We start from the raw sequence: 55591 nt of genomic DNA, 5'->3' as shown, positions 1-55591 counted from the left end.
ACTGGTTGCGCCCGGGGATCACGCGATCTTCGGTGATGATCCAGGTCGGGGTGACCACGGTGGCGAGCGTCGGGTTGATCTTGAGTTGCGGATACAACGCGGCCAGGGCAGGGCGCAGGACATTCGCCGCGACTTCACTGATCGAAGGGCCGGTGACCAGTTCGGTCAGTAAATCCAGTTCTTTCTGAAAGGTGGTTTCGGACATGCGGGTCTCCTGAAGGGGCGAGCGGCTGTAGAGGGCACAGCGCTGGGTCGGGAGACGTTATCGGGGTGTGACCGTTGCCTTGCGGTAGATAAATACCGCAGGCGAAAAAAGACCCGCGACTGGGCGGGTCTTCTTTATCGCGTGGCAAGAACGCGGGTGCAGGGGTTACTGACTCCGGGCGCGTTCGAAGCCTTCAAGCACGTTCACGGCATTGATGCCGATTTCCTCGACCGCATAACCGCCTTCCATGACGAACAGGGTGGGCTTGCCGAGGCCGGCGATGCGCGTGCCCATGGCCAGGTAATCGGGGCTGTCGAGCTTGAATTGCGAGATCGGATCGTCCTTGAACGTATCGACCCCCAGGGAGACCACGATGACATCGGCGCCGTAGCGCTCGATCTCCTTGCAAGCCTGTTCCAGTGCGGCGCTCCAGGTGTCCCAGCCGCTGCCGGCGGGCAGTGGATAGTTGAAGTTGAAACCTTCGCCCGCGCCGTCGCCCAGCTCATCGTCAAAACCCAGGAAAAACGGAAATTCGGCTTCCGGATGGCCGTGGATAGAGGTGAAGAGCACGTCGTTGCGCTCATAGAAAATCGATTGAGTGCCGTTGCCGTGGTGGTAGTCGACGTCGAGAATCGCGACCTTCCGGCGGCCCTGATCGAGGAACGCCTGGGCCGCGATGGCGGCGTTGTTGAGATAGCAATAACCGCCCATCACATCGCTGGCGGCGTGATGCCCCGGCGGGCGGCACAGGGCAAAGGCGCTGTGGGCGCCGCCCTGGATGTGCGCCTGCGCGGTCAGTGCCACTTGCGCTGCGCTGTATGCCGCTTGCCAGGTGCCGGCGGTGATCGGGGCGCCACCGTCGAAGCTGTAGTAGCCGAGCTCGCCGTGCAGGCTTTTGGGCTTGATCGCACGCAGGGTGCGGGCCGGCCAGGTGTAGGGCAGCAAGTCGCCGTCGGTGTTGAACTCGGTCCAGCGCGCCCAGGCGCCCTTGAAGAAATCCAGGTAATCGCGGCTGTGGACGCGGGCAATCGGCTCGAGGCCGAAGTCCCTGGGGGCTTGGACCGCACCGAGGTTCTGGTTTTTGACCCGTTGCAGCACATGGTCGGCGCGGGACGGCATTTCGAAGCAGGGCTTGAGTTGCCCGTCGATCAATTCGCAACGGCCGTGGTGCAGGTGGTGATCATCCGAATAGATCGTCAGCATTTCTTGCTCTCCGCAGGCTGAATCGGTGGGCTACAGTCTTGCGGCGAACGGCGATTCGGAAAACGGCAGGAAAGGCCAAAAGGGGATGGATATGGCCAAAACGTCTGACCGCAATTCGCCCCTTCCCTCGGCGTTCTTTAGGCCGCTATCGCGAGCAGGCAATCGATCCTTCAGGGCCGAAACTGACTCGGCGCCACGCCGCTCCAGCGCACGAAAGCATGACGAAAACTCGCGGTTTCGCTGAAACCCAGCGCCTCGGCAATCCGGTAGATCGGCATCTGGTCCTCGCAGAGCATTTGCTTGGCTTGTTCGAAGCGCAATTCGTCGAGCAGTTCCTGATAGCTGCAGCCCATGTCCTTGAGATGTCGGCGCAAGGTTCGCGTGGAGCATTTCATCTGCTCGGCCAGGCCATCGAGGCCGGGTGCCGCATTCAATTGCGCGCTGAGCAGTTGGCGGATCCGCCCCAGCCACGCCTGGCGGCCGGTGAACTCGGTGTTCTGCTTGCGGCAGCGTTCGACCATGGCCTGATGGGTGATGAGGTCGGCCAGCGGCAACGGCTGGTCGAGCCAGCGCTTGTCGAAGGCAAAGGCGTTGTCAGCCGCGCCGAAGCTCAGCGGACACTCGAAGTGTTCGGCGTAGGTCGCCCGATAGTCGGGCGCGGCATGTTCGAAGCGCGCAGCCCGCAGCGGCAGCGGGTGACCGAGCAGGTCGTCACAGATGACTTTCAACGACACCAGGCAGAATTCGGCATTGAACACGGCCATGGCCAGGCTTTCGCGGTAGTCGGCGGCGGCGAACCAGACACGCTCGTCGTCTTCCTCCAGGCGCAGCTCGAAAACTGTTCCCAATAGCGCCGGATAGCGCATCGCCAGGCGCAAAGCGTCACCGAAGGTGGCACTGGTGAGCAGCGCATAACCGAGCATGCCGTAGGACGAAACGTGCATCCGCCGGCCCAGTTCCAGGCCAATGTCGCGCTTGAGCGCCACCGCATTGGCACACACCTGCATCTCCTGGTTGGTGGTGATGCGCGTGTCGGCCCGGCTCAGGTCGGCGGGGCTGATGCCACTGCCGGCCAGCAGCGCCTCACTGGACAAACCGTCGGCCTTGAAGGCGTTGAGTACCAGCGCGACAGCATTCAGGGTGGTCAGATGGGAGTGGAGCATGGCGGCTTCCAGCCTGTGGGTATGCTGGAATTTAACGCAAGTTACATGCCGCCGAGGGGTCCTGTAGGAGCGAGCATGCTCGCGATGGTCGCCAACGATGACGCAGGAATCCAGACAGCCAGCGTCATCGTTGACCTCCATCGCGAGCATGCTCGCTCCTACAGTGGTCAGTGGTGTGTCAGCTGAGCTCGCCGCAGAGGTCCAGCTCCACGAGCCTGCGCACTTGCGCAATATCCAGCCCCGCACCCAGCAACCCATGCAACTTGCCGAACGCCGCTTCGCGGGTCATGCCGCCACCGGACAGCACGCCGACACCGCGCAAGCGGCTGCCTGCCTCGTACACGTCCAGTTCCACGCCACCTTCGTGGCACTGCGTGACCGCGACCACCACCACGCCCTTGTCGCGTGCCCGCGCCAGTGCGTCGAGAAACGCCGGGTTGTCGCTCGGCCCCGTGCCGCTGCCATAGCACTCCAGCACCAGGCCCTGAATGCCGCTGTTGAGCATGCCATCGAGCTGTTCGGCGCCAATGCCGGGAAACAGCGGCAATACCGCGACCTTCGCCAGCTGTTTCGGCTGGTTGTAGGTCAGCTCGGCCGGCAATGAAGTTGCCTTCGCGCCTGCGCCCTGACGCTCCAGGCGCTTGAACGGGTGTCGACCGAAGCTGCGCACTTTCGCGCAACGGCTCGGGTCGAGCATTTCGCCATGAAAGTGCAGGTGCACGCCCGGCGCCAGGCCGTTACCCAGTGCGACCAGAGCGCCGCCGAGGTTTTCCCAGGCATCGCTGTCCGTCACGCCGGCCGGCAGCATCGAGCCGGTAAAGCAGACGCGGGCTTGCAGGCCGAGCAACTGGAAACTCATGGCCGCCGCGCTGTAGGCCAGGGTGTCGGTGCCGTGCAGGATCAGCACGCTGTCACAGCCCTGCACATCCACCGCGTCGACCACGGCCTCGCGCAATTGTTGCCAGTACGCCGGGGACATGTTGGCGCTGTCGATCAGCGGCGACATCTCGCGAAAGCGCCACGGCGGCACTACCAGGCCAGGCTGGCCGTGCAGGTACTCGCGCATCCGCGCTTCGAAACCGGATGCCGGGGCCAGGCCATTGGCGCTGGCCTGCATGCCGATGGTGCCACCGGTGTAGAGCACCATCACGCGTTGGGCGGCAGGGTAGGTCGAGGAATTCATGAAGTTCTCCGAAATCGATGACGGTCCTCCTGTGGGGGCAAGCAGGCCCGCCCCCACAGAGGATTCACACTTTAACCGATAGTGGTCGCCGTCTTGCCTTCGGCTTCAACCGTGGACGCAGGCGGATTCGCCGGCCATGCGTTCGGATCGAGATCCAGGTCCGGGAATTTGCTCGAGTCGAACACCGGTGTCTGGATGCCGGCAGCACGCTGGTCATCGTAGTCGCGCAGGATGCGCATGCCGACCTTGAACAACAGGAACAGCGCAATCAGGTTCACGAACGCCAGCAGGGTCATGGTGATGTCGGCGAACGCGAACACGGTGCCGAGGTTTTCGATGGCGCCCCAGAAGATCAGCGCCAGTACCAGTGCGCGGTAGCCGATCAGTGCCTTGCGGTTTTCACCGATCAGGAAACGCAGGTTGCTCTCGCCCAGGTAGTAGTTGTAGAGAATCGAGGTGAACACGAACAAGGCCAGCGCGACCGAGATGAACATCCGGCCCCAGTCGCCGACAACGGCGGCGAGCGAGTTCTGGGTCAGGGCAATGCCGTCGCCTTCGAAGCCCGGGGTGTAGAAACCCGAGAGCAGAATCAGCAGCGCGGTGCAGGTGCAGATCACAAAGGTGTCGAGGAATACGCTGAACGCCTGGACCACGCCTTGTGCCACCGGGTGCTCCACCGACGCCACGGCCGCCACGTTCGGCGCACTGCCCAGGCCCGCTTCGTTGGCGAATACGCCGCGCTTGACGCCCATGACGATGGCGCTGCCGATCAGGCCGCCGAAAGCCTGATCCAGGCCGAATGCGCTTTTGACGATGGTCATCAGCATGGCGGGCACGTGGTCGAATTGCAGCACGATCACGTAGATGGTCACGCCGATGTACACCAGGGTTTTCACCGGCACCAGCAGGTCAGCGACCTTGGCGATGCGCTTGATCCCGCCAATGAACACCAGGCCCAGCAACACCGCCAGGGCCAGGCCGGTCCAAGTGGTGTCGAAGCCGAAGGCGTTGTTCAGCGAGTGGGTCACGGCGTGGGACTGCAGGCCATTGAAGGCAAACCCGAAGGTCACCAGCAACAGGAACGCCATGATCATGCCCAGCCAGCGTTTCTGCAGGCCGTGCTGAATGTAGTAGGACGGGCCGCCACGGAACTGACCTTCGGAGTCGCAGCGCTTGTAGAGCTGGCCGAGGGAGCATTCGAAGAAGCTGCTGGACATGCCGACCAGCGCGGTCACCCACATCCAGAACACCGCGCCCGGGCCACCCAGGGTCACGGCGATGCCGACCCCGGCGATGTTGCCCGCGCCGACTCGCCCGGCCAGGCTGAGCATCAGGGCCTGGAACGAACTGAGCTGGCCGGCGCTGCTTTTCAGGCTGTCGCGGAATACGCCGAACATGTGGAAGAAATGACGCAGTTGAACGAAACGCGAGCGGATCGTGAAGTAGCTACCGAGCCCGACAATGAGCACGATCAGTACTTTCCCTGAGAGGAAGTCGTTGATGACTTCGAGCATGGAGTATTCCTCGCTGTTTTTTATGTGAGCAGAAGCTGGTCCGTGAGAAACATCGTGTTACACCCGTTTGCGCGCGGCACAATAGGCGATTTGAAGGTTCATCCCGGACCAAATCGCGGGTTTGTTGTTAGTTCGGGTTTCGCATGGGTGGGGGCCTCGCTACCGACGACCGCTCACGCGAAGAAGGGGCGGCACTATACCGATCAGTGCCGCGCCCGTCTGCACGGTTGTGGTGCAAGCGGTTTCTGAAAGCCCTTGAAACATCACAGGGGTGTGTGATCCGGTTAAAAAAAAGGGCCTGGGGACTGATCCCCAAGCCCTCAAAAGGTGAGAGGTGTCTAGTCCCTCGACCTGGTGAGCGGTATTGCCAGTGTGGCGTCTGATCAGGCCTTCAAAGGCACCAGACGCGGGGCGATCATGTTTTCCGGGCGCAGGATGTCGTCGAGCATGGCGTCGTCGAGCAAGCCTTCCTCACGCACCAGTTCCAGCACGCCGCGGCCGCTTTCAAGGGCGATACGGGCGATGCGGGTGGCGTTTTCATAGCCGATGTACGGGTTCAGCGCGGTGACCAGGCCGATCGAGTGCTCGACCAGTTCGCGGCAGCGGGCTTCGTTGGCGGTGATGCCGGTAATGCAGTGCTCGCGCAGCATGTCCATGGCGCGTTGCAGCAGGCGGATCGAGTCGAGGATCTTGAAGGCGATCAGCGGCTCCATCACGTTCAACTGCAGTTGACCGCCTTCGGCTGCCATGGTCAGCGCCAGGTCGTTGCCGATGACCTGGAAGGCCACCTGGTTCACGGCTTCCGGGATGACCGGGTTGACCTTGCCGGGCATGATCGAGCTGCCCGGTTGACGCGCCGGCAGGTTGATTTCGTTGATGCCGGTGCGTGGGCCGCTGGACAGCAGGCGCAGGTCGTTGCAGATCTTCGACAGTTTGACGGCGGTGCGCTTGAGCATGCCGGAGAACAGGACGAAGGCGCCCATGTCCGACGTGGCTTCGATCAGGTCGGCCGCCGGCACCAGCGGATGACCGCTGATGGTGGCCAGGCGCTGAACGGCCAGGTGCTGATAACGCGGGTCGGCGTTGATGCCGGTGCCGATGGCGGTACCGCCCAGGTTCACTTCGGTCAGCAGTTCCGGTGCCAGGGTCTTGAGGCGTGCCAGGTCCTCGCCCAGCGTGGTGGCGAACGCACGGAATTCCTGGCCGAGGGTCATCGGCACGGCGTCTTGCAGCTGGGTGCGGCCCATCTTCAGCACGTGGCTGAATTCCTGACCCTTGTCGGAGAACGCCTGGATCAGGCTGTCGAGGCTGGCCAGCAGGGTGTCGTGACCCAGCAGCAGACCCAGGCGGATGGCCGTCGGGTAGGCGTCGTTGGTCGACTGCGCCATGTTCACGTCGTTGTTCGGGTGCAGGTACTGATATTCGCCTTTCTGGTGACCCATGGCCTCCAGCGCGATGTTGGCGATGACTTCGTTGGCATTCATGTTGGTTGAAGTGCCGGCGCCGCCCTGAATCATGTCCACCACGAACTCTTCGTGGAAATCGCCGCGGATCAGACGGGCACAGGCTTCACTGATGGCTGCGTGCTTGGCTTCGCTGAGGTGACCCAGTTCGCGGTTGGCGTCAGCAGCGGCCTGTTTGACCATGGCCAGACCGACCACCAGCTTCGGGTAATGCGAAATCGGGACGCCGGAGAGGCGGAAGTTGTTCACCGCTCGCAGGGTCTGGATGCCGTAATACGCTTGAGCCGGTACTTCGAGTACGCCAAGCAGGTCTTTTTCTGTGCGGAATGATGCAGCGGAGGACATGACGGAAATCATCTCGATATGGACCCGGTCTGTGCCGGAACACTGCAAATGCTAGGCTTGTGGAGAATCGAGAGCCAATGCTGTTAAACACTGACCTATGCATATTCGGCATAATGCCGGTGTGACGCCGCGATCACGACGAGCGTACGACCCAAATTGGTGCGCGTCCGGGAGGACCTGATGAACCTCGAAAGTAAATGGCTGGAAGATTTCAGCGCCCTGGCCGCCACCCGCAGCTTTTCCCAGGCGGCCGAGCGCCGTTTCGTGACTCAGCCGGCGTTCAGCCGCCGCATCCGCAGCCTCGAAGCCGCGCTGGGGCTGCAACTGGTCAATCGCTCGCGCACGCCCATCGAACTGACGGCGGCGGGGCAGTTGTTCCTGGTGACCGCGCGAACGGTGGTGGAACAGCTCGGCGAAGTGCTGCGCCACCTTCATCATCTGGAAGGCGGGCAGGGCGAAGTGATGCAGGTCGCGGCCGCGCACTCCCTGGCGCTGGGCTTCTTTCCGCGCTGGATCGCGCAATTGCGCAATGAAGGGCTGAACATTGCGACCCGTCTCGTCGCGACCAACGTGGGCGACGCGGTGCATGCGTTGCGTGAGGGTGGCTGCGACCTGATGCTGGCGTTCTATGACCCGGATGCAGCGATGCAGATGGACCCGGAAATCTTTCCTTCGCTGCATCTGGGGCACACCGAGATGCTGCCGGTCTGCGCCGCCGATGCCCACGGCAAGCCCTTGTTCGATCTGGAGGGCGAAGGCAGCGTGCCGCTGCTGGCCTACAGCGCCGGCGCCTTTCTCGGGCGCTCGGTGAATGTGCTGTTGCGTCAGCGGGCGCTGCGGTTCACCACCGTCTACGAAACCGCCATGGCCGACAGCCTCAAGAGCATGGCCCTGGAAGGTCTGGGCATCGCCTGGGTGCCGCAACTGAGTGTGCGCGCCGAACTGGCGCGCGGCGAGCTGGTGGTTTGCGGCGGGTCGCAGTGGCACGTGCCCCTGGAGATTCGCCTGTACCGCTGCGCACTGGTGCGCAAGGCCAACGTGCGTTTGTTGTGGCGCAAGCTTGAGGGTGGGGCGGCGAGCGCCAATCAGTGACCGGTGTGATGACGCTGCCGCGAATAACGCTACATCATCATCATTCCTGGGTGGCCAGGTAGTTTTTGATCGCTTGCCGATTGGCCTGGCTGAACTTGTAACAGGTGGACCTGATCTTGTTCGGGTCGGCGATCATGTACGTCTCACACCACCAGCCGTTGTACTGGACTTCGGCATCGTCATGTTTAGCGCCCAGCAAGTGACCCACTTCATGGCCGACGTTCAAGTATCGGCTTAACGACGAAATGGCAAACTTGCCAGTGCTGGTGGGCGGGTAGATAAGTGCAGCGCCCCCGGTATGTTCATTGATATTGAATTGGGTGAGTAGGACGACCTGACTCAAGCTGTTGGTCGTAAAGCCTTTCGATTCCGCTTCTTTCAAATAGGTGTAACCCAGGCTCTCCCATTTTTTCAGGACTTTCAACGTATCTGTGTCTCTGTAATCGAAGCTGCTGTAAGGTTCTCCGGAACCCAGGACAATTTTGACTTTCCTGCCGGTAAAGCCTTCAAGTTCGGCGACCAGGTGGGCGAAGTAATCCGGGTAAATACTCTTCCTGGTGTCCGATGGAACATCATTGTGGATAAGGGCGAAAATAGTGATTTCGTTTTTATTCATGGTCTTGTTAATCATGGTCAGGTGATTCTGGTTTATATGTTCAGTTGGTTAAAGTTAGTTGGTTTTTTGCGCGATAAAAATTAACGCTGATGCGCAACTTTGGCGAGTGCAGGTCTATTTCCGGCTATTGCCGAAGTGCGGTTTTATGCTCGGTATTAGTTGAAGGGTTGATTGATAAAGTTAGTTTCATCCGGCGAATCCGCTGATGTTGTTGCTGCCGTTCAGCTGTTGACCTTTGAGTCAATAATTGGCCCTTTTGCGGCAAATGACAGATGGTCGAAACGGGGGCTGTTTATCTGTCGTATTGCGGTATACTGCGCGGCCTTCGGCCGGTCCTTCCGGCCATTTTTCGTACAATTCAAGCCACGCATTTTGCGTGGCTTGTTGTTTTTGACGCGCCTGCGGGCGCCCAGAGAGAAGAGGCACGACGATGAGTGCATTGGTTGGCGTGATCATGGGCTCCAAGTCCGATTGGTCCACCCTTAGCCACACCGCCGATATGCTGGAAAAGCTCGGCATCCCTTACGAGGTGAAGGTGGTTTCCGCTCACCGTACCCCGGACCTGCTGTTCCAGTACGCCGAAGAGGCCGAAGCGCGGGGCATCGAGGTGATCATCGCCGGCGCCGGAGGCGCAGCCCACCTGCCGGGCATGTGTGCGGCCAAGACCCATCTGCCGGTGCTGGGCGTGCCCGTGCAGTCGTCTATGCTCTCGGGCGTCGATTCGTTGCTGTCGATCGTGCAGATGCCTGCGGGCATCCCGGTCGCCACCCTGGCCATCGGCAAGGCGGGCGCGATCAACGCCGCCCTGTTGTCGGCGAGCATCCTGGGCGCCAAGCACCCGCAATTCCACACGGTGTTGAAAACCTTCCGTACCGAACAGACAGACAGCGTGCTGGACAATCCAGACCCACGTATCGCCTGAGGTTGTTGACGATGAAGATCGGTGTAATCGGTGGCGGCCAGTTGGGTCGCATGTTGGCGCTGGCGGGCACTCCGCTGGGCATGAACTTCGCTTTCCTGGACCCTGCGCCGGATGCCTGCGCCGCTGCGCTGGGCGAACACCTGCGCGCCGACTATGGCGATCAGGATCACCTGCGCCAGCTCGCCGATGAGGTCGATCTGGTGACCTTCGAGTTCGAAAGCGTGCCGGCTGAAACCGTGGCGTTCCTGTCGCAATTCGTCCCGGTCTACCCGAGCGCCGAAGCCCTGCGCATCGCCCGTGATCGCTGGTTCGAGAAGAGCATGTTCAAGGACCTGGGCATTCCGACCCCGGCGTTCGCCGACATCCAGTCGCAAGCTGATCTGGACGCCGCAGTCGCATCCATCGGCCTGCCGGCCGTGCTGAAAACCCGCACCCTGGGTTACGACGGCAAGGGTCAGAAAGTCCTGCGCACGCCTGAAGATGTGGTCGGCACGTTTGCCGAGCTGGGCAGTGTCGCTTGCCTGCTGGAAGGCTTCGTACCCTTCACCGGCGAGGTGTCGCTGATCGCCGTGCGTGCTCGCGATGGCGAAACGAAGTTTTACCCGCTGGTGCACAACACCCACGACAGCGGCATTCTCAAGCTCTCCGTGGCGAGCACCGATCACCCGTTGCAGGCCCTGGCCGAAGATTACTCCAGCCGCGTGCTCAAGCAGCTGGATTACGTTGGGGTGATGGCGTTCGAGTTCTTCGAAGTCGATGGCGGCCTCAAGGCCAACGAAATCGCGCCGCGCGTGCACAACTCCGGGCACTGGACCACCGAAGGCGCCGAATGCAGCCAGTTCGAGAACCACTTGCGGGCCGTCGCCGGCCTGCCGCTGGGTTCGACGGCCAAGGTCGGCGAGAGCGCGATGCTCAACTTCATCGGCAAGGTGCCGGAAACGGATAAAGTCCTGGCCATCGCCGATTGCCATCTGCACCACTACGGCAAGGCATTCAAGGCCGGACGCAAGGTCGGTCACGCCAACCTGCGTTGCGCCGATCGCGAGACGCTGGCCGCGCAGATCCTCAAGGTCGAAGCGCTCATCGCCGAGTAGTTTCAGCTGGCTGCGGCGGAACCATTCAGGGCCCGCCGTTCTCTGATGGCAGTATGCGAAAGTCTGACTAGGCTTTCGCATAGCCATTCAATCAGAGGGAAATGCCATGGGAATTATCGGAACCATCTTTATCGGCTTGATCGTTGGCCTGCTCGCCCGGTTCCTGAAACCTGGGGATGACAGCATGGGCTGGATCATGACCATCCTGCTCGGTATTGGCGGTTCGCTGGCGGCGACTTACGGCGGCCAGGCCCTGGGTATTTATCAGGCAGGTCAAGGGGCCGGTTTCATCGGCGCGCTGATCGGCGCCATCGTCCTGCTGGTGATCTACGGCCTGATCAAAAAGAACTGATTCACGCGACAAAGCCCTCTCTGACAAATGCGCGGGGAGGGCTAGAATGCTCGGCGTCGTAACGTCCTCCTCCTTGCCGAGCACCTTCATGCGCCGTCTTTTGTTGACTCTTGTTCTACTGGGTTCGGGCCTTGCCCACGCTGGCGAACTGCCGGAAACCGACTGGCTCGAATTGATGCCCAAGTCCGACCAGAAAGCCCTTGAGGCCATGCCCGAAATCGATCACAACTCCCCCGAAGCCGATGGCACCTTTACCCAAAAGGGCGGCATGAAGCAGAGCAAAGGCCTGCCGGCGGTGATGTATTCAACCAAAACCGTGCCTTCGATGAACGACAAGCGTATTCGCATCGGCGGTTATCCGGTGCCGCTGGAGTCCGACGCCAAGGGTCGCAGTACGCTGTTCTTCCTCGTGCCCTACCCGGGTGCGTGCATCCACGTGCCGCCTCCGCCGCCCAACCAGCTGGTGCTGGTACGTTATCCGCAGGGGTTGAAGCTCAATGACATCTATACGCCGTTGTGGGTGACCGGCACGTTGAAGATCGAGACGGTCAACAATGATCTGGCCGATGCGGCCTATGCGCTGGATGCGGCGAAGGTGCGGGTGGTGAAGGAATCGGATTTGTAATCTGCCATTCAGGCAGACAAAACTCATAATGTGGGAGCGGGCTTGCTCGCGAAGAGGGCGTGTCAGGCAACATGAACGTTAACTGACGCCTCTTCGCGAGCAAGCCCGCTCCCACATTGGATCATGGTGTTACAGAGATTTGCTGCCGAGACTCACACCCAGGGTATGACTCGCCCCAGGCGCCAGCGCCACCACATCATCCATCACATTCGCGGTCTCGATGCACAGCATGCGTTGCCAGCCATCGTCCGCCATGTCGCTGAAGGCTGCCGCCCGGTCCACCCACGGATTCCAGATCACCGCCGAGCGCGAGCCCCGGCTGGTCAGCTCGATGCGCCGCTCCCAGGCGGGATCGACAATGCTCAGGGTCGGCGGGGTATCGAGGTAGATGCGGTCGGTCTCGCCGGCAAAATGCAGGTCACCGACCTGAGGCTTGGCCTTCCAGTCTTCGAGCGTTTCGATGTAGGTCAGGCCATCGAGCCCCTCGACGTGCACCTGGCGCACATCGCTCACCGCGAAATACGTGTGCAGCGCCTGGCTCAGGGTGACGCTGTCAGCGCCCCGGTTGTGGCTGGTCAGGTCGATGTGCAACTGCTCGTCCAGACGAATCACCAGGCTCAGGTCCACCTGATGCGGCCAACCGGCAAAGCCGCCCTCGGGGTAGGGCAGGGTGAATTCCACTTTGAGGCTGTCGCCTTCGGTTTCGATGCCTCGCAGCGTCCAATCCATCGCCCGGACAAAACCGTGGGCCGTGGGCGGCTCGCTGCTGGTGCGCATGGCCTGCACGCTCTGCGGGTTGCGCGCCAGATTGCCGAACCACGGCCAGCACACCGGCACGCCGGCGCGGATGTTATTGCCGGTCCTGAATACGGCCTCGTCGTTGAGCCAGATCAGCGGCGGTTGCCCGACCCGTTGATAACTGAGGATGTGCGCACCTTGCTGGGCGACCAGCAATTCGGCCTGACCGTGGCGAATGCGCCAGCAGTTCAGTTCATCCAGCTTGACCGTTTCAACGTTGGGCGTGCTCATGGGGCCACTCTCTATCGGTAACAGGACTGCAATGGACCGCAAAACAGGGGCTGTGTTTAACGCGCGCGTGGCGGAACCGAACGGGTGCGGCCACTGCCGTCGATGGCGACGAACACGAACACGGCTTCCGTGACCTTGCGCCACTCGCTGGACAGCGGGTCGTCGCTCCAGACCTCGACCATCATCTGGATCGAGCTGCGGCCGATTTCCAGTGCCTGGGTGTAGAAGGACAACTGGGCGCCCACTGCAACCGGAACCAGGAACGCCATGCGGTCGATGGCGACGGTGGCCACGCGGCCGCCGGCGACCTTGCTGGCCATTGCGGTGCCAGCCAGGTCCATCTGTGCCACCAGCCAGCCGCCGAAGATATCGCCGAAACCGTTGGTTTCACGCGGCAACGCGGTGATTTGCAAGGCCAGGTCGCCCTGGGGGATTGGATCTTCTTGTTCGAGCTCTATCATGCCGGGGGTGCCTCTGACCCGTGACTCTCATTGTTTTTCAAGGTGAATAGCCGTCTGAAGAAAAACGATTCAGCCCCGAACATACTCTGTTCGTCACGTTTTTCGTAAGGCGCCTGAAGGGAAACTCTGCGAAACCGCCTGAATCCCGGCAGGCGTTTTCGCACAGCAACCCCTTGAAACTGTCGCAAGACGACGAGTATATCGGTCGATAGACTCCGAGACGACCGTCCGGTTCTCATTTTGACCGTCAAATACGCGCCTCTATGTGCTTTTTCGAACAATTTGCTATCGTGCCGGTCCTGCCCAAGCCCCGGCCAGCGTTGTCGAGGTTGCAGATCCGACTATAAAGAGAAGCCTTGCCATGACCACAGCGCCTTCGAGCATCGCGCAGCCGACCCAACCCGCACGACCGCTGACCCGCAACGACTACAAGACTTTATCGCTGTCTGCCCTCGGCGGCGCGCTGGAGTTCTACGACTTCATCATTTTCGTGTTCTTCGCCACGGTGGTGGGCAAGCTGTTCTTCCCGGCCGACATGCCCGAGTGGCTGCGCCTGATGCAGACCTTCGGCATCTTCGCCGCCGGCTATCTGGCGCGACCGCTGGGCGGCATCGTGATGGCGCACTTCGGCGACCTGCTGGGGCGCAAGAAGATGTTCACCCTGAGCATTTTCATGATGGCGGTGCCGACCCTGATCATGGGTCTGTTGCCGACCTACGCGCAGATCGGCCTGTGGGCGCCGATCCTGTTGCTGCTGATGCGAGTGATCCAGGGCGCGGCGATTGGCGGTGAAGTGCCGGGCGCCTGGGTCTTCGTTTCCGAGCACGTACCGCAGCGGCATATCGGCTACGCCTGCGGCACCCTGACCAGCGGTCTGACGGCGGGCATTCTCCTGGGTTCGCTGGTCGCCACCGCGATCAACAGTCTCTACACACCGGTGGAGGTGTCGGATTACGCCTGGCGCATTCCGTTCCTGCTCGGCGGCGTGTTCGGCTTGTTCTCGGTGTACCTGCGCCGATGGTTGCACGAAACCCCGGTGTTCGCCGAACTGCAACAGCGCAAGGCCCTGGCCGAGGAAGTGCCGTTGCGGGCGGTGTTGCGTGACCATCGCGGGGCGATCGTCATTTCCATGTTGCTGACCTGGCTGCTGTCGGCCGGCATCGTGGTGCTGATCCTGATGACGCCGACGGTGTTGCAGACGGTCTACCACTTCTCGCCGACCACGGCCCTGCAGTCCAACAGCGTGGCCATTGTGATGCTGAGCTTCGGTTGCATCATTTCAGGGGCCCTGGCGGACCGCTTCGGCGCGGGCCGGGTCTTCGTGTTTGGCTGCGCGGCCCTGCTGGCCAGCTCCTGGACCTTCTACCACAGCCTGGCGGACCACCCTGAATGGCTGTTTCCGATGTATGCCCTGACCGGCCTGCTGGTGGGCACCATCGGCGCGGTGCCCTACGTGATGGTCAAGGCCTTCCCGCCGGTGGTGCGTTTCAGCGGTCTGTCTTTCTCCTATAACGTTGCCTACGCCATTTTCGGTGGCCTGACGCCGATGGTGGTCAGCCTGCTGCTGAAGGAAAGCCCGATGGGGCCGGCGTACTACGTGGCGGTGCTGTGCGGTGTGGGGATGCTGCTGGGTGCTTATCTGTGGAAGAAGGGGCGTTAAGCTCCAGATTCTTCAGCGCTCCTGGCGCCCTCATCGCGAGCAGGCTCGCTCCTGCAGGCTCAACGCAATTCCTTGTAGGAGCGAGCTTGCTCGCGATGGGGTCGATACAAATTCCCGCGATGGCCACGATGATGGCCTTTCATCCAATTGTCATATTTCAGCCATAGAGTGTTCATACGGCCTGCCGATACTTGGCCCCCGACTTAACACATCTGCTAGGAGTAAGGCATGAAACTGAAGCGTTTGATGGCGGCAATGACTTTTGTCGCTGCTGGCGTTGCGACTGCCAACGCGGTTGCCGCTGTTGACCCTGCTATCCCGAGCTACACCAAGACCACTGGTGTGTCGGGCAACCTGTCCAGCGTCGGTTCCGATACCCTGGCCAACCTCATGACCCTGTGGGCCGAGAACTACAAAAAAGAATACCCGAACGTCAACATCCAGATTCAAGCCGCCGGCTCGGCCACCGCGCCACCTGCCCTGACTGAAGGCACCTCCAACCTGGGCCCTATGAGCCGCAAGATGAAGGACACCGAACTCGCGGCCTTCGAGCAGAAGTACGGCTACAAGCCAACCGCTATCCCGGTGGCCGTGGACGCCCTGGCTGTCTTCGTGCACAAGGACAACCCGATCCAGCACCTGACCATGGAACAGGTTGACGCGATCTTCTCGTCCACCCGTCTGTGCGGCGCCAAAGCCGATGTGAAAACCTGGGGTGACCTGGGTGTGACCGGCGACCTGGCCAACAAGCCGGTTCAGCTGTTCGGTCGTAACTCGGTATCCGGCACCTACGGCTACTTCAAGGAAGAAGCCCTGTGCAAAGGCGACTACAAGGCTAACGTGAACGAACAACCGGGTTCGGCTTCGGTCGTGCAGTCGATCAGCTCGTCGCTGAACGGCATCGGTTACTCGGGCATCGGTTACAAAACCGCCAGCGTGAAAACCGTGGCCCTGGCCAAGAAAGGCGGCACCGAGTTCATCGAAGACACCGAAGAAAACGCCCTGAACGGCAAGTACCCGCTGTCCCGTTTCCTGTACGTCTACGTCAACAAGGCCCCGAACAAGCCTCTGGCCCCGCTGGAAGCCGAGTTCGTGAAACTGGTTCTGTCCAAACAGGGTCAGGAAGTGGTTGTGAAAGACGGCTACATCCCACTGCCCGCCAAGGTCGCTGCAAAAGCACTGGCTGACCTGGGTCTGCAGGAAGGCGGCTCTGTCGCCAAACAGTAACAATCCGGGTTCAGGATAATCCTCCAAGACCCGTGTGGGGACGGCAATGACCCTCCCCACACCTCGAATTTCAAATCCGCTGCTGGTTATGCCGGCGGCGGATTTGTCGCGTCACTGCACTGTCATCTTTCTGTCATACAGGATCGCTAGGGTGTGCGAATGAATGATCTGGCCAATTCCAACATGACTACAAATCCCCCCAAGCGCATTGATTTCAATACGCCTGAGCTGCAACGCAAGCGCCGCATTCGCGCGCTCAAGGATCGCCTGACCCGTTGGTATGTGCTCGTTGGCGGCCTCGCCGTGCTGGGTGCGATCACCCTGATTTTCTTCTTCCTGGCCTACGTCGTCGCGCCCCTGTTCCAGGGTGCCAGCCTGACCGCCAAGGACGCGATTACGCCCGCCTGGATGCAGGACGCTGGCAAGCCGCTGATGATCTCCCTGGAAGAACAGAACCAGGTGGCCATGCGGGTTTCCGACAAGGGCCAGGCTTTGTTTTTCGATATCGACAGTGGCGCTGAGCTCAAGCGCGTCGATCTGCCGGTTCCGGCCGGCGTCAGCGTAACCTCCATCGGCGAAGACCAGCCCGGCCATCCCTTGGTCGCGGTAGGGCTGTCCAATGGCCAGGCCCTGGTGTTCCGTCACACCTATAAAGTCAGCTACCCGGACGGCAAGAAAACCATCAACCCGGCCATCGAGTACCCCTACGGCGAGGCGCCGATCGCGCTGAACGAGGCGGGTGGGGCGCTGGAGCATGTCAGCCTCAATGCCACCGATACCACGCTGATGCTGGTGGGCTCCACCGGCTCGCAACTCAATGTGCTGTCGCTGACCAGCGAAGAGAACATGATGACCGGCGAAATCACCAGCGAGCAGAAGCGTATCGAGCTGCCGCAGATGACCGAGCCGGTGAAACACATCTTCGTCGACCCGCGTCAGCAGTGGCTGTACGTGATCAACGGTCGTGCCCAGGCCGACGTGTTCAGCCTGCGCGACAAGAGCCTCAACGGTCGCTACAAGCTGCTGGAAAACGGCGAGGCGCAAGTCACCGCCGCCACCCAGCTGGTGGGCGGTATCTCGCTGATCATCGGCGACTCCAAAGGCGGCCTCGCCCAATGGTTCATGGCCCGCGACCCGGATGGCGAACAACGCCTGAAGCAGATCCGCACCTTCCAGATGGGCAGCACACCCATCGTTGAAATCACTGCCGAAGAGCGTCGCAAGGGTTTCATCGCCCTGGATGCGTCCGGCAAGCTCGGCGTGTTCCACAGCACCGCGCACCGCACCTTGCTGGTGGACCAGGTGGTGGACGGCCAGGGCCTGTTCGGTCTGTCGCCTCGCGCCAACCGCGTGATCGTCGAAGCGGGTGGCCAGATCAAACCGCTGCTGCTCGACAACCCTCATCCGGAAGTGTCCTGGAGCGCGCTGTGGAGCAAGGTCTGGTACGAGAACTACGACGAGCCTAAATACGTCTGGCAATCGACCGCAGCCAACACCGATTTCGAACCGAAGCTGAGCCTGTCGCCGCTGACCTTCGGCACCCTGAAAGCCGCGTTCTACGCCATGTTGCTGGCCGCACCCCTGGCCGTTGCCGCCGCGATCTACACCGCCTATTTCATGGCCCCGGGCATGCGCCGCAAGGTCAAGCCGGTGATCGAGCTGATGGAAGCGATGCCGACCGTGATCCTCGGCTTCTTCGCCGGTCTGTTCCTTGCGCCGTACGTGGAAGGGCACCTGCCGGGCATTTTCAGCCTGCTGATGCTGTTGCCGATCGGCATCCTGATCGCCGGTTTTACCTTCAGCCGCCTGCCTGAGTCGATCCGCCTGAAAGTCCCGGACGGCTGGGAAAGTGCCCTGCTGATCCCGGTGATCCTGTTCGTGGGCTGGCTCTCGTTGTACATGAGCCCGTTCCTGGAGAACTGGTTCTTCGGCGGTGACATGCGCATGTGGATTTCCCACGACCTGGGCATCACCTACGACCAGCGCAATGCGTTGGTGGTCGGCCTGGCCATGGGCTTCGCGGTGATCCCGAACATCTACTCCATCGCCGAAGACGCCGTGTTCAGCGTGCCCCGTGGCCTGACCCTGGGCTCCCTGGCCCTGGGCGCCACGCCGTGGCAGACCATGACCCGCGTGGTGATTCTCACCGCCAGCCCGGGCATCTTTTCGGCGCTGATGATCGGCATGGGCCGCGCGGTCGGTGAAACCATGATCGTGCTGATGGCCACCGGCAACACCCCGGTCATGGAAATGAACCTGTTCGAAGGCCTGCGCACCCTGGCCGCCAACGTCGCGGTGGAGATGCCCGAGTCGGAAGTCGGCGGCAGCCACTACCGCGTGCTGTTCCTCTCGGCGCTGGTGCTGCTGCTGTTCACCTTCGTCATGAACACCCTCGCGGAACTGATTCGTCAGCGTCTGCGCAAGAAATACTCGTCGCTTTAAGAAAGGTAGAAGTCTGTGAAACAGAACTCCCTGAAAGGATGGTTCAAGAGCGGCGCCCCCGGCGTCTGGATCAGCGGTGGCGCGGTGTCCATCGCGGTCATCATGACCATTGGCCTGTTGGCGGTGATCGCCGTGCGCGGTCTGGGTCACTTCTGGCCGGCGGACTTGATTCACGCCAGCTACGACGTACCGGGCCAGGGCCAGCACCTGGTCGTCGGCGAAGTGGTACAGAAGGAAGAAGTGCCGCGCGCCCGCCTGAAAAGTGCCGGCCTGCCAGTGCCCGACCAGGGCCCCGAATTCATGACCCGCGAGCTGATCAAGGTCGGCAACCGTGACCTGAACGGCAACGACTTCACCTGGGTGGTGGGCGAGTGGCTGACCAACCAGACCACGCCGGTCGAGCTGATGGCCATCGAGCGGCGCGAGTGGGGCAACTTCTACGGCTACCTGGTCAACGTCAAGCAGGATGGCAAGGTCGTCGCCGAAGGCGAAGCGGCATGGCCGGAACTGCAGGCGCGGATCGATCGCGTGAACAAGCTTGCCGCTCAGCTCAAGACCCTTGAGAAGTCCGACATCGGCGCGATCAACTCGGGCCTGGAGCGCATTCGTCTGCACGGCCGCAAGCTGGAGCTGGAAGGCCGCATGAGCCCCGCCGCGCAAGCGGACATGGAATCCGAGCGCGCCGAGCTCAACGCCCGTTACCAGGAGATCGAAGCGCGCCTGACCGACCTGCACGCGCAGTTCAACCGTGACTCGATCACCGCTCGGGATGCCAACGGCAAGGAACTGGAAATCAGCCTGGGCAAGGTGGTGCACGCCTACCAGCCGAACGCGATGGGCACCTTCACCAAGATCGGCTTCTACTTCAGCAAGGTCTGGGAATTCCTCAGCGACGATCCGCGGGAAGCGAACACCGAAGGCGGGATCTTCCCGGCGATCTTCGGCACCGTGATGATGACCCTGATCATGGCCATGATCGTGACGCCGTTCGGTGTGCTGGCGGCGGTGTACCTGCGTGAATATGCCAAACAGAACACGCTGACCCGGGTGATCCGCATCGCGGTGAACAACCTGGCGGGCGTTCCGGCGATTGTCTACGGCGTGTTCGGCCTGGGCTTCTTCGTCTACGTGCTGGGCGGCTCGGTCGACCGGCTGTTTTTCCCCGAAGCACTGCCGGCACCGACCTTCGGTACGCCGGGCCTGCTGTGGGCCTCTCTGACCCTGGCGCTGCTGGCGGTGCCGGTGGTGATCGTGGCCACCGAAGAAGGCCTGGCGCGAATTCCCCGTACGGTGCGTGAAGGCTCGCTGGCGCTCGGCGCGACCAAGGCGGAAACCTTGTGGAAGATCGTGCTGCCGATGGCCAGCCCGGCGATGATGACCGGCATGATCCTCGCCGTGGCCCGCGCCGCCGGCGAAGTGGCGCCGCTGATGCTGGTGGGCGTGGTGAAACTGGCGCCGTCGCTGCCACTGGACGGCAACTACCCGTACCTGCACCTTGACCAGAAAATCATGCACCTGGGCTTCCACATCTATGACGTCGGCTTCCAGAGCCCGAACGTCGAAGCCGCGCGGCCGCTGGTGTATGCCACCGCGTTGCTGCTGGTGCTGGTGATCGCCACGTTGAACCTGTCGGCCGTGTGGATCCGTAACCACCTGCGGGAAAAATACAAAGCGCTGGATAGCTAATCACCACCCCCTGTAGGAGCTGGCTTGCCAGCGAAGCTTTGGCGTCAGTAAGTACGCCTTCGCTGGCAAGCCAGCTCCTACAGAGGATCGGTGCAGCACACAGAATTTGAGTAACCCGCAGGCCCGGTCTGCGGCATCCGAACCGAATTTGTCAGCACAGGGAGCCTCCCATGCAGCACGAAACCCATTCCCACGGCATCAACATGTCTGCCCTGGGTCGCGACAAACAGAGCCTTAACCTGGCGCAGGAAACCGTGGCCATCGAAGTGCCGGGGCTGAACCTGTTCTACGGCGACAAGCAGGCGCTGTACGACGTCAGCATGAACATCCCGAAACAGCGCGTGACGGCGTTCATCGGCCCGTCCGGCTGCGGCAAGTCCACGCTGCTGCGCACCTTCAACCGCATGAACGACCTGGTCGACGGCTGCCGCGTGGAAGGTGAGATCAACCTCTACGGCAACAACATCTACCGCAAGGGCGAGGACGTGGCAGAGCTGCGTCGCCGGGTCGGCATGGTGTTCCAGAAGCCCAACCCGTTCCCGAAAACCATCTACGAAAACGTGGTCTACGGCCTGCGTATCCAGGGCATCAACAAAAAACGCGTGCTCGACGAAGCGGTCGAGTGGGCACTGAAAGGCGCGGCGCTGTGGGATGAGGTCAAGGACCGCCTGCACGACTCGGCACTGGGCCTGTCCGGTGGTCAGCAACAACGTCTGGTGATCGCGCGCACCATCGCCGTGGAGCCGGAAGTGCTGCTGCTCGACGAACCGTGCTCGGCACTCGACCCGATCTCCACGCTGAAAGTCGAAGAGCTGATCTACGAGCTGAAATCGAAGTTCACCATCGTCATCGTGACCCACAACATGCAACAGGCTGCCCGTGTCTCCGACTACACGGCGTTCATGTACATGGGCAAACTGGTGGAGTTCGGTGATACCGATACCCTGTTCACCAATCCGGCGAAGAAACAGACCGAAGACTACATCACCGGTCGTTACGGCTAGGACATCGTGGTTGTTCACTGAACTGACGCTGCGGTCCACCGCACCTTACCGGACGCCCCAAGGACGCCAACAATGATTAGTAAAGAAGGCCTTACCCATCACATTTCCGCGCAATTCAACGCCGAGCTCGAGGAAGTGCGCAGCCACCTCCTGGCCATGGGCGGGTTGGTGGAAAAGCAGGTCAATGACGCGGTGACCGCGCTGATCGAGGCCGATTCCGGCCTGGCCCAGCAGGTGCGCGAGATCGACGAACAGATCAACCAGATGGAACGCAACATCGACGAAGAATGCCTGCGCATTCTGGCCCGTCGTCAGCCGGCGGCGTCCGACTTGCGTCTGATCATCAGCATCTCGAAATCGGTGATCGACCTGGAACGCATCGGCGACGAATCGACCAAGATCGCCCGCCGCGCCATCCAGCTGTGCGAGGAAGGTGAAGCGCCGCGCGGTTACGTCGAAGTGCGCCACATCGGCGACCAGGTGCGCAACATGGTGCGTGATGCTCTGGACGCCTTCGCTCGCTTCGATGCCGACCTGGCGTTGTCGGTGGCGCAATACGACAAGATCATCGACCGCGAATACAAGACCGCCCTGCGCGAGCTCGCCACCTACATGATGGAAGACCCACGCTCTATCTCGCGGGTTTTGAGCATTATCTGGGTGCTGCGTTCGCTGGAGCGCATTGGCGACCACGCGCGCAACATCTCGGAGCTGGTGATTTATCTGGTGCGCGGCACCGATGTGCGTCACATGGGCCTCAAGCGCATGAAGGAAGAAGTTGAAGGCACAAGTGGTGAAACCGCTAATGTTCCGGGCGAAGCTGACGATAAATAAGATTGCCCTAGTAAAGCGCCCGGTCTTTTGGCCGGGCGTTTTTGTTCACGGGTCAGAATTCGACAGCAGCACCCGCGAACGAAAAGTCCCGGCGTGACTGAAGGTTTATGGCTAACTGCCATCAGTAAAGCGGTATGCTTGCCAGGATTTTTTAAAGGGGTGATGGATGAGTAAGGTCAGTGTGTTGGTCGTGGACGATGCGTCGTTCATTCGTGACCTGGTGAAGAAGTGCCTGCGTAACTACTTCCCGGGCATTCGCATCGAAGACGCCATTAACGGCAAGAAGGCTCAGGCCCTGCTGTCGCGGGAAGCGTTCGACCTGGTCCTGTGCGACTGGGAAATGCCGGAAATGTCCGGTCTGGAACTGCTGACCTGGTGCCGCGAGCAGGACAACCTCAAGACCATGCCCTTCGTGATGGTGACCAGTCGTGGCGACAAGGAGAACGTCGTCCAGGCGATCCAGGCCGGGGTTTCCGGTTACGTCAGCAAGCCGTTCACCAACGAACAACTGCTGACCAAGGTCAAGCAGGCACTGAACAAGGTCGGCAAGCTCGACACCTTGATGAACAGCGCACCGACCAAGATGAACTCGGCGTTCGGCAACGACTCCCTGCAAGCCTTGACCGGCGGCAAACCGGCCGTGGCCGCCGTCGCGTCCGCGCCCGCTGCGGCGCCAGCACCGGCCGCCGCCCCCTCCCGTGGCCTGCTCAACAGCCCGCCGGTGAAAGCCCCGACGCCAGCCGCCACCACCGCCAACGGTGGGCGAGGCCAGGGCCAGTTGCGCCTGCCCAATGGCGTGCAGCAATGCGTGATCAAGGCCCTGAGCCTCAAGGAAGCGCTGCTGGTGGTCAAGCGCGCCGAAGCGCTGCCGCAAGTCCTCGACAGCGCGGTGCTCGACCTGGAGCAGGGCGACAACGCTGAAGTCGCGCGCCTGAACGGCTACCTGCACGCCATCGTTGCCCACGAGCAGAAAGCCGACAGCGAATGGCTGCAACTGACGTTCCGCTTTGTCGACAAGGACGCACAGAAACTCGATTACCTGTCCCGCCTGATCGCCCGTGGGACGGCGCAAAAGCACTTCGTCCCAGGCGCATGATCCTCATCGCCTGACAGTCCACCTTCGCGCGCCGGCTCGCTGCCACGGGGAAATGCGTTTCCTTGTGGGGGCGAGTCGGGCCTTGCGAAGGGGGCATCCAGCAGCCCGCCCTGCCTCGTTTCACCCTCCGCCTATCCGATAACTCAACGCTCGTCGGCGGTGCAACTCGCACTGCAACCTCTGCCGACTACCCGGGTCCATTGCAGCTGCTAGGCTCTTTCCCAAGTCTTACTCGACAGAATTCTGCCCATGCTCGCGCGTCTGATGTTTTTCTGCGGTCTTTTCATGGCTTGCGCCCAGGCGTCGGCCATGACGATCTACAAGTCCACCGACGCCAACGGCGTGGTCTCCTATAGCGATCGCCCTTCGAAAGGCGCTCAGGTGTTCACCTTTCGTGATCGCATGGTCGAGCACCTCGAGCGCCAGGTGTATCTGGTCATCACCAAGAAAAAGGGTGCAGACAGCGTTTACGTGCGCAATGACCTGTATGCGCCGGTAGAGATCGAATTGAGCTTCGCCGGCCTGCAGAACGTCAACGGTGCGCCGAGCCGGCCGATTCGTCGGGTCATGCCCGCTCGCAGCAGCATTCGCCTGGCGCTGCTCACGGCCATGAATGCCGAGAAGCCGCTGGCCTATGTGCCAAAGTTCGAATACTCCCTGGGTGACCCTTCAGGGGCCGCCCTGGCCTATCAATACCCGTACCCCTGGCGGGGTGGGCCGTTTCGCCTGAGTCAGGGCGCCAATGGCCAATACAGTCACTTCGGACCCAGGAATCGCTACGCCATGGACATCGCGATGCCCGAGGGCACGCCGATCATCGCGGCGCGCGGCGGAGTGGTGGTGAAAACCGAAAATGCCCAGACCGGGCGCGGCACCGATCCGGCCGGCAATTTCGTCCGGGTACTGCACGATGACGGGACGATGGGCGTGTACCTGCACCTCAAGCAAGGTTCGGTCAGCGTTCGTGAGGGGCAGCGGGTGTCGGTAGGCAGCCCGTTGGCGCTGTCGGGCAACACCGGCAACAGCAGCGGGCCGCACCTGCATTTTGTGGTGCAGCGCAATACCGGGCTGGGACTGGTCTCGATTCCCTATCAGTTCAAGCAGCCGATGGGGAGTCTGCCGAACTTTGCGCTCGGCAAGCAGTGAGGGGGATTCTGGTTTATCGCGAGCAGGAGTAACGTCATCCCTGGTGGGAGCGAGCCTGCTCGCGATGAACGCGACGCGGGGTAAATCCGAACCCCTCAATCCAGCATCAACACCTTGGCCAGAATGATCTTCGGCCCCTTCATCTTCTTGATGATGATCCGCAGGCCTTCGACTTCCAGCACTTCTTCCTCTTCCGGCACCCGTTTCAGGGATTCGTAGACCAGACCGGCCAGGGTTTCGGCTTCGACGTGATCCAGGTCGATGCCCAGCAGCCGCTCGACTTTGAACAGCGGGGTATCGCCACGCACCAGCAACTTGCCCGGCTGGTAGGCGAGGATTCCGCGCTCGGCCTTGCGGTGTTCGTCCTGGATATCGCCGACCAGCACTTCCAGCACGTCTTCCATGGTCAGGTAGCCGATGATGTTGCCATCGGCTTCTTCGACCAGGGCAAAGTGCGAGCCGCCCTTGCGGAACTGCTCCAGCAACTGCGACAACGGCATGTGCCGCGACACGCGTTCCAGCGGACGGGTCAGCTCGGCCAGGTTGAACGACTCGGGAATGTGGTCCAGGGCCGCCAGTTCCAGCAGCAGGTCCTTGATGTGCAGCAGGCCGACGAACTCCTGGCGGTCGCTGTCGTACACCGGGTAGCGGCTGAACTTGTGGCGGCGGAACATCGCCAGGATTTCCTTGAGTGGCGCATTGAATTCCAGCGTCACCAGGTCTTCGCGGGAGTTGGCCCAGTCGACCACTTCCAGCTCGCCCATTTCCACCGCCGAGGCCAGCACGCGCATGCCCTGGTCGCTCGGATCCTGGCCACGGCTGGAGTGCAGGATCAGTTTCAGTTCTTCACGGCTGTAATGGTGTTCGTGATGCGGGCCGGGCTCACCCTGGCCGGCAATGCGCAGGATGGTGTTGGCGCTGGCATTGAGCAGGTAGATCGCCGGGTACATGGCCCAATAGAACAGGTACAGCGGGACGGCAGTCCACAGCGACAGCAGTTCGGGTTTACGAATGGCCCAGGATTTCGGGGCCAGTTCGCCGACCACGATGTGCAGGTACGAAATGACGAAGAACGCGGCGAAGAACGACACGCCCTTGATCACTTCGGGCGACTGCACGCCCACGGTTTCCAGCAGCGGTTCCAGGATATGCGCAAAGGCCGGCTCACCGACCCAGCCCAGGCCCAGGGAGGCGAGGGTGATACCCAGCTGGCACGCCGACAGGTAGGCATCGAGCTGACTGTGAACAGTGCGCAGGATGTGCCCGCGCCAGCCGTTCTTGTCGGCGATGGCTTCGACCCGGGTCGAGCGCAACTTGACCATGGCGAACTCCGCCGCAACGAAAAAGCCGTTGAGCAGAACCAGGATCAAAGCAAAAAGAATCATGCCGAAATCGGCGAAGAGTGTCGCGAGGGTCAAGCCAGGGGAAGGGTCCATGATGGAGTTTTGCGGGTTCCGTGTATTCGAAAAGGGGTCAATGACATGCCTGAAAGGCAGGCACAAGTCAGCCAATGTAGCGGCTGGCTTGTCGATTGCCTAGTGGCGCGTGCTGGCCGGTATCAGTCGGTCATGCTGATCGCTTGGGATTTGCTGACCTGAGCCGGGGCGAAATGGCAGGTGAACGTACTGCCATGGCCCGGCACGCTGCTGATTTCCATGCGGGCGCGGTGGCGCAGCAGCACGTGCTTGACGATGGCCAGCCCAAGCCCGGTGCCGCCGGTGTTGGAGTTGCGGCTGGAGTCGACCCGGTAGAAGCGTTCGGTCAGGCGCGGCAGGTGTTTGCTGTCGATGCCGATGCCCGAATCCTGCACGCTCAGGTGCGCGCCTTGCTCGTCGCCCCACCAGCGAATGCGGATGTTGCCCTCGGCCGGGGTGTACTTCACCGCGTTGAACACCAGGTTGGAAAACGCACTGCGCAGTTCAGCCTCGCTGCCCTTGAGGTTGATTGCCGGGTCGGCTTCCAAAGTGATGCGCTGGTTTTTCTGCGCGGATAACTGCTGGGCGTCGCTCTTGATCGATTGCAACAAGCTGTCGATGACCACCGGGTGGTTGTCCGACGGGTAATCGGTGGCTTCCAGCTTGGCCAGCAGCAACAGGTCGTTGAGCAGCGTCTGCATGCGTCCGCCCTGTTGCTGCATTTGCTGCAAGGCACGGCTCCAGCGCGGGTTCACCTCGTCGACGTTGTCGAGCAGGGTTTCCAGGTAACCGCAGATCACTGTCAGCGGTGTGCGCAGTTCATGGGACACGTTGGCGATGAAGTCCTTGCGCATCTGTTCCAGTTGATGGATGCGCGTCACGTCGCGCACCAGCATCAGGTGTTCGTTGTTGCCGTAGCGGGTGATGTACAGCTGAATGCGCACGCGGTCGTTGGTCGGCGAAGGGATTTCCAGCGGCTCGGCGTAGTTGTCCTGCTCGAAGTATTCCTTGAAGCGCGGATGGCGCACCAGGTTGGTCACCGGTTGTCCGCTGTCCTGCGGCGTCTTGAGGCCCAGCAGGGTTTCTGCCGCGCGGTTCCACCATTCCAGGTTGCCGTCGGTGTCGAGCATGATCACCGCGTCTTTCAGCGCGGCGGTGGACTCCTGGACCCGGTCGATCACCGCTTGCAGGCGCCCGCGCACCCGTTGGTCGCGACGTTGCAGGTGATAGATGCTGTCGAACACTTCGCCCCACAGGCCATAGCCGTCCGGCGGTGCTTCATCGGGTTTGTGCAGGCGCAGCCATTCGTGCAGACGCAGCAATTGCTTGAGGGTCCAGGCCAGGTAAAGACCCAGGCCTGCGGCGAGGCTCCAGCCGTAGTAGCCGGTAATCAGGCCGATCACCAGGCAAGCGGTGACCAGTAGCAGCATGTGGCGAATGAGGATGCCATGCCAGTTTTGGTTCACGTTAACGCGCGTCCTTGTCAGCTTGTCGGGCGGGAAGGTCCGGATCAGGCTTTGGTGGAGAACCGATACCCGGTGCCGCGCACGGTTTGTACCAGATTTTCGTAAGCATCGCCGAGGGCTTTGCGCAGACGACGGATATGCACGTCCACGGTGCGCTCTTCAACATAGACATTGCCGCCCCACACCTGATCCAGCAATTGGCCCCGAGTGTAGGCACGTTCCTGGTGGGTCATGAAGAATTGCAGCAGGCGGTATTCGGTAGGGCCCATCTCGGCCGGTTTACCGTCGATGGTCACGCGGTGGCTGATCGGGTCCAGCAGCAGGCCGCCGACTTCGATCGGTGCCTCGCCATCGGTTGGCCCGGCACGGCGCAGCACGGCCTTGAGACGTGCCACCAGCTCACGGGGGGAAAACGGTTTGGTGATGTAGTCGTCGGCGCCGACTTCCAGGCCCTGGATCTTGTTGTCCTCTTCGCCCTTGGCGGTGAGCATGATGATCGGGATGTCCCCGGTCAGCTCATCGCGCTTGAGGCGGCGGGCCAGTTCGATGCCGGAAGTGCCGGGCAGCATCCAGTCGAGCAGGATCAGGTCCGGCTTGCGGTCGACGATAATGGCGTGAGCCTGCTGAGAGTTCTCGGCCTCCAGGCAGTCATAGCCGGCCATTTCCAACGCAACGGCGATCATCTCGCGGATGGGCGCTTCGTCGTCGACGATCAGAATGTTCCTGCCAACCATGCCATTAACCCTCTTGTCATTTAACTGTCTTGCGCCGCATTAGATAACGGAATTATTGCAGTCGTGTGACAACATTTTAGCTGCACGGCGATTGTGGCGTTCCTGAACTATTCTCTAAGTCCGAATCCTGACAACCACAAAAGAAGGTTTCCATGACTCACTACTCGCAATCCCTTAAAGCCCTGATGCTGGCCGCTGCCCTTTCTGTGCCGGCAATGGCCTTCGCGGCGGAGCCTGCGATGATGCAAGGCGGAGTGATGACCGACCACAAGGGAATGACCCTGTACACGTTCGACAAGGACACGGGCGGCAAGTCGGTGTGCACCGGACAGTGCGCTGAAAACTGGCCGCCACTGGAGGCCAAGGCCGGTGACAAAGCCGATGGCAAATGGACGATCATCACCCGTGACGACGGCAGCAAACAGTGGGCCTACGACGGCAAGCCGCTGTACTACTTCATGAAGGACAAGGCGCCGGGCGACAAAACCGGTGACAAGATGAAAGACGTCTGGCACGTCATCACCAACACGGGTCCGAAAATGTAGGAACTGTTCCGCTCCCGGACTGTTATCACCTGTGGGAGCGAGCCTGCTCGCGATGGTCGTCAACGATGACGCGTGGCAACTGACAGCCCGCGGCGCCTGCACGACCTTCGCGAGCGAGCTCGCTCCTACAGAAATCGTGTTGGATTAGCGCAGCGCGTAATCCAGCACGATCCCGACAAAAATCGCCAGCCCCGCCCAGTGGTTATGCAGGAACGCCTTGAAGCAACGCATGCGGTCCTTGCCCCGGGTGTACCAGAACTCCCAGGCAAAACAGCCCGCCGCTACCAGCAACCCCAGGTGGAACCACACGCCCAGCTCGAACTTCGAGCCGGCCAGCAGCAGGCAACCCAGCGCCAACCCCTGCAGGGTCACGATGATCACCCGGTCCGCTTCGCCAAACAGGATGGCCGTGGATTTGACCCCGATCTTCAGGTCGTCGTCGCGGTCGGTCATGGCGTAATAGGTGTCGTAGCCCACCGTCCACAACAGGTTGGCAATCCACAGTAGCCACGCCGCCGCCGGCAACTCACCGGTTTCCGCGGTGAACGCCATCGGCATTCCCCAGGAAAACGCCATGCCCAGGACCACCTGCGGGTAGTAGGTGTAGCGCTTCATGAACGGGTAGGTGCACGCCAGCGCCAGGCCGCCGAACGACAGCCAGACCGTCGCCGCGTTGGTGCACAACACCAGCAGGAAACTGATGCCCATCAGCACCGCGAAAAACACCAGGGCTTCGCGCGAGCTGATCCGGCCGCTGACCAGAGGCCGTTGCTCGGTGCGCTTCACATGGCCATCGACCTTGCGATCCGCCCAGTCATTGATCACGCAACCGCCGGCACGGGTCAGCACCACGCCGAGCACGAAAATCACCACGTTGGCCACGGACGGCGAACCCTCGCCGGCAATCCACAGCGCCCACAAGGTGGGCCACAGCAGCAGGTAGATGCCGATCGGCTTGTCCATGCGCGTCAGCTGAATGAAATCCCAGGCCCGTGGGTTCAAGCGGTTCAGGGACTTGAGCAGGCTCTGGTACATCAGCAGTTCTCCGGGTGGGCGCGGGTGGCGAGCCACAAGGTCGGCAGGAAGATCTCGGCCACCAGCACACTCAAGGCACCACGGTCGAAGCGCGAGCGGCGTCCCCACAACTGCGGTGCCCGGGATTCCGGTGGCAGCCAGGCCTGAGGGTAGTGGCAAACCTCGATGGCGCGCCGCGCGAACGCCTGATCACAAAACAGCAACTCCCCCAGCGAACGGCTGCCCAACTCATCCATGTGCAAGCCGTCGCCCTGCAACGCGCTGCGGGCCGCCACACTTCGGGCGAACACCCAGGCTTCGCCGTGGCCGCGCAGATACACCTCGCGCACCCAGCCCTCGCTGCCTTCGGCCAGGTCCAGCGCTGCGCACTCGTCCGCGCGCAAGGTTTGCCAGCCTTCGAACAGCGGCGTCACACTGAAACCGTCGTTCGACAGGCGGATCAGCCGTCGGGTCAGCGAGCCTTCATCGAAGAGCCAGTTCAGCGTCGTGGCGTCGGGCAGGGGGTTGAGTTGGCTTTGCAGCAGCCATTGCGGGGCGGTTGTGTGTTGCACAATGAGTCATTATTGGCAGCAAATGAGGCGGCGAGCTTACCATGGCCGCTCATCATTTTGACTGATCGGGCGGCCCTGTGGGTCGAACAGGCTTGCATCTGCGGGACACGATCAGTACAAAACGCCCTGAGCCGGATGGCAACGCTGCACCATCGACCGTCCGCGCCGGCAATGCGCCTGAACCCTGAGGAAGTAGTTGAATGAAAAAGTGGCAATGTGTGGTCTGCGGGCTGATCTACAACGAGGCCGACGGCTGGCCGGATGACGGCATTGCGCCGGGCACCCTGTGGCAGGACGTGCCGGAAGACTGGCTGTGCCCGGATTGTGGCGTCGGCAAGATGGATTTCGAAATGATCGAAATCAACTGAGACCTTTCAAGGAGCAAGGAATGAACGCACCTGTCGTGATCGTGGGCACTGGCCTGGCGGGCTATAACCTGGCCCGCGAGTTTCGCAAGCTCGATGGCGAAACCCCGCTGCTGATGATCACCGCCGACGACGGGCGTTCCTACTCCAAGCCGATGCTGTCCACCGGCTTCGGCAAAAACAAGGACGCCGACGGCCTGGCCATGGCCGAACCGGGGGCCATGGCCCAGCAGTTGAACGCCGAAGTGCGCACCCACACCCGCATCAGCGGCATCGACCCCGGCCACAAGCGCCTGTGGATCGGCGAAGAAGCGGTGAGCTACCGCGACCTGATCCTGGCCTGGGGCGCCGAAACCGTGCGCGTGCCCATCGAAGGCGATGCGGCGCACGCCGTGTTCCCGATCAACGACCTCGAAGACTACGCACGCTTCCGCGCCTTTGCCGCCGGCAAGCGTCGGGTGTTGCTGCTGGGTGTCGGCCTGATCGGCTGTGAATTCGCCAACGACCTGATCCTCGGCGGGTATGAAGTGCAACTGGTGGCGCCGTGCGAGCAGGTCATGCCGATGCTGCTGCACCCGGCTGCCGCCGCAGCGGTGCAGGCCGGGCTGGAAAGCCTGGGGGCGCGCTTCCACCTCGGGCCGGTGCTCAACCGCTTGCAGCGCGTGGCGGATGGCCTGGAAGCGCACCTGTCGGACGGTCAGGTCATCGCCTGTGACGTTGTGGTCTCGGCCATCGGCCTGCGCCCGCGCATCGACCTGGCCGCCGCCGCCGGGCTGCAAGTCAATCGCGGCGTGGTGGTCGACCGCCACCTGAAAACCTCCCACGCCAACATCTACGCCTTGGGCGACTGCGCCGAAGTCGACGGGCTGAACCTGTTGTACGTGATGCCCCTCATGAGCTGTGCGAGAGCGCTGGCCCAGACCCTCGCCGGCAACCCGACGGCGGTGAGCTACGGCGCGATGCCGATCACCGTCAAAACGCCGGTCTGCCCGTTGGTGGTTTCACCGCCGCCACGGGGTTCTGAAGGCGTCTGGACGGTCGAAGGGCAGGGGGGAGACGTCAAGGTGCTGTGCCGCGATGCGGCCGGCAAATTGCTCGGTTACGCCCTGACTGGCAGCGCCGTAATGGAGAAACTGGCGCTGAACAAAGAACTTCCACCGCTACTGGCGTAAATAGCGGGCGTTCTGTCGTAATCACCCCTCTTTTGTCGAGACAAACGTCGCGCGCAGGCTGGCGCGGCTTCTCGGCGCGTGCCATCCTCACTCCCGTCTGCCGCAGAGTAGAGCACCTGCGGCGCTTTGGGCGCTGTTCCAACGAGAGCAGCACGGACATAACAACAAAAAACCGTCAAAGGGGCTTCACTTATGCGCAAACCAGAACTCGCCGCCGCCATCGCGGAGAAAGCAGATCTCACCAAAGAACAGGCCAACCGCGTACTCAACGCCGTTCTCGAAGAAATCACCGGCGCCCTGCACCGCAAGGACAGCGTGACGCTGGTCGGCTTCGGTACCTTCCTGCAACGCCACCGTGGCGCCCGCACCGGCAAAAACCCGCAAACCGGCGAGCCGGTCAAAATCAAGGCCAGCAACACCGTCGCCTTCAAGCCAGGCAAATCGTTGAAAGACAGCGTCAATCCGTAATCAGTATTCCCGGCCCGCACAGCGGGAAGCGAATGAAGAATGGGCACACCCTTCCCGGGTTGAGTGCCCATTTTTGTGTTTGGTATTCGGTGCTGCCGGACCCAGCGGGAACGAGCCTGCTCGCGATAAACGTAAGAACACGACGGGTTATCAGAGCGCACTCAAATCTGCCGGGTGCGCGCTACCACCGCCCTTACTCCTATTTTTCTAGTGGGGCCTTACCACCATCGCCCATAGACTTAGCACGGTCATGCCGAGCAGCAGCCCTAACAGGCTCCATTCAAGAACGACAAGTTTTCGCTTGAGCGTTGGGGGAAAGTGAGCGAAATCTTCAGGATTCAGCATGCCGTGCTTAATGTAAAAATTGGGGAACGTTAATACGCTGGCTATTGACCAAACCAATCGGACCTTGCCCGCAATTCCAGATTGAGGGTGCGCACTGATTGTGCCGTTTTTTATGCCTTTATTAGGCGATGTAACGTAGTCGCAAATGTTGCTTATCAGCTTCAGCCGGCCAGGCAGTCCATCCTCCAACAAACCGCTGTGTGACGTAATTTCTGGGTTGTTTTTCAGATGTTCCAGAATCACATCGATTTTGGTGTAAGCCATGTGAAGAGCAGTGGCGAACCAGATGGTCAAAGATAAAAAAGAAGGCCGCTGAGAAAACCGAATACCATTTCGAATTTACTCATTTGTCGCCTCGTATGGTTTCGCCCAACCATTCGCCAACTCCGGTACCGTGGACTAATGCCCCCGGTGCTACCACGGCTGCGGCGCACGTCAATGCATAAACGCACCGGCGGTTTCGATGCTCGTACCGACTCATCGTTGAGTCGGTTTAACGCACAGTACTGGAGCGGAGGTGCATTTCAAGTCAGGCAGGTAAAACCAGACGATTCCTACATGTTTTTAGAAGGTGGGAAAGTTAACTGTGTTGGTTTTCCCCGCAGTGGTGTGCTGAGCACTGAAGCAGAACCCCGATGATGAATATCCCATCGGGGTTCTTCATCACTTCATCGTTTAGGATGCTTTGCCTTCCTGCTTGGCGAAAATGGCCGCCATGTCCGGCTCATCCAGATGATCCAGTGCACGCTCGATCAACAAGTACACGCCGTCGGCCATACGACTGATCGTCAGGGCAACCGAGCGGCTGGAGTCATCCACGTCATCGGCGAGCCTGGCAGCGATGGTGCTGATGCCCAGCATGTCTTCCGAGGCGTTGGCCAGCAGGGTTTCGGTGTTGAAGTCGTCGCTGACCGTGAAGAGTGTCCTCTTGCGGTTTCTGGCTTCGGCCTGGCTGGGCGGGAAGTGGTGGTCAAGGGCGCGTTGGGCTGCTTCGTTAAGCGTCCTTGAGTCGGGGCTTTCGTAGGGAGAAACATCTTCGTTTTCTGGAGGATTCGGTGTTGGTTTGATCATGGTGTAGCTCCTGGAGTTAAGAGACTGACACCGTTTCGCTTGCGCTTCGAAAGGGTGGCAGCTGTGCGTTGGTGTGCAAGACCGATCCAGGAATCGGCAGACCCGAAGGTCTCCGACGCACAGCTGCCATAACGATCCGCGAGCATAGGAAAACGCTCAACGAATAGCCATCAACAATTGCGTCCCTGGGGCCGGACTTGCACGTCCGTGTCACCGTTTTTTGCGCTGACGGAGACAGGCTATCGATGAAGGCCAAGACTGCCTAGTTCATGGGTGGCGCCGCGTCTTGAAGGAAACTTCCCGTAGATCGGCGGGTATAACCGCCAAGCCAGCGCGGCATCTAAACAGCCGCGTTTAACTTGTGACTTGGTAGTCATCGGCGGCAAAAATACCGCTATCTTCTGCAAAAACTATCAGGCAGTAGCGTTCCGGCGTGAAATCGCTACACTGCGCCAGCCGTTTATTTTCCTTCCGAGGCTGTGCGCATGAAATTTCGTTTACTGCTGTGGGCGCTAGGTTTGTTGATGGCCAAGGCCAGTAGGACCAATCCTGCGTTTCAACAACAATTGGGCGACAAGGCATTGGTGTTCCAACTACAGACCCTGGACGGCAAAGTCGCGCGGCATTTCCGGGTGAAAGATCAGCGCATCACCAGCCATTCGGGCGCGTACGCCGAACCCGCCTTCGCGATTGCCTTCAAGGACGCCGCCTACGGTTTCGCGACGATGCAGGCCAAGAACAAGCAACTGGCTTTCATGACGGGGATTCAGGACAAGTCGATCCAGATCAAGGGCAACCCGGCGCTGGTGATCTGGTTTCAGGGGTTGACCAAGTATTTGAAGCCGCGCAAGGCGAAGGCTGTGGCGAAGGTTTAAAGCGGGGCGGCGTTATCGCCGGCAACCCGTTCTCGCTACCGCTAGGCATGCGTGGAGCGCGAATGCTGTAGGGCGTCAGATATTGCGCGTCACCGTTCAAGATCATCGCGGGCGAGCCCGTCCCCACAGGCGCGAGGTGTGTCCTGTGGGAGCGGGCTTGCCCGCGAGGGTTTTCAGGCCTGGCTGAATTGCGACGCCAGTTCGCGCAACAGCACTTCAGCTTCGAGGACCTTGCTGACGACATCGTTGGCTTTGTCGCGGGTCAGGCCCACGCGTTCCAGCAGGGCGTCGGGGATGTCTTCATCGGGGCCGGAGCCGATGCCGCGGGCGCGCAGCAGGCGCACCGCCAGGCACACCAGGTTCGGGTACTCGGCATAGGCGCCGTCGTAGCTCGGGTCGTGCTGGAAGCGCAGGGCGGTGGAGAGTTCGTCCGGCATGTCCCAGTAGCGCATCAGCCATGAGCCGATCTGTTCGCGGCTGATGCCCAGCAGGTGCTGCTCGATGTAGCTGTGGCACAGGTGCGGGTTGACCTCCAGGTGGCGGCAGATCAGCGAGAAGTGCGGCGGGAAGACGTGGGCCAGCAGCAGGTAGCCAAAGTTGTGCAGCAGGCCGGCCAGGTAGGTCAGGCCGGCTTCCGGGCGCTGGGCGCGGGGCATGGCGCGGGTCAGGCCTTCGATGACGGCGGCGGTGTAGATCGACTGCTGCCAGTACGGCGTGGTGTGCTGCGGGTGGTCCTTGGGCAGGCTCAGGGTCTTGCCCAGCGCCAGGCCCAGCGCGAGGTTGATCACCAGGTCGAAACCCAGCACCCGCACAATGGCGTCTTCCACCGAACGGATCTTGCCCGGCGAGGCGTAATACGGCGACGCGGCCCAGCTCACGACCTGCGCGGCCAGGGCCGGGTCGGTTTCAACCACGCCGGTGATGTCGTCGATGGTGGCGTTGGGGTCGACGCGCAGCTTGATGATTTTCTGCGCGGTCTCGGCAAGCGGCGGAATTTCGATGGTGGCTTCCAGGCGTTGCTGGATGCGCCGCGCAGTGAACGCTTGAACGGCCTGGGTGATTTCCTCGCGGTCGTCATCGGGGCGGTCGAGGTTGGGGCGGATGCTGCCCAGGTTTTCGCCGAAGCTCGCGGCGCTGGCCTTGGTCAGCATCGACTTGAAGTCTTCGCGGGTAATCTCGAGCAGCACGCCGGCCTCGCCCGAGTTGATCAGCAGCTTGGGTTCTTGCAGCAGGCTGTCTTCGTACAGGCACGGCGAACTGGTCAGCGCCGGCAGGCCGGGCAACAGGCTCAGGCTGTGTTTGCCGAGCATCTTTTCCAGGCGTTCGGTGGAGACGGCGGTGAGGCGGCGGCCAGTCAGTTCGGTCAGGCGATTGAGGTCGAGCAGTTGGCTCTGGGGAAACAGCACCATGAGCGCACCCACGGCGTCGTCGAGCAGCACGGCCTGGACTTTGCGCGCGCTGTTCAACCCGTGATGGTCGAGAACTTCTTCGTAGGCGATGCCGAGTTTGGCCAGCAGCAGCCGAATCACAGACGGAGCGTGCGGGGTTTCAGGGACGAGGGCAGCGTCGGTCATGGTGTGTATCCGTATTCAAACAGTTGCAGGAGTATAACCAGCTTGTCTAAAAGCATCGTCCACAAACTGCGACGATGCTCACACTTGGCCGTATTGCTGCCCGTGGCGCAGCCAGCGGTCGAGCAGCGGGCTGACGTGGGCGGGCCAGCGTTCAAGCAGGGCTTGCGCGGCGTCGCGAACCGCCGGCAACAAATCGGCGTCGCGCATCAGGTCCGCGACCTTGAATTGAAGCAGACCTGTCTGCCGCGTGCCGAGCATTTCACCCGGGCCGCGCAATTCGAGGTCTTTTTCGGCGATGACGAACCCGTCGTTGGTTTCGCGCATGATGCCCAGGCGCTGCCGGCCGATCTGTGACAGCGGCGGGTGATAGAGCAGCACGCAATGGCTGGCGGCACTGCCGCGACCGACCCGGCCACGCAGCTGGTGCAGTTGCGCCAGGCCCAGGCGCTCGGGGTTTTCGATGATCATCAGGCTGGCGTTCGGGACGTCCACGCCCACTTCAATCACGGTGGTGGCCACCAGCAGTTGCAGGTGACCGGCCTTGAACTCGGCCATGACCGCGGCTTTTTCCACTGGCTTCATGCGCCCGTGGATCAGCCCGACCTTCAGTTCGCCGAGGGCGGCGGTGAGGTCTTCGTAGGTGGTCTCGGCAGCCTGGCAGGTCAGTTCTTCGGACTCTTCGATCAGCGTGCACACCCAATACGCCTGGCGCCCTTCGGCACAGGCGCTGCGCACCCGTTCGATGACTTCGACGCGCCGGGTGTCGGTGACCAGCACGGTGTTGACCGGGGTTCGACCGGGCGGCAGTTCGTCGAGAATCGAGGTGTCGAGGTCGGCGTAGGCACTCATGGCCAGCGTGCGCGGGATCGGCGTGGCGGTCATGATCAACTGGTGCGGGCACATCCGGCCGCCCACGCCTTTCTGGCGCAGCGCCAGGCGCTGCTGCACGCCAAAACGGTGTTGTTCGTCGATGATCACCAGCGCCAGGTTCTTGAACTGCACTTCATCCTGGAACAGCGCATGGGTGCCGACCACCATCGGCGCGCCGCTGGCGATCTGTTCCAGTGCGGCGCTGCGGTTCTTGCCCTTGAGCTTGCCCGCCAGCCACGCGACTTCGATGCCCAGCGGTTCGAGCCAGCGCTTGAAGGTGATGAAGTGCTGTTCGGCGAGGATTTCGGTGGGCGCCATCAGCGCCACCTGGTAACCCGCTTCCAGCGCTTGCAGCGCGGCGAGGGCGGCCACCACGGTTTTACCCGCGCCCACGTCACCCTGGATCAATCGCAGCATCGGTTCGTGCTGGCTGAGGTCGTAGGCGATTTCGTTGCCGACACGCTGCTGCGCGCCGGTGGGCGTGAAGCCCAGGTTGGCCAGGTAGCGGGCCGGCAGCCGGGTGGCTTTGGGCATCGCCGGGGCGCGCAGGGAGCGCAGGCTTTCGCGCAGGCGCTGCTGGGACAGTTGATGGGTCAGCAGTTCTTCGAACGCCAGGCGGTGCTGGGCCCAGTGGTGACCGAGGGCGAGTTCGTCGACATCGGCATCGGCGGGCGGGTTATGCAGGTAGCGGATCGCGTCGGCGAGCGGCGCCAGTTGGTAGTCGCGGGCGAGTTCGAGCGGCAGCCAGTCCGGAAGGCTGGTCGGGCCGAGCATCGTCAGGGTCTGCATGCACAGTTGGCGCAGGCGTTGCTGGGTCAGGCCTTCGGTCAGCGGGTAGACCGGCGTCAGGGTTTCATCCACGGGCGGCGGTTCGTCGCCGGTGATTGCGCGGTATTCCGGGTGGTAGATCTCGAGCCCCGACGCACCGGGCCGCACTTCGCCGTAGCAGCGAATCCGCGTGCCACGCTTGAGGCCTTCCTTCTGTGCATTGCTGAAGTGGTAAAAGCGCAGGCTGAGCCCGCCGGTGCCGTCCTGCATGCGCACCACCAGGCTGCGGCGACGGCCCATGACCACATCGGCGCCGCTGACGGTGCCTTCGACCACGGCGTCCTGGCCGGGTCGCAGGTGGCCGATCGGGACCACGCGGGTGCGATCCTGATAACGCAGGGGCAGGTGAAACAGCACGTCCTGGAGATTCTCCAGGCCGACCTTGGCCAGTTTCTCGGCCATGGCCTCGCCAACGCCCTTGAGTGCCGTCACCGACACTTGCGACAACTCGGTCATGCTCGTGACTTAAGCTGCGACCACCGGCACCGGGGGCTTGGCCACCGAGCACAGGCGTATGGAGTCGGCGAGGATTTCAATCGCCTTGGGCCGTGGGAAGCTGGCGCGCCAGGCGATGGCCACGGTGCGGAAGGGCACGGGCGGGGTCAGTGGGCGCACTTCGATCACGCCGGGGGCGTAATGGTGGCTGTCCACGGCCGACAGCGGCAGGACCGAGATGCCGAGGCCGGAGGCGACCATGTGGCGGATGGTTTCCAGCGAGCTGGATTCCACGGTGGTGTGCTTGGCACCTTCGCTGCCCTTGGTCAGGGTCGGGCAGGCTTCGAGCACCTGGTCGCGGAAGCAGTGGCCTTCACCGAGCAGCAGCAGGCTCTTGTCATTGAGCAGGCCGGCGTCGATGGTCTCTTTCTGCGTCCAGGGGTGCTGGGCCGGCATCAGGACGTAGAAGGGTTCGTCATAGAGTTGCAAGGTCAGCACGTCGGCTTCGTTGAACGGCAGGGCGATGATGATCGCGTCGAGTTCGCCGTTGCGCAGTTTGTCGCGCAGCACGTGGGTGAAGTTTTCTTCGATGTACAACGGCATCTGCGGGGCGACCCGGTGCAGTTGTGGAATCAGGTGGGGAAACAGGTACGGGCCGACGGTGTAGATCGCGCCGACTTTCAGCGGGGCGGTCAGCTGGTTCTTGCCGGCCTGGGCCAGTTCACGGATGCCCTGGGCTTGCTCCAGGACCTTCTGCGCCTGGGCCACGATGCCTTCGCCGACCGGGGTCAGGCGCACGGCGCTCTTGCTGCGCTCGAAAATCAGCACACCGAGTTCGTCTTCAAGCTTTTTCACGCCCACCGACAGGGTCGGCTGGCTGACGTGGCAACGCTCGGCCGCGTGGCCGAAGTGCTGCTCTTGGGCGAGGGTAACGATGTAGCGTAATTCTGTAAGAGTCATAGCAAGCGTCCATGAAGTTGCGGGCCAAGCATACCGGCTGCAATCGATAGACGCACGTTATCAGACTGAGGGTGTCGAGTGACACCTGGTAATGCGAGTTTGCAAACCGTAGATGCGCCAAAGGCACCTTGCGGTGCCTTTGGTGTGTTCCATGGAACCTTGTAGGAGCGAGCATGCTCGCTCCTACAAGGGCCAGTGTTTAGCGCCGGCGTTCCAGCGAGTAAACAAAGGGTGCAACAATTTCGATGGAGCCATTGGTCAGCATGTCGGCCGGTGGCTTGGGCAGCGGCTGCGCACGTCGGATCATTTCCAGGGTCGCCCGGTCCAGATCGGCGTTGCCGGAGCGGCCCACCAGTTCAAATGACAGCACGTTGCCTTCGGCGTCCACGACAAAGCGCAGACGGTTCAAACCTTCCTTGCCCCTTGCCTGAGCACTGGCCGGGTACTTCTTGTACTTGGCCAGGTGAGCGAGCAGGGTGCCTTGCCAGCTGGCCTTGGCCGCGACCTGCGCGGGCGAAGGGCCCGGTGCCGGTTGCGCGGATTTCTCCGTCGGTGCCTGGGTCGGTTGGGTGTCGGCCGGTTTTTCCTCGGAAGGTTTCTCCTTCGGCGGCTCCGGCTTCTTCTCGACAGGCTTGGGCGGCTGTGGCTTGGGCTTGGGCTTGGCCGGTTTCGGCACGGCAATTTCGGCCTTCGGCGCTTCAGCCAGCTTCGGAATCGGCAGTTCTTCCACCGGTGCCGGTGGTTGTGGTGGCGTTATCACCTTGGGCGGTGCTGGCGGCGGTGGGGCCGGAACCGGCGCCAACTCGACCATCATCGCCTGCGGCGGCAGCTCGATCGGTGGGCGCGAGGTCCAGTTCAGCGCCAGCGCAATGGCCAGCGCATGGACACCAAGCACCACGGCCAGGCTACCGCTGTAACGCGTCAGCTTTTGGCGCGTCGTGATCATTTTTTCACTGCCGTCTCGAGGCCGACCAGACCGACCTTCAGGTAACCGGCCGAGCGCAGATTGTCCATCACGCTCATCAGGTCGCCGTAATCCACGCCTTTATCGGCCTGGAAGAAGATCGTCGTGTCTTTCTTGCCCTGGGTTTTTGCGTCCAGCGTGGCGCCCAGTGCTTCGGGCTTCACTTCGTCTTCGCCCAGGTACAGGCGTTGGTCCGCCTTGACGCTGAGGAACACCGGCTTCTCCGGCCGCGGCGCCGGTTTGGCGGTCGAGGCAGGCAGGTCAACCTTGATGTCCACGGTGGCCAACGGCGCGGCCACCATGAAGATGATCAGCAGCACCAGCATGACGTCGATGAACGGTGTGACGTTGATTTCGTGATTCTCGGCCAGATCGTCGTCTGCGCCTTCTTTCAAATGCAGGCCCATGGCCGATTACCCCACTTTCACCATGTGCGGTTGCGAGCTGCGCTCAGGCTGGTGGTCGAGGTCGCGGCTGACCAGCAGCAGCACTTCAGCCGATGCGTCGGACACTTGCGCCTTGTAACCGGCGATGGAGCGGGCGAAGACGTTGTAGATCACCACGGCTGGAATCGCGGCAACCAGACCCAGTGCGGTGGCCAGCAGGGCCTCGGCGATGCCGGGGGCGACCACGGCCAGGTTGGTGGTCTGGGTTTTGGCGATGCCGATGAAGCTGTTCATGATGCCCCACACGGTACCGAACAGACCGACGAACGGCGCGGTGGAACCGATGGTGGCGAGCACCCCGGTGCCGCTGCTCATGTTACGACCGGCGGCTGCCACCAGGCGCTCGAGACGGAAGGCGACACGTTCCTTGATGCCTTCTTTTTCGCGGGCGTTGGTCGACAGGTGCATTTCTTCCAGTGCATCGTGCACCAGCAGGTTGGCCAGGGTGCCTGGCTTGGTCGCGGTGGCACCGGCCTCCTTGAGGGTGGTGGCCTTTTTCAGGTGGACGATTTCAGTGCGCAGTCGACGCTTGGCGCCCATCAGCTCGAAGCCTTTGGCGATCCAGATGGTCCAGGTGATGATCGAGGCGATGGCCAGGCCGATCATCACGATTTTCACGATGATATCGGCGTTCTGGTACATGCCCCATGGCGACAGGTCGTGGGCCATGCCCAGGGTGTTGTCGGCTTCGAGAACTTCAGGCAGGTCTTCGACCGGAACGTCGGCAGCCGGGGCCGCGTCGGTGGCCGCCGGAGCCGGTGCCGCGTGATCGGCAGCGTGTTCGGCTGGAGCGGTGGCGGCGGCTGGCGTGGCGGGTGCCTGGGCATCGGCGAATGCGGCGGTTGGCGCCAGCATCAGGCTGAGCAGCAGGGCGGCCACTGCGCTCCAGGCGCGAGGTCGTTTGGTTGGCGAGGCGGAGAATTGATTGCGTGTCATGCTGGCCGGACCTAAGGGAAAAAAACGGTAGATGTTCTTCCAGGCCTCGAAGGCCGAGAACAAAAGTGGCGGGCATTATTGCAAGTAATTCTTGTTAACAAAAGTAATACAGTATCTTTTTTTCTAACATCGCTAGCCGTCAGTCTGATGCCGGCGCTAGTCTGTGCCTTTGAAATAGGAGTTTTTCAATGTCCGCGCCCTCTGTTTTGATCGCCGGTTGCGGTGATGTCGGCAGCCGTCTGGCCACGCGACTGCTGGATTTCGGCTGGGAGGTTCATGGCTTGCGGCGTAACGTCGCACGCCTGCCCGAAGGCGTGGTGGGGGTGGCCGGCGATTTGTTCAACAAGGAATGTCCGGCGACCTGGCCGATCGGTGCGGTGGACTACTTGGTGTATTGCGCGGCGGCCACCGATCACGATGAAGCGGGCTACCGTGCGGCTTACATCCAGGGCTTGCAGCATGTGCTGGAGTGGCTGAACGACTACGGGCAGGCGCCGAAGCGGCTGGTTTTCGTTTCCAGCAGCAGCGTGTACGGGCAGCAGAACGGCGAATGGGTCGACGAAACCTCGTCGGCGGTGGCGGCCGGGTATTCCGGGCAAGTCATGCTCGAAGCCGAGCAACTGGCACTGAACAGCGGTTTTCCGGCCAGCATCGTGCGCTTGACCGGCATCTACGGCCCGGGTCGGGAATGGTTGCTGACGCAAGTGCGTCGCGGCTACCGGGTGGTGAGCGATCCGCCGCTGTATGGCAACCGCATCCACGTCGATGACGCGGCCGGCCTGATGGCCTTTCTGCTGGAGGCGGACCATCGCGGTGTCGCGCTGGATGACGTCTACATCGGTGTCGACGATGCGCCCGCGCCACTGGCGGATGTGGTGGCCTGGTTGCGCGAGTACCTGGGCGTGACCGAATGGGCGGAGGATGCAAGCGTGCGGCGCACGGGCAGCAAACGCTGCAGCAATGCCCGGGCCAAAGCCCTGGGCTGGACGCCGACGTACCCGAGCTTTCGCGAGGGTTATGCGGCGATTCTTGAAGGGCGCTGCTGACTTCCGGGCACCACAAACAAATATGTGGGAGCGGGCTTGCTCGCGAAAGCGTTGTGTCAGTCGACAATCCTTTAACTGACACACCGCTTTCGCGAGCAAGCCCGCTCCCACATTGGATCTGCGGAGCTGCTACGATCGGGTTACTGCTTCTCCAGCGTCCACTGACGGCTACCCGGCATGAACTGCGGCATTTCGTCGGCCTGTGCGGTGTTCACCGCCTGGAAGATTTCCAGTTCCTTGCCCTTGCGGGTAAAGATCCAGGTGTTGCCCTGGCCGTTGAACTGCAGCCACATGTTGTCATTGCCGCCGCTCATCGATGCGCAATCACCGGCCAGACAGAGCGCATAGCGATCGGTGTTGGGCAGGCCCGTCACCTGGCCATCGTCCTGGAATTGCACGGAATTGCCTTCACCCGGGCCGCTGACGATCTTCCAGTCGCCGCCCATGTAGGCCGAGTACAACGCGCGCTCGAAGCTGGCGCCGATCGGTGCGCCTTCCGGCACCGGGATCAGTGCGCGGTCAAAGACCTGCGCGGCTTCGTTCTCGGTCGCCGCCTGGCTCAGTTGCTTGCCGTCACGTTTCAGTTCGCTGCCGGAACTGCCGTAGAAATCGATTTTCCAGGCGCCTGACTCTTCGCCGAGCAACTTGCCGTCGACGTTCTCGAAACCGTTGGTGTAGCGGGCCTGACCGGCCTTGGTGTTGACGTCCCATTCCAGGTTCGGGCCATAAGCCTGCAGCGCTTCGCGCAGGGGGCCACCTTTGGAGGCAGCATCGATCGCCACCTGGTTGATCCAGGTGCCGCTGATGTCACGGTCGGCAGGGTTGCTGGCACATCCGCCCAGGATCAGGGCGACCAGCGAGAGGGCTAGCGCTTTGCGCATGGTGGAATCCTTTCAAAACGCTTTGATACGGTTCACGGCGGCGCAGCCCCCACGGGCTGCGCCACAGGCATTACTCGATGACCAGGATGGCATCCATTTCAACCTGCGAACCCTTTGGCAGGGCCGCTACGCCGATGGCAGCGCGGGCAGGGTAGGGCTGATCGAAATACTTGCCCATGATCTCGTTGACCTTGGCGAAGTGGCTCAGGTCGGTGAGGAAGATGTTCAGCTTGACGATGTCCTTGAACGAACCGCCAGCGGCTTCAGCCACGGCTTTCAGGTTTTCGAACACCTGAACGGTCTGGGCTTCGAAGCCTTCGACCAGTTCCATGGTTTTCGGGTCCAGCGGGATCTGGCCCGACATGTAGACGGTGTTGCCCGCCTTGATCGCCTGGGAGTAAGTGCCGATGGCGGCCGGGGCCTTGTCGCTGGTGATAACGGTCTTGGTCATTGCGGACTCCTTGTAAGAGGTTGGCTATGCACGCATGCGGGTGATGCGAATCACCCCGGTCAACGCACGCAGTTTCTTGATCACGCGAGCCAGGTGTACGCGATCGTGCACGCTGACCACCAGTTGAACCACGCTGATGCGACCATCGCGTTCGTCCATGCTGATTTTTTCGATGTTGCCGTCGGCCGCGTTGACGCTGCTGGCCAGCAGCGCGATCAGGCCGCGCTGATGTTCGAGCTCGACACGCAGTTCGACATTGAATTCGCCGGTGACATCCTTGGCCCAGGAGAGCTGGATGCATTTTTCCGGGTTGTGGCGGATTTCGCTGATGTTGCGGCAGTTGTCCAGGTGCACGACCATGCCTTTGCCGGCGGACAAATGGCCGACAATCGGGTCGCCCGGAATCGGCGTACAGCACTTGGCGTAGCTGAGCACCAGGCCCTCGGTGCCGCGAATCGCCAGCGGGCCTTCGGGGCTGGGCAGTTGTTCGCCCTCGCCGAGCAAGCGGCGCGCCACGACGTAGGCCATGCGATTGCCCAGGCCGATGTCTTCGAGCAGGTCTTCGATCAGCTCCAGGCGGTACTCGCTGAGCATCGCCTTGATGCGCTCGGCCGAGATCTGGTCCAGGGCGCTGTCGAAACCGTTGAGCACCTTGTTCAGCAGGCGCTCGCCCAGGGCGATGGACTCGGAGCGGCGTTGCAGCTTGAGGGCGTGGCGTATGTGCGTACGCGCCTTGCCGGTGACCACGAAGTTGAGCCAGGCCGGGTTCGGCCGTGCGCCTGGAGCGCTGACGATCTCGACCGTGGAGCCGCTTTGCAGCGGTTCGGACAGCGGCGCGAGACGACGGTTGATCCGGCAGGCGATGCAGCTGTTGCCCACATCGGTGTGCACCGCGTAGGCAAAGTCGACCGCCGTGGAGCCTTTGGGCAGCTCCATGATCCGGCCTTTGGGCGTGAACACGTAGACCTCGTCCGGGAACAGGTCGATCTTCACGCTCTCGATGAATTCCAGCGAGTTGCCGGCACGTTGCTGCATTTCCAGCACGCCCTTGACCCACTGGCGGGCGCGGGCATGGGTGCCTTTGGGCTGCTCGTCGCCACTGGATTTGTACAGCCAGTGGGCGGCAATGCCGTTGTTGGCCATTTCTTCCATTTCACGGGTGCGGATCTGGATTTCGATCGGAACACCGTGCATGCCGAACAGCGTGGTGTGCAGCGACTGATAGCCGTTGGCTTTGGGGATCGCGATGTAATCCTTGAAGCGACCCGGCAAGGGTTTGTACAAATTATGTACAGCGCCCAGCACGCGGTAGCAGGTGTCGACCTTGTCGACGATGATCCGGAACGCGTACACGTCCATGATCTCGTTGAAGGCCCGACGCTTGCCGCGCATTTTCTTGTAGATGCCGTAGAGGTGCTTCTGGCGCCCGCTCACTTCACCCTGGATACCGTCGATGGCCAGGCAGTGGCTGAGGGATTCTTCGATCTTGTTGACGATTTCCTTGCGGTTGCCCCGGGCGCGTTTGACGGCCTGGTTGATCCGCGCGGAACGCATCGGGTGCATGGCTTTGAAGCCCAGGTCTTCGAATTCTATGCGAATGGCGTGCATCCCCAGCCGGTTGGCAATGGGGGCATAGATCTCCAGGGTTTCCTTGGCGATGCGCCGGCGCTTTTCGCCGGACAGCACTTCCAGCGTGCGCATGTTGTGCAGGCGGTCGGCCAGCTTGACCAGGATCACGCGAATGTCGCGTGCCATGGCCATGGCCATCTTCTGGAAGTTTTCAGCTTGCGCTTCGGCCTTGGTCTCGAAGTTCATCTGGGTCAGTTTGCTGACCCCGTCGACCAGTTCGGCCACGGTTTCGCCGAACTGCGCTTGCAGCGCTTCCTTGGCAATGCCGGTGTCTTCGATCACGTCATGCAGCATCGCTGCCATCAGGCTCTGATGGTCCATGTGCATGTCGGCCAGAATGTTCGCCACCGCGAGAGGGTGCGTGACGTACGCCTCGCCACTGCGTCGGCGTTGGCCGTCGTGGGCTTGTTCGGCGTAGAAATACGCTCGGCGGACCAGATTGACCTGGTCCGTGCCGAGGTAGGTCGATAAGCGATCGGCGAGGGCGTCTATGCTGGGCATGATATCTCCTGCCGCAAGCTGTGATCCCGCGCCGTGCTACGTCGACCAGGCATAGGCTTAGACGGCCTCGTTGGACTCGTCCTCGAAGGCAGCAAAAAGCGGTTCGTCTTCAACGATTTCGGCTTCGGCGATCGCGGCATAGTCGATCAGGCCTTCCGCGATTTCACGCAGGGCCACGACGGTAGGCTTGTCGTTTTCCCAGGCTACTTTCGGCTCTTTGCCGCCGGTGGCCAGTTGACGGGCACGCTTGGTAGAGAGCATGACCAGCTCAAAGCGGTTATCCACGTGTTCTAGGCAGTCTTCAACGGTTACGCGGGCCATGGTATTCCTCGGAGCGAATGCAAGATGCGCGCTGCCCGGTTGGGCGAGCGGACTCAACAGTTTAAAAAATCACCAGCGATTAGGGAAGCGCTGATTTTTTGACCAGGCCCTTCGACGCGCTGCAAGTGCCAATGTAAAGCGCTTGCAGCTGTTTTGGGAAGTGCTGTTTAGTCGAGTAATTCAGCCAAAAGTTTGCCGTGACGTTGCTGCTGGCGCTTCTGATTGAGCTGATTGGCACGGAAAATCGCCTGCAAATCCTGCAGGGCGTGGGCGAAATCGTCGTTGATGATCAGGTAGTCGTAGTCGACGTAGTGGCTCATCTCGCTGACGGCTTCGCGCATCCGGCCGTCGATGATCTCGTCGCTGTCCTGGCCGCGGTGGGTCAGGCGCTGGTGCAAGGCCTGCAGGGACGGCGGCAGGATGAAGATCGACCGGGCCTGCGGCATCAGCTTGCGCACTTGTTCGGCGCCCTGCCAGTCGATTTCCAGGATCAGGTCGTGACCTTCGTCCAGGGTCTGCTGCAGGGTGCTTTGCGAGGTGCCGTAGAGGTTGCCGAACACTTCGGCGCGCTCCAGGAAGTCGCCGTGTTCGATCATCTTCACGAACTCGCCGCGTTCGACGAAATGGTAGTTCACGCCGTTCACTTCACCGGGACGCATGGCGCGGGTGGTGTGGGAAACCGAAACGCGGATCTCCGGATCCGCGTCGGTCAGGGCCTTGACCAGGCTGCTTTTGCCCGCGCCCGAAGGGGCGGAAACGATGTACAGGGTGCCGGTGATGTGGGTCATGTCGGGGTTGCCTTACTCAATATTCTGCACTTGTTCGCGCATCTGCTCGATCAACACCTTGAGGTTGACCGCAGCCTGGGTGCTGCGCGGGTCGAAGGCCTTGGAGCCCAGTGTGTTGGCTTCGCGGTTGAGCTCCTGCATCAGGAAGTCCAGGCGCCGTCCGGCCGCGCCGCCGGATTTGAGCACTCGGCGAACTTCGATGATGTGGGTGCTCAGGCGATCCAGTTCTTCGGCGACGTCGCTCTTCTGAGCGAGCATGACCATTTCCTGCTCCAGGCGCTGCGGGTCCATCTCGGCTTTCATGTCGGTGAAGCGGTCGAGGACTTTCTGGCGCTGGGTGGCGAGCATCTGCGGGACCAGCTCGCGCAAGGTCACCACATCTTCCTCAATGGCCGTCAGGCGCTCGTTGATCAGCCGCGCCAGCTCCGCGCCTTCGCGCTCGCGGCCGGCCTTGAGTTCCTTCAGGCCTTCATTGAACAGCGCCAGTGCCTCGGCGTTCAGGGCTTGAGGGTCGCTCGCATCGCCGACCAGCACCCCTGGCCAGGCCAGTACTTCCAGTGGATTGAGGGCGGCCGGGTTCTTGATCAGGCCGGCGATGGTCTCGGCCGCCGCCACCAGTTGCGCAGCGCGCTCGCGGTCTACCTGCAAGGGCTTGCCGGTGCTCTCCTCGGTGAAGCGCAGGGTGCATTCCAGCTTGCCGCGCGAAATGGCCTGGCGCAGTGCTTCGCGGGCGGCGCCTTCGAGGTCGCGAAAGGTTTCGGGCAGGCGCAGGTGGGGTTCCAGGTAGCGGCTGTTGACCGAGCGCAGTTCCCAGCTCAGGGTGCCCTGGGCGCCGGCTTTTTCGACGCGGGCGAAGGCGGTCATGCTGTGCACCATGGAGGTACCTCGCAATTCGGATTTGCTTTACCAAAGGTTTCGCGCAATCCGGTATCTGTGAATTAAAGCCGACAGGCAGCAAAGGCGCAGGATTGTAGCGCAGTGGGGCGGATGCGCCCAAACGCCGGGCGCGACAAACCGCTGCAGGGTGTCGGTAAAGTGCGGTTGCGGGCTCAAGTCCGGGCCTTCAATCGTCGGACGGATTTTTTAGAAGTGCCCAGGCTCGGTGCACGGCTCTATAATGCTCGGCAGTTTTCCGTCCCCCGTACAGGTATTCCCTATGAAACGTCCAAGTGGTCGCGCTGCCGATCAGCTCCGCTCGATCCGCATTACCCGCAACTACACCAAACACGCCGAGGGATCTGTACTGGTCGAGTTCGGTGATACCAAGGTGATCTGCACCGTCAGCGTCGAAAACGGCGTGCCGCGTTTCCTCAAGGGTCAGGGCCAGGGCTGGTTGACCGCCGAGTACGGCATGCTGCCGCGCGCCACGGGCGAGCGTAACCAGCGTGAGGCCAGCCGTGGCAAGCAAGGCGGCCGTACCCTCGAGATCCAGCGCCTGATCGGCCGTTCGCTGCGGGCTGCCCTGGACATGTCCAAGCTGGGCGATGTCACCCTGTACGTCGACTGCGATGTCATCCAGGCGGATGGCGGCACCCGTACCGCGTCCATCACTGGCGCCATGGTCGCGCTGGTCGACGCCTTGAAAGTGATCAAGAAGCGCGGTGGCCTGAAGGGCGGCGACCCGCTCAAGCAAATGATCGGTGCCGTGTCCGTCGGCATGTACCAGGGTGAAGCGGTGCTCGACCTGGACTATCTTGAAGATTCGGCGGCCGAGACCGACCTGAACGTTGTGATGACCAGCACGGGTGGCTTCATCGAGGTTCAGGGCACTGCTGAAGGCGCGCCGTTCCAGCCGGAAGACCTGAACGCGATGCTGGAGCTGGCGAAAAAGGGCATGACCGAGATCTTCGAACTGCAGAAGGCCGCCTTGGCCGACTGACCGGACCGCCCAGACAAGGAGGGCATCATGAGTGAAGAGCAAGAGCTGCTACCGACCCCGAGCAAGGAGGCCCGGCAGTGGGCAATGTTCTGTCACCTGTCCGCCTTGCTGGGGATCTGGATTCCCTTCGGCACGCTGATCGGCCCGCTGATTCTGTGGCAGATGAAGCGCGAATCGGACCCGTTCGTCGATGCGCAGGGCAAGGAGGCGCTGAATTTTCAGATCACCGTCGCCATCGCTTCCGCCATCTGTTTCCTGCTGATGGTGGTGATCATCGGTTTCTTCCTGTTTGGCTTGATCGCCATTGGCGCGCTGGTGCTGACGATCATTGCCGGGGTGAAGGCCAATGAGGGGTTGCCTTACCGGTATCCGTTCACCTGGCGGTTGATCAAATAACGACCTTTCCCTGTATCTGTAGGAGCGAGCATGCTCGCGATGGATGCAAGGGTGCCGCGGGGATACCTGAGGCCCCGCGTTATCGTTAACGACCATCGCGAGCATGCTGCTCCTACAGAGGGGCAAAAAGCAGGCACAAAAAAGCCGACAGTCATGTCGGCTTTTTTGCGTCCAGCAACCGCTTAGATAGTCAGCGTCCAGTCGTAGTCCACGATCAGTGGCGCGTGCTGCGAGAACCGTGGCTGACGTGGCAGGCGTGCGCTTCTGACGAAGCGACGCAGGCCCGGCGTCAGGATCTGGTAGTCGAAGCGCCAGCCAAGGTTGAGCATCTCGGCCTGTTCGTTGTCCGGCCACCAGCTGTACTGGTCGCCCTCGCGACTGACTTCGCGCAGGGCATCGACATACCCCATGTTGCCGACAATCTCGTCCATCCAGGCACGCTCAGGTGCCAGGAAGCCCGGGGATTGCTGGCTGTCACGCCAGTTCTTGATATCCAGCTTCTGTTGCGCCACGTACAGCGAGCCACAATAAATGTACTCGCGCCGCTTGCGCCGCTGTTTATCCAGATAACGGCCGAAGTCGTCCATTAGCTTGAACTTCTGGTTCAAGTCTTCATCGCCGTTCTGCCCCGAAGGGAGCAGCAAGGTCGCGATGCTGACCTTGTCGAAATCGGCTTGCAGGTAGCGCCCGTAGCGGTCGGCTGTCTCGAAGCCGAGACCGCTGATGACTGCCTTCGGCTGCAACCGCGAATACAAAGCCACGCCACCCTGGGCAGGAACTTCGGCTTCGCAGGCATAAAGGAAGTAGCCATCCAGTTGGAAGGCTGGATCGTCCAGTTCAAAGGCGGAGGCGCGGGTGTCCTGCAGGCAGATGACGTCGGCATTCTGTGCTTGCAGCCAACTGAGCAAACCTCGCTCGACTGCAGCCTGAATACCATTGACGTTCACACTGATGATCCGCATAAATGGCCCCAAAAATCGCGTGCGTGTATGATACACGGCGTCAACCTATTTAGCTAAATCCGTGGTATTTGGGGTTTTTTTCATGCAGGCGTATCAGCGCGATTTCATTCGTTTTGCCATCGATCGCGGCGTTTTGCGCTTCGGTGAGTTCACCCTGAAGTCCGGGCGCACCAGTCCGTATTTCTTCAATGCGGGCCTGTTCAATTCCGGTTCGGCCCTGGCGCAGCTGGGGCGTTTCTATGCGGCGGCCATCGTTGAGAGCGGCCTTTCGTTCGACGTTTTGTTTGGCCCGGCCTACAAGGGCATTCCGTTGGCCGCCGCCACCGCAGTCGCCCTGGCCGAACACCATGACCGTGATGTGCCGTGGTGCTTCAACCGCAAGGAAGCCAAGGCCCACGGCGAAGGCGGCAGCCTGGTCGGCGCGCCGTTGACCGGCGACGTGCTGATCATCGACGACGTGATCACCGCCGGCACCGCCATCCGTGAGGTGATGCAGATCATCGCCTCCCAGGAGGGCGCGAGGGCCAAGGGCGTGCTGATCGCCCTGAACCGCCAGGAGCGTGGCAACGGTGAGCTGTCGGCGATCCAGGAGGTCGAGCGTGATTTCGGCATTCCGGTGGTCAGCATCGTGTCGCTGAATCAGGTGCTGGAATTCCTGGCGGACGATCCGCAACTCAAGCAACACCTGCCGGCCGTGGAAGCGTATCGCGCGCAGTTCGGCGTCTGATACCCGACAACTGTAGGAGCGAGCATGCTCGCTCCTACAGGAAAGGTTGCTGGCAAAAAAAGACCCCGCCCGGCCAGGCCGAGCGGGGTCTTTTTGTATCTGCCAGCCCTTACGGACGCTTGCGATTGCTGATCAGCGTGCCCACACCGGTATCGGTGAAGATCTCCAGCAGGATTGCATTCGGCACGCGTCCGTCGATGATCAGCGAGCTGCCCACGCCGCCCTGGACCGCTTCCAGCGCGCAGCGGATCTTGGGCAACATGCCGCCGTAGATGGTGCCGTCGGCGATCAGGGCGTCGACCTGCTGGGTGCTCAGGCCGGTCAGCACCTTGCCTTCCTTGTCCATCAGGCCGGCGATGTTGGTCAGCAGCATCAGCTTCTCGGCTTTCAGGGCCTCGGCTACCTTACCCGCCACCAGGTCGGCGTTGATGTTGTACGACTCACCGTTGGCGCCCACGCCGATCGGCGCGATGACCGGAATGAAATCGCCCTTGACCAGCAGGTTCAGCAGATCGGTGTTGATCCCGACGACTTCGCCAACGTGGCCGATGTCGATGATTTCCGGTTGGGTCATCTCCGGCGTCTGACGGGTGACGGTCAGTTTCTTCGCGCGAATCAGCTCGGCGTCTTTACCGGTCAGGCCAATGGCGCTGCCGCCATGACGGTTGATCAGGTTGACGATGTCCTTGTTGACCTGGCCGCCGAGGACCATTTCCACCACGTCCATGGTGGCGGCGTCGGTGACGCGCATGCCATCGACAAAATGGCTCTCGATCGACAGGCGCTTGAGCAGGTCGCCGATTTGCGGGCCGCCACCGTGAACCACCACCGGGTTGATGCCCACGGCTTTCATCAGCACGATGTCGCGGGCGAAGCCGGTTTTCAGCTCCTCGCTCTCCATCGCGTTGCCGCCGTATTTGATCACCAGCGTCTTGCCGACATAGCGGCGAATGTAAGGCAGCGCTTCGGACAGGACCTTGGCGGTGTTGGCGGCGGCTTCGCGTTCGAGGGTCATTCAGGGCTCCGGGTGAATCAGAACGGTAGTTGGAGATCAGGTGCAACACGCTTCAACTGGACGCGGAAGACGTCCTTGATGCGTTGCAATTCAGCCTCGTCATCGGCCTCGAAGCGCAGCACCAGCACCGGCGTGGTGTTGGAGGCGCGAACCAGGCCCCAGCCTTTGGCATAGTCGACTCGCACGCCGTCGATGGTGGTCAGGTCGGCGCCTGCGCCCCACTGAGCGTCGTGCAATGCATCAATGATGCTGAATTTGCTCTCTTCGGTCACATGGATATTGATTTCCGGCGTAGAAATATCGTTCGGGAAGGTCGCGAACAGTTCCTCGGCGGTGGATTTTTCCTTGCTCAGGATCTCCAGCAGCCGGGCGGCGCTGTAAATGCCGTCGTCGAAACCGAACCAGCGCTCCTTGAAGAAGATGTGCCCGCTCATTTCACCGGCCAACAAGGCACCGGATTGTTTCATTTTCTTTTTGATCAACGAATGACCGGTCTTCCACATTAGCGGCCGACCACCGTATTCCTTGATCAGCGGCGTCAGTCGACGGGTGCATTTGACGTCGAAGATGATTTCCGCGTCCGGGTTGCGTGCCACCACGTCGCGGGCGAACAGCATCAACAGGCGGTCCGGGTAGACGATGCTGCCGGTGTTGGTCACCACGCCGACGCGATCGCCGTCGCCGTCGAAGGCCAGGCCGAGGTCGGCGTTGGTTTCCTTGACCTTGTTGATCAAGTCCACGAGGTTCTCGGGTTTGCCCGGGTCCGGGTGGTGGTTGGGGAAGTTGCCGTCGACTTCGCAGAACAGCGGGATGACTTCGCAGTTCAGCGCCTCGATCAGTTGCGGGGCGATCACGCCGGCCGCACCGTTGCCGCAGTCGACCACGACTTTGAGGCGGCGGGCCAGTTTGACGTCCTGGACGATTTCGGTGTTGTAGCGGTCGAGGATTTCGACCTGGGTGACGCTGCCAATACCGCTGGTCAGGTTGTTGGTCTTGAGGCGCTCGTGCAGGGCCTGAATCTGTTCGTTGGCCAGGGTGTCGCCGGCAATGACGATCTTGAAGCCGTTGTAGTTCGACGGGTTGTGGCTACCGGTGAGCATGACGCCGGATTTGCCGGCCAGCACGTTGGCGGCGTAATAGAGCGCGGGGGTGGGTACCAGGCCAACGTCGCTGACGTGGCAACCGGCTTCGGCCAGGCCCTTGATCAATTGCGCCACCAGCTCCGGGCCGGACAGGCGGCCATCGCGACCCACGGATACGTTTGGCTCACCCTGGGCCAGGCTCTGTGCGCCAATGGCACGGCCGAGCCAGTAGGCGGTTTCAGCGTTGAGGAATTCCGGGACGGTGCCCCGGATGTCATAGGCGCGGAAAATGCTGTCGGGGAACGCAGGGGCGACTTGGGCGGGGGTGTTCATCGGTAGGGATGCTCCATCTCGAAAGTGGCTGGACCCTGGCGCAAAAAGCTCGCCAGCAGGCTCAAACTGAAGGGTATGACGGCGTTTTGCGCAGAGAGTTCGTGGCATGAAAAGGCCATGCCACCTGCATCGGCCCGGAGCGGGCCGGCCAATCGCCTGTTTTCAAACAGTTAACTCTTGAGATGCCGGGCTCGATATTTCGCGGCCTGGAACCTGTGGGAGCGAGCCTGCTCGCGATAGCGGTCAATCGCCAACAGATTGGCTGACTGCACCGACGTCATCGCGAGCAGGCTCGCTCCCATAGGGTTGAATCAAGCGATCAGTGGCGGCCGGAATGGCCGAAGCCGCCGGTGCCGCGTTCCGTCTCAACGAATTCTTCGACCATCTCGAAATGTGCCTGGACGACGGGGACCAGCACCAGCTGGGCCAGGCGCTCGCCGACCACGATGTTGAAATCGTTCTGGCCACGGTTCCAGCAAGACACCATCAACGGACCCTGGTAGTCGGAGTCGATCAGGCCGACCAGGTTGCCCAGTACGATGCCATGCTTATGGCCCATGCCGGAGCGCGGCAGAATCAGTGCGGCCAGGCCCGGGTCGCCGATGTAGACGGACAGGCCGGTCGGGATCAGCAGGGTTTCGCCTGGCTTGATGACGGTGTCCTTGTCCAGCATGGCGCGCAGGTCGAGGCCGGCGGAGCCTGGCGTGGCGTACTGGGGCAGCGGGAATTCGCTGCCGATGCGTGGGTCGAGGATCTTGGCTTGCAAAGCGTGCATTCGATTAAACCTGGTTCAGACGTTCGGCGATAAAGGTGATCAGCTGGCGAGCGATTTTGCTCTTGCTGGTCTGGGCGAAAAGTGTGGCGTGCAACTGGCGGTCGATCACGCTGCAGGCGTTCTCTTCGCTGTTGAAGCCAATGCTCGGGTTGGCGACGTCGTTGGCGACGATCAAATCGAGGTTCTTGTCTTTCAACTTGCGTGCAGCGTAGTCGAGCAGGTGTTCGGTTTCGGCGGCGAAACCGACACTGAACGGACGGTCGGGGCGTGTGGCGATGGTGGCCAGGATATCCGGGTTGCGCACCATCTGTAGCAACAGGCCGTCTCCGTTCGTAGGGTCTTTCTTGAGTTTTTGCGGGGCGACCACTTCCGGGCGGTAGTCCGCCACGGCGGCCGAGGCGATGAACAGGTCGCAAGGGATCGCGGCTTCGCAGGCGGCGAGCATGTCGCGGGCACTGACCACGTCAATACGCGTGACGCGATCCGGGGTCGGCAGGTGTACCGGGCCGGTGATCAAGGTGACGCGGGCGCCCGCTTCCACGGCGGCTTCGGCCAGGGCAAAGCCCATTTTTCCGGAGCTGTGGTTGGTGATGTAGCGCACCGGGTCGATGTTTTCCTGGGTCGGACCGGCGGTGATCAGCACGTGTTTGCCGGTCAGTGCCTGGCGTTTGAAGCAGTCGGCCGCGCACTGGGCGAGCTCGACGGCCTCGAGCATGCGCCCCAGCCCCACGTCGCCGCAGGCCTGGCTCCCGGAGGCCGGACCGAAGGCCTTGATGTCGCGGCTTTCGAGGGTTTGCAGGTTGGCCTGGGTCGCGGGGTCGCGCCACATGGCCTGGTTCATCGCCGGGGCGATGGCGACCACGGCATCGGTGGCCAGCACCAGCGTGGTCAGCAGGTCGTCGGCGACGCCTTGTGCCAGACGGGCGATCAGGTCGGCGGTGGCGGGGGCGATCAGCACCATGTCGGCCCACTTGGCGAGCTCGATGTGGCCCATGGCCGCTTCGGCTGCGGGGTCCAGCAGGTCCAGGTGAACCGGGTGCCCGGACAGCGCCTGCATGGTCAGCGGGGTGATGAACTCGCTGCCGCCACGGGTCATGACCACGCGCACTTCGGCACCCTGGTCGATCAGGCGGCGAACCAGGTCGGCACTCTTGTAGGCAGCAATGCCGCCGCCGACGCCCAGAACGATGCGTTTCCGATACAGCCGCTGCATAGGTCTGCCTTTCATTTCGTGGATGACTGCGTGGCGATACCCCCTCCCCAGGAATGAAATCGCCCGCAAAAAAGATGGGCTAAGATATCACAGCGACCGCTACGGAACAGCGGAGCCCACAGACCAGGGAGGTGTTATGAGTATTCGCAATTGGCCGGCGGCGGAGCGGCCACGG

55 protein-coding genes and 1 pseudogene (2 of these 56 only partly in view) are annotated in these 55591 nt (G+C 61.7%); 23 read left to right on the top strand and 33 right to left on the bottom strand.

What is annotated here, in order from left to right; genetic code table 11:
• From QIW53_RS11580 to aspA, 6 genes are all read right to left on the bottom strand, one after another.
• Window positions 1-205: the 5' end (the start) of a hypothetical protein gene (locus QIW53_RS11580; RefSeq protein WP_371049759.1), read on the bottom strand. The gene continues 4364 nt to the left of window position 1, outside the view; 205 of the gene's 4569 nt are visible here — the first part of the coding sequence; the start codon lies at window positions 203-205; its stop codon lies beyond the left edge, outside the window.
• Between the two features lie 165 nt (window positions 206-370).
• Window positions 371-1408: a histone deacetylase family protein gene (locus tag QIW53_RS11575; RefSeq protein ID WP_371049758.1), complete on the bottom strand. Its 1038-nt coding sequence runs from the start codon at window positions 1406-1408 to the stop codon at window positions 371-373.
• Window positions 1409-1578: 170 nt separating this feature from the next.
• A complete protein-coding gene (locus QIW53_RS11570) occupies window positions 1579-2571 on the bottom strand; it encodes an AraC family transcriptional regulator (protein WP_371049757.1) in 993 nt (330 codons plus the stop codon).
• Window positions 2572-2749: 178 nt separating this feature from the next.
• A complete protein-coding gene (locus QIW53_RS11565; protein ID WP_371049756.1) occupies window positions 2750-3754 on the bottom strand; it encodes an asparaginase in 1005 nt (334 codons plus the stop codon).
• Between the two features lie 71 nt (window positions 3755-3825).
• Complete coding sequence (locus tag QIW53_RS11560) at window positions 3826-5268, bottom strand: alanine/glycine:cation symporter family protein (protein WP_371049755.1); 1443 nt, start codon at window positions 5266-5268, stop codon at window positions 3826-3828.
• A gap of 383 nt (window positions 5269-5651) precedes the next feature.
• Window positions 5652-7076 carry an aspartate ammonia-lyase gene (aspA, locus tag QIW53_RS11555; protein WP_371049754.1) on the bottom strand — a complete coding sequence of 475 codons (1425 nt, stop codon included), beginning with the start codon at window positions 7074-7076 and terminating at the stop codon, window positions 5652-5654.
• A 180-nt stretch (window positions 7077-7256) separates the two neighbouring features.
• On the opposite strand from aspA, the gene QIW53_RS11550 reads away from it, so the two are divergent.
• Window positions 7257-8168 carry a LysR substrate-binding domain-containing protein gene (locus tag QIW53_RS11550; RefSeq protein WP_371049753.1) on the top strand — a complete coding sequence of 304 codons (912 nt, stop codon included), beginning with the start codon at window positions 7257-7259 and terminating at the stop codon, window positions 8166-8168.
• Window positions 8169-8208: 40 nt separating this feature from the next.
• On the opposite strand, the gene QIW53_RS11545 is transcribed toward QIW53_RS11550, so the two are convergent.
• On the bottom strand, window positions 8209-8799 hold the full coding sequence (locus QIW53_RS11545) for a hypothetical protein (protein ID WP_371049752.1): 591 nt from the start codon (window positions 8797-8799) through the stop codon (window positions 8209-8211).
• Between the two features lie 415 nt (window positions 8800-9214).
• Here QIW53_RS11545 and purE point away from each other — a divergent pair, with 415 nt between their 5' ends.
• From purE to QIW53_RS11525, 4 genes are all read left to right on the top strand, one after another.
• Entirely contained in the window at window positions 9215-9706 is a 492-nt protein-coding gene (gene purE / locus QIW53_RS11540) for a 5-(carboxyamino)imidazole ribonucleotide mutase (protein ID WP_192307174.1), read from the top strand.
• An 11-nt stretch (window positions 9707-9717) separates the two neighbouring features.
• Window positions 9718-10800 (top strand): 5-(carboxyamino)imidazole ribonucleotide synthase, encoded by a 1083-nt coding sequence (locus QIW53_RS11535; protein WP_371049751.1) that lies wholly within the window; start codon window positions 9718-9720, stop codon window positions 10798-10800.
• 106 nt (window positions 10801-10906) lie between these two features.
• The gene (locus QIW53_RS11530; RefSeq protein WP_368556199.1) at window positions 10907-11152 is read left to right on the top strand and encodes a GlsB/YeaQ/YmgE family stress response membrane protein; all 246 of its coding nucleotides are present in this window, start codon (window positions 10907-10909) and stop codon (window positions 11150-11152) included.
• Between the two features lie 88 nt (window positions 11153-11240).
• Entirely contained in the window at window positions 11241-11777 is a 537-nt protein-coding gene (locus QIW53_RS11525) for a DUF3299 domain-containing protein (protein WP_192307376.1), read from the top strand.
• Between the two features lie 129 nt (window positions 11778-11906).
• Here the strand turns inward: QIW53_RS11525 and QIW53_RS11520 are convergent, their stop codons facing one another.
• Complete coding sequence (locus QIW53_RS11520) at window positions 11907-12806, bottom strand: D-hexose-6-phosphate mutarotase (protein ID WP_371049750.1); 900 nt, start codon at window positions 12804-12806, stop codon at window positions 11907-11909.
• A gap of 56 nt (window positions 12807-12862) precedes the next feature.
• Window positions 12863-13267: an acyl-CoA thioesterase gene (locus QIW53_RS11515; RefSeq protein ID WP_007896491.1), complete on the bottom strand. Its 405-nt coding sequence runs from the start codon at window positions 13265-13267 to the stop codon at window positions 12863-12865.
• Window positions 13268-13628: 361 nt separating this feature from the next.
• Here QIW53_RS11515 and QIW53_RS11510 point away from each other — a divergent pair, with 361 nt between their 5' ends.
• The 8 genes from QIW53_RS11510 (at window position 13629) to QIW53_RS11475 (ending at window position 24362) form a co-directional block, all read left to right on the top strand.
• Window positions 13629-14927, top strand: coding sequence for an MFS transporter (locus QIW53_RS11510; RefSeq protein WP_371049749.1), 1299 nt, complete (start codon window positions 13629-13631; stop codon window positions 14925-14927).
• Between the two features lie 228 nt (window positions 14928-15155).
• Window positions 15156-16154, top strand: a complete 999-nt coding sequence (locus QIW53_RS11505; protein ID WP_371049748.1) for a phosphate ABC transporter substrate-binding protein PstS family protein — start codon at window positions 15156-15158, stop codon at window positions 16152-16154.
• 408 nt (window positions 16155-16562) lie between these two features.
• The gene (locus tag QIW53_RS11500) at window positions 16563-18596 is read left to right on the top strand and encodes an ABC transporter permease subunit (protein WP_371049922.1); all 2034 of its coding nucleotides are present in this window, start codon (window positions 16563-16565) and stop codon (window positions 18594-18596) included.
• 15 nt (window positions 18597-18611) lie between these two features.
• A complete protein-coding gene (gene pstA / locus QIW53_RS11495; RefSeq protein ID WP_371049747.1) occupies window positions 18612-20282 on the top strand; it encodes a phosphate ABC transporter permease PstA in 1671 nt (556 codons plus the stop codon).
• Window positions 20283-20452: 170 nt separating this feature from the next.
• Complete coding sequence (pstB, locus tag QIW53_RS11490; protein WP_371049746.1) at window positions 20453-21286, top strand: phosphate ABC transporter ATP-binding protein PstB; 834 nt, start codon at window positions 20453-20455, stop codon at window positions 21284-21286.
• Window positions 21287-21358: 72 nt separating this feature from the next.
• A complete protein-coding gene (phoU, locus tag QIW53_RS11485) occupies window positions 21359-22120 on the top strand; it encodes a phosphate signaling complex protein PhoU (protein ID WP_371049745.1) in 762 nt (253 codons plus the stop codon).
• Between the two features lie 166 nt (window positions 22121-22286).
• Window positions 22287-23216 (top strand): response regulator, encoded by a 930-nt coding sequence (locus QIW53_RS11480; RefSeq protein ID WP_371049744.1) that lies wholly within the window; start codon window positions 22287-22289, stop codon window positions 23214-23216.
• Between the two features lie 249 nt (window positions 23217-23465).
• Window positions 23466-24362 carry a peptidoglycan DD-metalloendopeptidase family protein gene (locus tag QIW53_RS11475; RefSeq protein ID WP_371049743.1) on the top strand — a complete coding sequence of 299 codons (897 nt, stop codon included), beginning with the start codon at window positions 23466-23468 and terminating at the stop codon, window positions 24360-24362.
• A gap of 95 nt (window positions 24363-24457) precedes the next feature.
• On the opposite strand, the gene QIW53_RS11470 is transcribed toward QIW53_RS11475, so the two are convergent.
• From QIW53_RS11470 to phoB, 3 genes are all read right to left on the bottom strand, one after another.
• Complete coding sequence (locus tag QIW53_RS11470) at window positions 24458-25798, bottom strand: hemolysin family protein (RefSeq protein ID WP_192307161.1); 1341 nt, start codon at window positions 25796-25798, stop codon at window positions 24458-24460.
• Window positions 25799-25920: 122 nt separating this feature from the next.
• A complete protein-coding gene (phoR, locus tag QIW53_RS11465) occupies window positions 25921-27207 on the bottom strand; it encodes a phosphate regulon sensor histidine kinase PhoR (RefSeq protein ID WP_371049921.1) in 1287 nt (428 codons plus the stop codon).
• An 80-nt stretch (window positions 27208-27287) separates the two neighbouring features.
• A complete protein-coding gene (gene phoB, locus QIW53_RS11460) occupies window positions 27288-27977 on the bottom strand; it encodes a phosphate regulon transcriptional regulator PhoB (protein ID WP_192307159.1) in 690 nt (229 codons plus the stop codon).
• A 152-nt stretch (window positions 27978-28129) separates the two neighbouring features.
• Between phoB and QIW53_RS11455 the strand changes: the two genes are divergently transcribed.
• Window positions 28130-28522 carry a COG4315 family predicted lipoprotein gene (locus QIW53_RS11455; protein WP_371049742.1) on the top strand — a complete coding sequence of 131 codons (393 nt, stop codon included), beginning with the start codon at window positions 28130-28132 and terminating at the stop codon, window positions 28520-28522.
• A 144-nt stretch (window positions 28523-28666) separates the two neighbouring features.
• Here QIW53_RS11455 and ubiA read toward each other — a convergent pair whose 3' ends face one another.
• Complete coding sequence (gene ubiA / locus QIW53_RS11450; RefSeq protein WP_371049741.1) at window positions 28667-29557, bottom strand: 4-hydroxybenzoate octaprenyltransferase; 891 nt, start codon at window positions 29555-29557, stop codon at window positions 28667-28669.
• Window positions 29557-30108 (bottom strand): chorismate--pyruvate lyase family protein, encoded by a 552-nt coding sequence (locus tag QIW53_RS11445; protein ID WP_371049740.1) that lies wholly within the window; start codon window positions 30106-30108, stop codon window positions 29557-29559. The genes ubiA and QIW53_RS11445 overlap by 1 nt, the downstream gene beginning before the upstream one ends.
• A gap of 200 nt (window positions 30109-30308) precedes the next feature.
• Here QIW53_RS11445 and QIW53_RS11440 point away from each other — a divergent pair, with 200 nt between their 5' ends.
• From QIW53_RS11440 to QIW53_RS11430, 3 genes are all read left to right on the top strand, one after another.
• Window positions 30309-30476, top strand: coding sequence for a rubredoxin (locus tag QIW53_RS11440; protein WP_007954349.1), 168 nt, complete (start codon window positions 30309-30311; stop codon window positions 30474-30476).
• A gap of 20 nt (window positions 30477-30496) precedes the next feature.
• Entirely contained in the window at window positions 30497-31645 is a 1149-nt protein-coding gene (locus QIW53_RS11435; RefSeq protein WP_371049739.1) for an NAD(P)/FAD-dependent oxidoreductase, read from the top strand.
• A gap of 192 nt (window positions 31646-31837) precedes the next feature.
• A complete protein-coding gene (locus QIW53_RS11430; protein WP_003213368.1) occupies window positions 31838-32113 on the top strand; it encodes an HU family DNA-binding protein in 276 nt (91 codons plus the stop codon).
• 207 nt (window positions 32114-32320) lie between these two features.
• Here QIW53_RS11430 and QIW53_RS11425 read toward each other — a convergent pair whose 3' ends face one another.
• Both QIW53_RS11425 and QIW53_RS11420 read right to left on the bottom strand, forming a co-directional pair.
• Entirely contained in the window at window positions 32321-32722 is a 402-nt protein-coding gene (locus QIW53_RS11425; protein ID WP_371049738.1) for a hypothetical protein, read from the bottom strand.
• Window positions 32723-33133: 411 nt separating this feature from the next.
• Window positions 33134-33529 carry a DUF6124 family protein gene (locus QIW53_RS11420; protein ID WP_371049737.1) on the bottom strand — a complete coding sequence of 132 codons (396 nt, stop codon included), beginning with the start codon at window positions 33527-33529 and terminating at the stop codon, window positions 33134-33136.
• Between the two features lie 485 nt (window positions 33530-34014).
• Here QIW53_RS11420 and QIW53_RS11415 point away from each other — a divergent pair, with 485 nt between their 5' ends.
• On the top strand, window positions 34015-34404 hold the full coding sequence (locus tag QIW53_RS11415) for a helicase (RefSeq protein WP_371049736.1): 390 nt from the start codon (window positions 34015-34017) through the stop codon (window positions 34402-34404).
• A 173-nt stretch (window positions 34405-34577) separates the two neighbouring features.
• Here the strand turns inward: QIW53_RS11415 and QIW53_RS11410 are convergent, their stop codons facing one another.
• The 6 genes from QIW53_RS11410 to exbB all read right to left on the bottom strand — a co-directional run bounded on the left by QIW53_RS11410 (window position 34578) and on the right by exbB (window position 41417).
• Window positions 34578-35978: an aminoacyl-tRNA deacylase and HDOD domain-containing protein gene (locus tag QIW53_RS11410; protein ID WP_371049735.1), complete on the bottom strand. Its 1401-nt coding sequence runs from the start codon at window positions 35976-35978 to the stop codon at window positions 34578-34580.
• Window positions 35979-36056: 78 nt separating this feature from the next.
• Complete coding sequence (gene recG / locus QIW53_RS11405; protein WP_371049734.1) at window positions 36057-38132, bottom strand: ATP-dependent DNA helicase RecG; 2076 nt, start codon at window positions 38130-38132, stop codon at window positions 36057-36059.
• A gap of 9 nt (window positions 38133-38141) precedes the next feature.
• A complete protein-coding gene (locus QIW53_RS11400) occupies window positions 38142-39071 on the bottom strand; it encodes a hydrogen peroxide-inducible genes activator (RefSeq protein ID WP_192307131.1) in 930 nt (309 codons plus the stop codon).
• Window positions 39072-39270: 199 nt separating this feature from the next.
• A complete protein-coding gene (locus tag QIW53_RS11395; RefSeq protein ID WP_371049733.1) occupies window positions 39271-40017 on the bottom strand; it encodes an energy transducer TonB family protein in 747 nt (248 codons plus the stop codon).
• Window positions 40014-40442, bottom strand: a complete 429-nt coding sequence (gene exbD, locus QIW53_RS11390; RefSeq protein WP_192307129.1) for a TonB system transport protein ExbD — start codon at window positions 40440-40442, stop codon at window positions 40014-40016. The genes QIW53_RS11395 and exbD overlap by 4 nt, the downstream gene beginning before the upstream one ends.
• Before the next feature lie 6 nt (window positions 40443-40448).
• Window positions 40449-41417 (bottom strand): tonB-system energizer ExbB, encoded by a 969-nt coding sequence (gene exbB, locus QIW53_RS11385; protein ID WP_371049732.1) that lies wholly within the window; start codon window positions 41415-41417, stop codon window positions 40449-40451.
• A gap of 188 nt (window positions 41418-41605) precedes the next feature.
• Between exbB and QIW53_RS11380 the strand changes: the two genes are divergently transcribed.
• Window positions 41606-42463, top strand: a complete 858-nt coding sequence (locus QIW53_RS11380; RefSeq protein WP_371049731.1) for an SDR family oxidoreductase — start codon at window positions 41606-41608, stop codon at window positions 42461-42463.
• A gap of 140 nt (window positions 42464-42603) precedes the next feature.
• On the opposite strand, the gene QIW53_RS11375 is transcribed toward QIW53_RS11380, so the two are convergent.
• The 6 genes from QIW53_RS11375 to QIW53_RS11350 form a co-directional block, all read right to left on the bottom strand.
• Complete coding sequence (locus tag QIW53_RS11375) at window positions 42604-43344, bottom strand: hypothetical protein (RefSeq protein WP_371049730.1); 741 nt, start codon at window positions 43342-43344, stop codon at window positions 42604-42606.
• A gap of 70 nt (window positions 43345-43414) precedes the next feature.
• Window positions 43415-43795 (bottom strand): RidA family protein, encoded by a 381-nt coding sequence (locus QIW53_RS11370; protein ID WP_003229509.1) that lies wholly within the window; start codon window positions 43793-43795, stop codon window positions 43415-43417.
• A gap of 24 nt (window positions 43796-43819) precedes the next feature.
• A complete protein-coding gene (gene spoT / locus QIW53_RS11365; protein WP_371049729.1) occupies window positions 43820-45925 on the bottom strand; it encodes a bifunctional GTP diphosphokinase/guanosine-3',5'-bis pyrophosphate 3'-pyrophosphohydrolase in 2106 nt (701 codons plus the stop codon).
• Between the two features lie 57 nt (window positions 45926-45982).
• The gene (gene rpoZ, locus QIW53_RS11360) at window positions 45983-46246 is read right to left on the bottom strand and encodes a DNA-directed RNA polymerase subunit omega (RefSeq protein WP_007921129.1); all 264 of its coding nucleotides are present in this window, start codon (window positions 46244-46246) and stop codon (window positions 45983-45985) included.
• Between the two features lie 167 nt (window positions 46247-46413).
• A complete protein-coding gene (gmk, locus tag QIW53_RS11355; protein ID WP_371049728.1) occupies window positions 46414-47034 on the bottom strand; it encodes a guanylate kinase in 621 nt (206 codons plus the stop codon).
• Window positions 47035-47046: 12 nt separating this feature from the next.
• Entirely contained in the window at window positions 47047-47910 is an 864-nt protein-coding gene (locus tag QIW53_RS11350; protein ID WP_371049727.1) for a YicC/YloC family endoribonuclease, read from the bottom strand.
• Window positions 47911-48190: 280 nt separating this feature from the next.
• On the opposite strand from QIW53_RS11350, the gene rph reads away from it, so the two are divergent.
• Both rph and QIW53_RS11340 read left to right on the top strand, forming a co-directional pair.
• A complete protein-coding gene (gene rph / locus QIW53_RS11345) occupies window positions 48191-48913 on the top strand; it encodes a ribonuclease PH (RefSeq protein ID WP_371049726.1) in 723 nt (240 codons plus the stop codon).
• Window positions 48914-48940: 27 nt separating this feature from the next.
• Window positions 48941-49309 (top strand): DUF4870 domain-containing protein, encoded by a 369-nt coding sequence (locus tag QIW53_RS11340; RefSeq protein WP_371049725.1) that lies wholly within the window; start codon window positions 48941-48943, stop codon window positions 49307-49309.
• 182 nt (window positions 49310-49491) lie between these two features.
• On the opposite strand, the gene QIW53_RS11335 is transcribed toward QIW53_RS11340, so the two are convergent.
• The gene (locus tag QIW53_RS11335) at window positions 49492-50271 is read right to left on the bottom strand and encodes an exodeoxyribonuclease III (protein WP_192307121.1); all 780 of its coding nucleotides are present in this window, start codon (window positions 50269-50271) and stop codon (window positions 49492-49494) included.
• Window positions 50272-50353: 82 nt separating this feature from the next.
• Between QIW53_RS11335 and pyrE the strand changes: the two genes are divergently transcribed.
• Window positions 50354-50998, top strand: coding sequence for an orotate phosphoribosyltransferase (gene pyrE, locus QIW53_RS11330; protein ID WP_371049724.1), 645 nt, complete (start codon window positions 50354-50356; stop codon window positions 50996-50998).
• A gap of 109 nt (window positions 50999-51107) precedes the next feature.
• Here pyrE and argB read toward each other — a convergent pair whose 3' ends face one another.
• The 4 genes and pseudogenes from argB to coaBC form a co-directional block, all read right to left on the bottom strand.
• Window positions 51108-52013 (bottom strand): acetylglutamate kinase, encoded by a 906-nt coding sequence (gene argB, locus QIW53_RS11325; protein WP_192307119.1) that lies wholly within the window; start codon window positions 52011-52013, stop codon window positions 51108-51110.
• Between the two features lie 17 nt (window positions 52014-52030).
• A pseudogene (locus tag QIW53_RS11320) lies at window positions 52031-53407 on the bottom strand (phosphomannomutase/phosphoglucomutase); the annotation flags it as partial.
• 340 nt (window positions 53408-53747) lie between these two features.
• Entirely contained in the window at window positions 53748-54203 is a 456-nt protein-coding gene (gene dut, locus QIW53_RS11315; RefSeq protein WP_371049723.1) for a dUTP diphosphatase, read from the bottom strand.
• A gap of 4 nt (window positions 54204-54207) precedes the next feature.
• A complete protein-coding gene (gene coaBC / locus QIW53_RS11310) occupies window positions 54208-55416 on the bottom strand; it encodes a bifunctional phosphopantothenoylcysteine decarboxylase/phosphopantothenate--cysteine ligase CoaBC (protein ID WP_371049722.1) in 1209 nt (402 codons plus the stop codon).
• 136 nt (window positions 55417-55552) lie between these two features.
• Between coaBC and radC the strand changes: the two genes are divergently transcribed.
• A protein-coding gene (gene radC, locus QIW53_RS11305) for a RadC family protein (RefSeq protein ID WP_371049721.1) crosses the window boundary here: on the top strand, window positions 55553-55591 show its 5' end (the start). Its footprint extends 636 nt past the window's final position; the window shows 39 of its 675 coding nt (coding positions 1-39); it begins with the start codon at window positions 55553-55555; its stop codon lies off the right edge, out of view.

It is taken from the genome of Pseudomonas fluorescens, assembly GCF_041354075.1.
Classification (GTDB): Bacteria; Pseudomonadota; Gammaproteobacteria; order Pseudomonadales; family Pseudomonadaceae; genus Aquipseudomonas; species Aquipseudomonas fluorescens_CE.
Note: the sequence above shows the minus strand (reverse complement) of the source record. Positions and strands in the feature narration are given on the sequence as shown.

Coding starts and splice junctions, on each gene's coding strand:
- QIW53_RS11440 (WP_007954349.1), top strand. CDS start 30,309: ATGAAAAAGTGGCAATGTGTGGTCTGCGGGCTGATCTACAACGAGGCC.
- QIW53_RS11395 (WP_371049733.1), bottom strand. CDS start 40,017: ATGATCACGACGCGCCAAAAGCTGACGCGTTACAGCGGTAGCCTGGCC.
- phoB (WP_192307159.1), bottom strand. CDS start 27,977: ATGGTTGGCAGGAACATTCTGATCGTCGACGACGAAGCGCCCATCCGC.
- QIW53_RS11505 (WP_371049748.1), top strand. CDS start 15,156: ATGAAACTGAAGCGTTTGATGGCGGCAATGACTTTTGTCGCTGCTGGC.
- QIW53_RS11350 (WP_371049727.1), bottom strand. CDS start 47,910: ATGGTGCACAGCATGACCGCCTTCGCCCGCGTCGAAAAAGCCGGCGCC.
- QIW53_RS11520 (WP_371049750.1), bottom strand. CDS start 12,806: ATGAGCACGCCCAACGTTGAAACGGTCAAGCTGGATGAACTGAACTGC.
- QIW53_RS11575 (WP_371049758.1), bottom strand. CDS start 1,408: ATGCTGACGATCTATTCGGATGATCACCACCTGCACCACGGCCGTTGC.
- QIW53_RS11335 (WP_192307121.1), bottom strand. CDS start 50,271: ATGCGGATCATCAGTGTGAACGTCAATGGTATTCAGGCTGCAGTCGAG.
- QIW53_RS11550 (WP_371049753.1), top strand. CDS start 7,257: ATGAACCTCGAAAGTAAATGGCTGGAAGATTTCAGCGCCCTGGCCGCC.
- QIW53_RS11500 (WP_371049922.1), top strand. CDS start 16,563: ATGCAGGACGCTGGCAAGCCGCTGATGATCTCCCTGGAAGAACAGAAC.
- QIW53_RS11340 (WP_371049725.1), top strand. CDS start 48,941: ATGAGTGAAGAGCAAGAGCTGCTACCGACCCCGAGCAAGGAGGCCCGG.
- QIW53_RS11525 (WP_192307376.1), top strand. CDS start 11,241: ATGCGCCGTCTTTTGTTGACTCTTGTTCTACTGGGTTCGGGCCTTGCC.
- QIW53_RS11565 (WP_371049756.1), bottom strand. CDS start 3,754: ATGAATTCCTCGACCTACCCTGCCGCCCAACGCGTGATGGTGCTCTAC.
- QIW53_RS11530 (WP_368556199.1), top strand. CDS start 10,907: ATGGGAATTATCGGAACCATCTTTATCGGCTTGATCGTTGGCCTGCTC.
- QIW53_RS11375 (WP_371049730.1), bottom strand. CDS start 43,344: ATGCGCAAAGCGCTAGCCCTCTCGCTGGTCGCCCTGATCCTGGGCGGA.
- pstB (WP_371049746.1), top strand. CDS start 20,453: ATGCAGCACGAAACCCATTCCCACGGCATCAACATGTCTGCCCTGGGT.
- QIW53_RS11380 (WP_371049731.1), top strand. CDS start 41,606: ATGTCCGCGCCCTCTGTTTTGATCGCCGGTTGCGGTGATGTCGGCAGC.
- QIW53_RS11470 (WP_192307161.1), bottom strand. CDS start 25,798: ATGGACCCTTCCCCTGGCTTGACCCTCGCGACACTCTTCGCCGATTTC.
- QIW53_RS11420 (WP_371049737.1), bottom strand. CDS start 33,529: ATGATCAAACCAACACCGAATCCTCCAGAAAACGAAGATGTTTCTCCC.
- phoR (WP_371049921.1), bottom strand. CDS start 27,207: ATGCTGCTACTGGTCACCGCTTGCCTGGTGATCGGCCTGATTACCGGC.
- QIW53_RS11535 (WP_371049751.1), top strand. CDS start 9,718: ATGAAGATCGGTGTAATCGGTGGCGGCCAGTTGGGTCGCATGTTGGCG.
- recG (WP_371049734.1), bottom strand. CDS start 38,132: ATGACCGAGTTGTCGCAAGTGTCGGTGACGGCACTCAAGGGCGTTGGC.
- QIW53_RS11410 (WP_371049735.1), bottom strand. CDS start 35,978: ATGACCGACGCTGCCCTCGTCCCTGAAACCCCGCACGCTCCGTCTGTG.
- QIW53_RS11560 (WP_371049755.1), bottom strand. CDS start 5,268: ATGCTCGAAGTCATCAACGACTTCCTCTCAGGGAAAGTACTGATCGTG.
- QIW53_RS11515 (WP_007896491.1), bottom strand. CDS start 13,267: ATGATAGAGCTCGAACAAGAAGATCCAATCCCCCAGGGCGACCTGGCC.
- rpoZ (WP_007921129.1), bottom strand. CDS start 46,246: ATGGCCCGCGTAACCGTTGAAGACTGCCTAGAACACGTGGATAACCGC.
- purE (WP_192307174.1), top strand. CDS start 9,215: ATGAGTGCATTGGTTGGCGTGATCATGGGCTCCAAGTCCGATTGGTCC.
- QIW53_RS11455 (WP_371049742.1), top strand. CDS start 28,130: ATGACTCACTACTCGCAATCCCTTAAAGCCCTGATGCTGGCCGCTGCC.
- pyrE (WP_371049724.1), top strand. CDS start 50,354: ATGCAGGCGTATCAGCGCGATTTCATTCGTTTTGCCATCGATCGCGGC.
- phoU (WP_371049745.1), top strand. CDS start 21,359: ATGATTAGTAAAGAAGGCCTTACCCATCACATTTCCGCGCAATTCAAC.
- argB (WP_192307119.1), bottom strand. CDS start 52,013: ATGACCCTCGAACGCGAAGCCGCCGCCAACACCGCCAAGGTCCTGTCC.
- QIW53_RS11415 (WP_371049736.1), top strand. CDS start 34,015: ATGAAATTTCGTTTACTGCTGTGGGCGCTAGGTTTGTTGATGGCCAAG.
- rph (WP_371049726.1), top strand. CDS start 48,191: ATGAAACGTCCAAGTGGTCGCGCTGCCGATCAGCTCCGCTCGATCCGC.
- ubiA (WP_371049741.1), bottom strand. CDS start 29,557: ATGTACCAGAGCCTGCTCAAGTCCCTGAACCGCTTGAACCCACGGGCC.
- aspA (WP_371049754.1), bottom strand. CDS start 7,076: ATGTCCTCCGCTGCATCATTCCGCACAGAAAAAGACCTGCTTGGCGTA.
- exbD (WP_192307129.1), bottom strand. CDS start 40,442: ATGGGCCTGCATTTGAAAGAAGGCGCAGACGACGATCTGGCCGAGAAT.
- QIW53_RS11435 (WP_371049739.1), top strand. CDS start 30,497: ATGAACGCACCTGTCGTGATCGTGGGCACTGGCCTGGCGGGCTATAAC.
- QIW53_RS11475 (WP_371049743.1), top strand. CDS start 23,466: ATGCTCGCGCGTCTGATGTTTTTCTGCGGTCTTTTCATGGCTTGCGCC.
- spoT (WP_371049729.1), bottom strand. CDS start 45,925: ATGCCCAGCATAGACGCCCTCGCCGATCGCTTATCGACCTACCTCGGC.
- QIW53_RS11570 (WP_371049757.1), bottom strand. CDS start 2,571: ATGCTCCACTCCCATCTGACCACCCTGAATGCTGTCGCGCTGGTACTC.
- QIW53_RS11370 (WP_003229509.1), bottom strand. CDS start 43,795: ATGACCAAGACCGTTATCACCAGCGACAAGGCCCCGGCCGCCATCGGC.
- QIW53_RS11545 (WP_371049752.1), bottom strand. CDS start 8,799: ATGATTAACAAGACCATGAATAAAAACGAAATCACTATTTTCGCCCTT.
- coaBC (WP_371049722.1), bottom strand. CDS start 55,416: ATGCAGCGGCTGTATCGGAAACGCATCGTTCTGGGCGTCGGCGGCGGC.
- QIW53_RS11430 (WP_003213368.1), top strand. CDS start 31,838: ATGCGCAAACCAGAACTCGCCGCCGCCATCGCGGAGAAAGCAGATCTC.
- dut (WP_371049723.1), bottom strand. CDS start 54,203: ATGCACGCTTTGCAAGCCAAGATCCTCGACCCACGCATCGGCAGCGAA.
- gmk (WP_371049728.1), bottom strand. CDS start 47,034: ATGACCCACATCACCGGCACCCTGTACATCGTTTCCGCCCCTTCGGGC.
- QIW53_RS11425 (WP_371049738.1), bottom strand. CDS start 32,722: ATGGCTTACACCAAAATCGATGTGATTCTGGAACATCTGAAAAACAAC.
- QIW53_RS11400 (WP_192307131.1), bottom strand. CDS start 39,071: ATGACTCTTACAGAATTACGCTACATCGTTACCCTCGCCCAAGAGCAG.
- QIW53_RS11480 (WP_371049744.1), top strand. CDS start 22,287: ATGAGTAAGGTCAGTGTGTTGGTCGTGGACGATGCGTCGTTCATTCGT.
- exbB (WP_371049732.1), bottom strand. CDS start 41,417: ATGACACGCAATCAATTCTCCGCCTCGCCAACCAAACGACCTCGCGCC.
- QIW53_RS11510 (WP_371049749.1), top strand. CDS start 13,629: ATGACCACAGCGCCTTCGAGCATCGCGCAGCCGACCCAACCCGCACGA.